Source organism: Pseudomonas sp. R1-18 (genome assembly GCF_051132095.1).
GTDB lineage: Bacteria > Pseudomonadota > Gammaproteobacteria > Pseudomonadales > Pseudomonadaceae > Aquipseudomonas.
Genome location: NZ_CP071658.1, coordinates 4814141 through 4868912 on the forward strand (window position 1 = coordinate 4814141; position 54772 = coordinate 4868912).

A 54772-nucleotide genomic window follows, 5' to 3' on the forward strand; every position below is an offset into this window, starting at 1 on the left:
GATACGTTCGTCGAAGTTGACCGAAGGATGGCGAGTGTCGAATTTCGGGCCGCTGGAACAGGCCGTCAGGAGCAACAGGAACAGGGCAGGGACGAACAGCTTCATGGACTTCAGAATACGTCGGCGGAAAACGCTGGATCATAACAAAGTGACGGCGCATCGCTTGACCGTTGAACGTCGCCAGGCTGAACGGTTGCTTCCAAATGTTTCAATCAGCCTCGTTCGACCCGGTTCCTGCCGTTTTCCTTGGCGCGGTACAGCGCCTGATCCGCTCGTTTGAGCGCCATGTCGCTGCGTTCGCCGATCTGGAATGCCGTCACGCCCATTGACACTGTCACCGTCACGCGCTCGCCCTTGAAGTGGAACGGGCACTCTTCGACCGCGGCGCGCAAATCGTCAAGCAGACGCACTCCCTCTTCCAGCTCGGTCGCCGGCATCAGCAGGACAAATTCTTCGCCGCCGAAACGAGCCAGAAAGTCACCCGAGCGCAGTCGCTTGCGCAACACGTTAGCCACGATCTTCAACACTTTGTCGCCAGCCAGATGCCCATAGCCGTCGTTGATGCTTTTGAAGCGGTCCAGATCCAGCATGCACACCAGCAGGCTGTTCTTGCGCTGCTGCCATTGGGCCGTTTCCTGCTCCAGCCGTTCGCCCCAGGCTGCACGGTTCGGCAAGGAGGTCAGGGGATCGATCAGCGCCTTTTGCCGCTGTTCTTCCAGGTGGGTGCGAAACCCGAGCGCTTCCTGCTCCATGCTCGCAACGCGAGCCGCCAACCCTTGCAGACGTGCCGCCACGTCCTGCTCCCGGGCGTCGCGCTTGCGCTGGTAGTCGTCCATGGTGCTGAGCAGTCCCTCCAGCCGATTATCAAGCACCAGTTTGAGGCTGGTCAGATCGGAGGCATCCTGAACGCTGCTCTGCAAACCGCCGACCTGCTCGCGCAGCTGCTCATTGAGATCGCGCACCGACGTCCGACTTTCGGCATGGTCTTCGCTCGCGGCCTGCAAATGACTCTGGAACGATTCCAGTCTCTCGTTCAATTGTTGCAGGTAGACACCGAAGGCCTGCTGCTCCCCGTTATTGATAGCCAGCATCAGCACGGCGAGGTCGTCGAGGATGGGCAGCAACTCATACCAGTTCAGGCCGTGCCGGAGCCGTGACTGCATGTCCTCGACCTGCGGTCGATGGTGCTCCGACAAGGTCAGGTCATTCAGCAGGCCAAGCAACGTCTCTTCGATATGGGTAGCGACCGAGCTGTAGCTAGGCTCGGGCGACGAAGGCAGCGCGTAGGCTGCGTCTTCAGCCTGCGGTTCTTCCTCTTCGACCTCCTGAGGCAATTCGTCGGTACGTTCGGGCACGTGCTGGAACGCCACCACCGGCGTGGGCGCCAGCATATCGCTGGCGTCGATTCCAGCGATGGGCTGCGTGGGCACATCATCCGCTTCTGGCTCGTCGGTTACTGGCGGTGCAGGCGTGGCCGCTTCGCTCGGCGTAATGTCGGACGCTACTTCAACAGGCGCAGCCGGGGGCTCGGTCTCAATCACCGGCTCATCGGTGACAGGCGAAACAGGCTCGGCAGGAAGCTTTGCCGACGGCTCGATTTTGGTCGGGCCGGGCTCGGGTGGAGCGTCCACAGCCTGCACCACCGTGCGGTCATCGCCATCACTCTCAACCAAAGCCGACTCGACCGGACCTGACTCGACCAGACCGGACTCGACCGAAACCGCCGGATCATTGGCGTGCGATTCCAGGGCAGGCGCGCTGTCGCTATCTTCTTCGCGCGTGCCGAACAGGCGTTGCAACAGGCCGGGGCGTGGAGCTTCTTCGGTTTTTTCCAGAACAGTCAGCGCCTTGCCTTGCAGCCCACTCAGCTCGCTCAATAGCAGCGGCAGCTCGCGGGCCTGGGCGGCGCGATCTTCGAGATCTTTGGCGAAACGCTTGAGCGGTTTGCGCACATCGCGCGGCAGCGGCAGCGCCTGCAACTGAGTCACCAGAGCGTTCAGCGCAGCGAGCGTCTGGCCGGCCCGCACTTCGCGGCGCTGCTCAGAGTCGAGTACGGCTTTTTCGAGCCGCGGAATCAGCGCTGCAAGGCCGGCATCCATGTCGTCCTTGCGAACGATTTCGCGCATTTCCTTCATGCACTGGTCGACGGCCCGGTCAGTACCTTCCGCCGCCAGACTGCTGCGTACCAGACCGCGACGCAGCAGATCGAGCCTTGCACTCCAGCGTTTTTCGAGCCGGTCCTGCTGCTCGATGCCCTTCAGGTACTTCTCTTTCCAGCGCTCGGCGTCGTCGCTCATTCAATGGGACTGCCGGTTACGACAGGCAGAGAATCACCGCGCAGCGAGTCGGGCAAACGGATTTCGACCGCCACTGGCAGGTGATCCGAAATCGGTTGGGCCAGAACCTGTACACGTTCAAGCGTCAGCGTCGGGCTGAGCAGAATGTGATCGAGGCAGCGTTGTGGTCGCCAGCTGGGGAAGGTGGCTTCAATCTGCGGAGCCAGCAGCCCGAGGTCGCGCAACGGCGAAAGTTCGAGCAGATCAATGGCATGGGTGTTCATGTCACCCATCAGCACCTGGTGACGATAACCGCCGATCAGCTCGCGGATGTAGGCCAGTTGCCGGGTTCGGGTTCGGGTACCCAGCGCCAGGTGCATCATGACTACCACCAAGGCGTCTTCGCCTTCCCCGAAACGAACCAGGATCGCGCCACGTCCGGCGGGGCCGGGCAGCGGATGGTCCTCGATCTTTCCAGGGCGCAGACGACTCAGCACGCCGTTGCTATGCTGGGCGAAACGCCCGAGATTGCGGTTTAGCTGCTGATACCAGTACGGGAAGCCGCCAAGCTGGGCAAGGTGCTCTACCTGATTGACGAAGCCCGAGCGAAGGCTGCCGCCGTCTACTTCCTGCAGAGCAACCAGATCGAAATCGTTGAGCAGCTGGCCGATCTTCTGCAGATTGCCGGCGCGTCCAACGTGAGGCAAAAGATGCTGCCAGCCTCGGGTCAGATAATGGCGATAGCGCTCGGTGCTGATGCCAACCTGAATATTGAAGCTGAGCAGGCGAAGCCGGCCGTCTTCCGGCAATCCGCTTTGCGTCAGATGAAGTTCGTTGACCCGCGGCTCATGCAGGCCAACCACTCGTTCCGTGCCCTTACCCCAGCGGCGCATGGCAGGCGCTTACTTGGCAGCGTTGCTGGCTGCTCGCTCTTTGGCGATCAGCTGGTCAGCCACCTGCAGGGTTGCTTCCGGGCCACCAGAGGTGCCCAGATCAAAACGGTACTTGCCGTTGACGATCATGGTTGGAACGCCTGTCACTTCGTACTTCTTGGCCAACTCCTTGTACTGCGCGATCTTGCCTTTCACAGCGAAGGAATCGAAGGTCTTCAGGAACTCTTCCTTGCTGACGCCTTGAGTGGCCACGAAGTCAGCCATGTCGTTTTTGTCGGTCAGACGCTTGCCGCCTTTCTGAATCGCCTCGAATACCGCAGCGTGAACCTTGTGCTCTACGCCCATGGTATCGAGGGTGATGAACAGCTGGCCGTGGGCATCCCAAGGGCCGCCGAACATGGCAGGAATACGCACGAAATTGACGTCGGCCGGCAGTTTCTCAACCCATGGGTTGATAGTCGGCTCAAATGCGTAGCAGTGCGGGCAGCCATACCAGAACAGCTCCACGACTTCGATCTTGCCGGGCTGGGAAACCGGCACAGCGCTGCTCAGTTCTACATATTGCTTGCCTGCCTGGATAGGTTCTGCGGCTTGCGCGGACATACCGAACAGACTGGCGGCAACCAGAGCGGCGCTGATGATCAGATTACGCATGCTTAACTCCTGAACAGATGGAATCGCCTTTGAGCGACAACGTTTTCGACCCGTCGCCAAAGCGTGAGTTCGGTAGTGTAACGCCCGTAACCACAAAAAAGGGCAGCCGAAGCTGCCCTTTTTGCATATGCCGTGAAGCCGTTCAGGTTCCGGGTCAACACTGTCCGATTCAGTGCAGACCTTGAATATATTGCGCCAGAGCGTCGATATCCTTGTTGCTCAGTTTGGCGGCAATCGAGCGCATCACCATGGTATCGCCGTCATTGGTGCGGTCGCCTTCGCGAAACGCAGTCAACTGCTTCTTGATGTAGTCGGCGTGCTGGCCACCGAGGCGTGGAAAACCGGCCTGAGCATTGCCGGTGCCGTTGGGTGAATGGCAACCGATGCAGGCTGCCAGCCCCTGATCCAGCTTGCCGCCGCGAAACAACGCTTCGCCGCGCGCGACCAGATTCGGATCGGCGGCGCCCACGCTGCCTTTCTGACCTGCATAAAACGCCGCGATATCCGCCAGATCCTGGTCGTTGAGATTGTTGAGCAATCCGGTCATTTCCAGTACGACCCGCTTGCCGTCCTTGATCTCGTGCAGTTGCTTGAGCAGATAACGCTCGCCCTGGCCGGCAATCTTGGGGAAGTTGGGCGCCAGGCTGTTGCCGTCCGGGCCATGGCATGCGCCACAGACGGCCGTTTTCGCCTGGCCGGCAGCGGCGTCGCCGGTTACCACTTCAGCGGCCCGCACCGAGCCACAGATGCCGAGCGCCAACAGCATACTCACGAGTATTTTGTTCATCAGGTAATCCAAATCGGCTAATGGTGAAAAGTTGGGTAGCAGATGACTTGCTCATCCCGAAGATGACGGTTCGCAAATCCTGACTACTGCGTTCCTTGCACATTCCACGCGGCGGCATCGCTTTGAACCCTGTGACCAGCTGCTCCAAGCCTTCTTACTCAGCAAAAACCTTTCAGGTTGAAAGCGGACTGCGTTCTAATGCGCATATTAGTTCTCGCTTTCGTGCTCTTCCTCCCGTTGGCGGGAGAAAGCACACACAAAATTTGCGGCATTATATACTCGGGCTTCCCAAACGGAAACGACACCTCTTGCCGCACCCAACGCAGGCAAGGCCTTCACCGGAAATCACATGCAACTCAAAAACCCCATCCTCGGTCTGTGCCAACAGGCCACGTTCATGCTCAGCGCCGCCAAGGTCGACCAGTGCCCCGACGACGAGGGCTACGAAGTTGCCTTCGCCGGCCGCTCCAACGCCGGCAAGTCCAGTGCGCTCAACACGCTGACCCACGCCAGCCTGGCACGCACCTCGAAAACGCCCGGCCGTACTCAGCTGCTCAATTTCTTCGCTCTGGATGAAGACCGCCGTCTGGTGGACTTGCCCGGCTACGGCTACGCCAAAGTACCGATTCCGCTCAAGCTACACTGGCAGCGCCATCTTGAGGCCTATCTGGGCAGTCGCGAAAGCCTCAAAGGTCTGATTCTGATGATGGACATCCGTCATCCAATGACCGACTTCGACATTCTGATGCTGGACTGGGCTATCGCCAGCCAGATGCCGATGCACATCCTGCTGACCAAGGCCGACAAGCTGACCTACGGCGCGGCCAAGAACACGCTGCTCAAGGTTCAGTCCGAGATCCGCAAGGGTTGGGGTGAAGCGGTGACCATCCAGCTGTTTTCCGCGCCCAAGCGCCTTGGTCTGGAAGAAGCTTATACCGTGCTGGCTGACTGGATGGAGCTGGAAGACAAGGCGCCTGTCGAGTAAATCGCAGGCAAAAAAAACCCCGGACTTCGTATGGGGAGGGGGAAGAACGGGGTTTAAGGTCCAGACCCTTAGGGTGGGATCCGGATATCTGCCAACACTTAACACAACATAGGAGCATGACCGGCTTTTCAGCCAATCGAAAAGTCTGACTCGCTTCCTGCCCGTTAAGTTCCGCCAGACGAGAAATGTTCTTGTCCAGCGGATTGGCGGCGAGCCTTTGCGCGGGCTCGCCTGGCGCGATCAGTGCGCCTCATCCCAGTTGTTGCCCACGCCGACCTCAACCAGCAACGGCACTTCCAGATCGGCCGCGCCACTCATGTGCGGGCGGATCTGCTCGCTGATCTGGTCGACCAGATCCTCGCGCACCTCCAGCACCAGTTCGTCGTGAACCTGAAGGATGACGCGAGCATCCAGACCAGACTCATCCAGCCAGCGATTCACTTCGACCATCGCACGCTTGATGATGTCGGCGGCAGTGCCCTGCATGGGCGCGTTGATCGCCATGCGTTCGGCGCCTTTGCGCAGCGAAGGGTTCTTGGCATTGATATCCGGCAGGTACAACCGACGCCCGAAAATCGTCTCGACATAACCCTGCTCCGCGGCCTGGGTACGGGTGCGCTCCATGTAGTTGAGCACGCCCGGATAGCGCGCGAAGTAGCGGTCCACGTAATCCTGAGACTGTTTGCGGTCGACCCCGATCTGCTTGGCCAGCCCGAACGCGCTCATGCCATAGATAAGGCCGAAGTTGATCGCCTTGGCGCTGCGGCGCATGTCAGTCGTCACGTTTTCCAGTTCGACGCCAAACACTTCGGCCGCCGTGGCGCGGTGGACGTCCAGATCATTGCGGAACGCGTGCAGCAAGCCTTCGTCTTTTGCCAGGTGCGCCATAATGCGCAGCTCGATCTGCGAATAGTCGGCCGCCAGCAATTTGTAGCCCTTGGGCGCGACGAACGCCTGACGAATCCGCCGGCCTTCGGCGGTGCGGATCGGGATGTTCTGCAGGTTCGGGTCGCTGGAGGACAAGCGTCCGGTGACCGCCACCGCCTGGTGGTAGGACGTATGAATACGTCCGGTGCGCGGATTGATCTGCTCGGGCAGACGGTCGGTGTAGGTGCTCTTGAGCTTGCTCATCGAGCGGTATTGCATCAGCACCTTGGGCAGCGGGAAGTCCTGCTCGGCCAGCTCCGCCAGCACCGCTTCAGCGGTGGACGGCTGGCCGGTGGCGGTCTTGCTCAGGATCGGCATGCCGAGCTTTTCGTAAAGGATCACGCCCAACTGCTTGGGCGAGCCCAGGTTGAATTCCTCGCCGGCAATGGCGAAAGCTTCGCGCTCCAGCGCGGTCATTTTTTCACCCAGCTCGACGCTCTGGATGCCCAAAAGCCGGGCATCGACCAGAGCACCCTGGCGCTCGATACGCGCCAGCACAGGCAGCAGCGGCATTTCGATGTCGTTCAGGACGGGCTGCAAGCTCGGGATCGCTGCCAGCTTGGCTTCGAACACTTCATGCAGGCGCAGGGTGAGGTCAGCGTCTTCGGCAGCGAAGATTCCCGCCTGTTCCAGCGAGATCTGGTCGAAAGACAGCTGTTTAGCGCCTTTGCCAGCGATGTCCTGATAATTGACCGGAGTGTGGGTCAGGTATCTGGCGACCAGGCTGTCGCGGTCATGGCGGGTCGCCGTCGAATCCAGCACGTAGGATTCCAAGATGGTGTCGTACTTCACGCCTTGCAGATGAATGCCCTGAGCGGGATCGCCACCTATCGCGCAATTGGCGAGCAGGTTGATGGTGAACTTGGCGTGCTGGCCGACCTTGATGCGTGACGGATCTTCCAGCAATGGCTTGAGCGCGGTCAGCACCGCGTCGCGATCCAGTTGCTGCGGCACGCCCATGTAGGAGTGATTGAGCGGGATATAAGCCGCTTCGTGGGTCTGGATGGCGAACGACAGGCCGACCACTTGCGCGCGGTGCGCGTCGGTGCCGTTACTCTGGGCGACGAAGGCGAACAGTTTGGCGCCTTCGAGCTTCTTGAGCCAGTCCTCGAACTGGGCCTGCTCCAGAATGACTTCATAGGATGCTTCGCGCACCACGACCGGCTCTTCGGGCACCAGCTCCTGACCGGCGCGCTTGGCATCGCGTTGCAGGTCTTCGATCCAGCTCTTGAATTCAAGCTCTGCATACAGCTCCATCAGCGCGTCGCGATCCGGCTCGCCGCAATGCAGTTGATCCAGCTCAATGTCCAGTGGCACGTCGATCTTGATGGTCGCCAGCTCGTAGGAGAGGAACGCCATGTCACGGTGTTCCTCCAGCTTGGCGGCCAACGTCTTGGCGCCGCGAATCGGCAGGGTCGCTACCGCTTCGAGATTGCCATAAAGCTCTTTCAGGCCGCCGCCGACTCCAACCAGCAAGCCCACGGCGGTTTTTTCGCCAACTCCGGGAACGCCGGGAATGTTATCGACTTTGTCGCCCATCAGCGCCAGGTAATCGATGATGTGTTCCGGGCCGACGCCGAATTTTTCCCTGACACCCGCCACGTCCAGCACGGTCCCGGTCATGGTATTGACCAGCGTGATGTGGCCGTCGACCAGCTGTGCCATGTCCTTGTCACCGGTCGAAATGATCACCGGCCGGTCCGCGGCAGCGCTGCTGCGCGCCAGCGTACCGATAACGTCGTCCGCCTCGACGCCGTCCACGCACAACAGCGGGTAGCCCAGACCCTTGACGCAGGCATGCAGCAGATCGACCTGCACGCGCAGATCGTCCGGCATGCTCGGCCGGTTGGCCTTGTATTCGGCGAACATCTCGTCGCGAAACGTCCCGCCCTTGGCATCGAAAACCACCGCGAACGGGCTTTCCGGATATTGCCGACGCAGGCTCTTGAGCATGTTCAGCACGCCTTTGACAGCGCCGGTCGGCAAGCCCTTGGAAGTAGCCAGTGGTGGCAGTGCATGGAAGGCGCGGTACAGATACGAAGAACCGTCCACCAGGACGAGGGGTGCTTGGCTCATGAGCAGAATCAACCTTTTCGGCGGGGTCGGCGCTAGAATGCGGGGACCATTGACGACAAAGGCACAAGGTTATCATGCGCACAGTAAATCGACTGTTAATGACCGGCTTGTTGGCTGTCTGTCCAATGCTCGCTTTTTCGGCCGAAGACGCGCCTTCTGCGGCTCCGGACGTTACCATCCGCACCGACGGCGACAAGACTATCCAGGAATATCGCCAGAACGGCTTTCTGTATGCCGTAAAAATCACCCCAAAGGGTGGCAAACCTTATTTTCTGGTGCGTGCCGACGGCACGAGCCCTAATTTCATCCGTTCGGACCAACCGGACATGCTGATCCCTCAATGGGAAATCTTCAGCTGGTAACGCCTTTTAATCACTCAACTTGCTGGCAGTCTTGATATGTCCGTTTTTACCCCACTGGCTCGGCCCGAGCTGGAAACTTTTCTCGCCCCTTACGGGCTCGGCCGTCTGCGCGACTTTCAGGGCATTGCCGCCGGTAGTGAAAACACCAATTACTTCATCAGCCTGGAGAAGGGCGAATTCGTCCTGACGCTGGTCGAGCGCGGCCCGGTCCAGGAAATGCCGTTCTTCATCGAGCTACTGGACGTGCTACACGACGCCGATTTGCCGGTGCCCTACGCGCTGCGCACCACCGAAGGGCAGGCACTGCGCGAGCTGGCCGGCAAACCGGCGCTGCTGCAGCCGCGCCTGCCTGGCAAGCACATCAAGGAGCCCAACACCCAGCACTGCGTGGAGATTGGCGGGTTACTGGGCAAGCTGCATCTGGCGACCCGTAGCCACGTGCTGGAACGCAAGACTGATCGTGGCCTGGACTGGATGCTCAGCGAAGGAAACGAATTTCTCTCGCACCTGGGTGATCGGGAGCGCGCGCTTCTGGACAAGGCGCTCAAGGAAATCGCTCAGCTCAAGCCGCAGATCCTGGCGCTGCCGCGCGCCAACCTGCACGGCGACCTGTTCCGCGACAACGCGCTGTTCGAGGGTACGCACCTCACCGGGCTGATCGACTTCTACAACGCCTGTTCCGGGCCGATGCTCTATGACCTGGCCATCGCCCTGAACGACTGGTGCTCGCGTGAAGACGGCCATCTGGACCCGGTACTCGCGCGCGCGATGCTGGGAGCCTACGCCGCGCTGCGACCATTCACCGCCGCCGAGGCTCAGCTCTGGCCCACCATGCTGCGCGTGGGTTGCGTGCGTTTCTGGCTGTCACGCTTGATCGCCGCCGAGTCTTTTGCCGGGCAAGACGTGTTGATCCACGACCCGATGGAATTCGAAAACCGCCTGGCTCAGCGCCAGGACGTACATATCCCGTTGCCATTTGCCTTGTAAGTGCCTGTAGGAGCGCGCTTGCCCGCGACCGGTATGACCGTGTCGGCTGAGTCGCGGGTAAACGCGCTCCTGCAGCGGCGGATGCCTGGAAAAGAGGGTTACAAACTTTCCAGACAGCCGGCCAGATCGTCACCCAGCTTTTGCAACACCTGCTCGTAACCTTGGCCGGTTGCCTCGGTGTAGCCGCCGAGCGGGTCCAGTTCCGCAAGTTTGACAGGCAGGCCCGCGGTCAGGGTTTCCGCCAGCCTCGGACGCAGTGGCGGCTCGCTGAATACGCAGGTCTTGCCCGCTTGCTTGAGCCGCTCGCGCATCGCTGCCACATGCTGCGCGCCCGGCTGAATCTCGGCCGCCACGGCGAAGACGCCAGCGTGTTTGAGGCCATACGCTTCCTCGAAGTAATCGAAAGCTTCGTGGAATACGAAGTAGGGTTTGTCGGCAATTGGCGCGACGCGACTCTTGATTCGGGCGTCCAGCGCGTCCAGCCGCTTGCCGAACGCGTCGGCGTTCTGCTTGTAAAGCGCGGCGTTCGGCGCATCGGCGGCGCTAAGGTCGGTGGCCATCCTTGCCGCGATGACCCGCGCATTTGCAGTCGACAACCACAGGTGGGAGTCCAGACTGCCCGGCATGTGGTCATGATCGTGGTCATCACCGCCGTGGTCATCATGGTCATCGTGCGAGGAGTTATCTGCCGCGAAATGCCGCAGATGCATGCCCGGCAGGCTCTGCACGGCAACCGCCGGCTGGCTGCGGTTCTGCAGGATGCGCGGCAGGAAGCTCTCCATGTCCGGCCCGATCCAGTAGAACAAGCGGACCTCCTGGACACGCCGTACATCGGATGGACGAAGCGCATAGTTGTGCGGCGACGCGCCAGGCGGCAGCAGCACCTCGGGCTTGCCCACGCCGTCCTGGACGGCTGCGGCTATCAGCTGCAAAGGCTTGATGCTGGTAAGGACCTGAACTTCGGCCTGAACCGGCGCAACAACCAGCACACTGGTCGACAAAAAGACAAAAAGGTTTAAAAGACGGCGCACGTGAACCACTCATGTAAGGCAGGAACGGGTAACATAATAACGTCTCTCGCCATTGTCGTCCCCGCTCATGACTATTACACCCCTGGCTAGCCGCCCCCACGATCATTCGCACTGTGTGCATTCGGCGCTTACCGAAGCCGACACGCTGTGTGCCAGCCAAGGTCTGCGCCTGACCGCCTTGCGCCGTCGCGTGCTGGAACTGGTCTGGCAAAGCCACAAGCCGCTGGGCGCCTACGACATCCTCGCCGTGCTGAGCGACGAAGATGGTCGTCGAGCTGCGCCACCAACGGTTTATCGCGCGCTGGATTTTCTGCTCGAAAACGGTCTGGTTCATCGCATTGCCTCGCTCAATGCATTCACGGGCTGCAATCACCCGACTCACGCGCACCAGGGTCAGTTTCTGATCTGCCGCGAATGTCACGCCGCCATCGAGCTGCAACACCCGGCCATCAGCAACGCAGTGGTCGACGCCGCCGCCGAGGTGGGGTTTGCGGTCGAAGGCCAGACCGTGGAGATCGTCGGCATCTGCTCCGGGTGCAAGGCAGCCTGATGAGCACAGCCTTGATTCGCCTGGAGCAAGTCGCCGTCACGCTCTCCGGGCAAAACGTACTGGACAACATTCAGCTGAGCGTTGAACCGGGCCAGATCGTCACACTGATCGGCCCCAACGGCGCCGGCAAGACGACGCTGGTGCGTGCGGTACTTGGCCTGTTGAAGCCCGACGCCGGAACGGTCTGGCGCAAACCCCGGCTGCGTATTGGCTACATGCCGCAGAAGCTGCACGTCGATCAGACCTTGCCGCTTTCGGTGCTGCGTTTCCTGCGGCTGGTGCCGGGCGTGGATCGCGCCGCCGCATTGGCCGCGCTGGAAGAAGTCGGCGCGGAAAAGGTTATCGACAGCCCGCTGCAAGGTATTTCCGGCGGCGAGATGCAACGTGTCCTGCTGGCTCGGGCGTTGCTGCGCAAGCCCGAGTTGCTGGTGCTCGACGAACCGGTGCAGGGCGTCGACGTCGCCGGTCAGGCCGAGCTCTACAGCCTGATCACTCGCCTGCGCGACCGCCACCGCTGCGGCGTGCTGATGGTTTCCCACGATTTGCATCTGGTGATGAGCACCACCGATCAAGTGGTCTGCCTCAATCGCCATGTGTGCTGCTCTGGCCATCCGGAACAGGTCAGCCACGATCCGGCCTTCGTGGAGCTGTTCGGCAAGAACGCCCAAAGCCTGGCGATCTATCACCATCACCACGACCACGCTCACGATCTGCATGGCGAAGTGGTCAGCGATGCTTCGCCCTCCGCACCGCATCTTCACACTCACGTTCACGGAGACAGCTGCAAGCATGGCTGATTTTCTACTCTATGCCTTGCTCGCGGGCCTGGCCCTTGCCATCGTTGCCGGCCCGCTGGGCTCGTTCGTCGTCTGGCGGCGCATGGCGTATTTCGGCGATACGCTGTCCCACGCGGCGCTGCTCGGCGTAGCGCTGGGTTTTTTGCTGGATGTCAGCCCGACCATCGCAGTGACTTGCGGTTGCCTGCTGCTGGCGGTGCTGCTCGTCACGCTGCAACAGCGCCAGCCGCTGGCGTCCGACACCCTGCTTGGCATCCTGGCGCCGAGCACGCTGTCGTTGGGGCTAGTGGTGCTGAGCTTCATGCATGAAGTACGCATCGATCTGATGGCGTACCTGTTCGGCGACCTGCTGGCGATCAGCCCGACCGATCTGGCCTGGATCCTGGGCGGGAGTGCGCTGGTGCTGGTGCTGATCGTCACGCTCTGGCGGCCATTGCTGGCGATCACCGTGCACGAGGAACTGGCCAGGGTCGAAGGTCTTCCGGTTGCGGCATTGCGCATGACGCTGATGCTGCTGATCGCCGTGGTGATCGCGGTGGCGATGAAGATCGTTGGCGTCCTGTTGATCACCTCGTTGTTGATCATTCCTGCCGCTGCGGCACAGCGTCACGCCCGCTCCCCGGAACAAATGGCACTGGGTGCCAGTCTGTTGGGCGTGACGGCGGTGGCTATTGGTCTATCGTTGTCGTGGTTCAAGGATACGCCCGCCGGGCCATCGATCGTTGTCTCGGCCGCCGCGCTGTTCTTGCTCAGCTTTGTTCTCCCCAAGCGAGCGGTGTAGACTTGCTCGTTTTTTGCGCAAACTAGAGAATCGCAGGATGAAGCCGCTCGCCTCACGCTATCTGCTACTGGTCGCATTTTCCGTCCTGTTGGGCGCCTGTCAGAGTGCGCCCACGGTTGAAACGCCTGTGACCGACAGTCAGCCAGACGGGTTCGCACAGCTTGACCAGAGCATCGCCAGCAACGAACTGGCGACAGCCGAAGAACAGTTGGCGGCGTTGCAAGCCGCTGCGCCCAACGACATTCGTCTGGAATCCTTCCAGCGGCGGCTGGCCGAAGCCTATCTGGCCCGCAGCCAGATCGGTTTGCAGAAAGGTGACATGAACGCCGCCGCCACCGCACTGACCCGCGCGCGCGCCCTGATGCCCAAGGCTCCGGCGCTGACCAGTGGTGTGAATGGCGCCATCGCCCATGCGCGCAAAGCGGAGCTGGAAAAGGCTGAAGCAGAGTTGCAAGCCGCCGAAGCGCGCCGTGTAGCAAAGCTGATCGATCCGACGGCGGAAAGCACCACCATAGATCTCGATATCGGTGACATGGCGCAACTGCGTCGTCAGCTGGACGCTATTGCCGCCGATACCGTGGCATTCAACTGCGAGGCGCTGATACTCGTGCCGCGCACCGATGATTATCCGTGGCTGGCCACTTTGCTGACCAAGCGGGTCACGAAGATCAATCCAGACTTCGAGCTCGAACTGCGCCGGCAGATCGACCGTAACGAGCAAGCCCGCATCGTGCTGACACCTGCAAGACGCTGATCGGCCGTCACCGGCAGCCGCGCGCTTGCGCAAACCTCGCACGATACGCCGCGTAAGTGATGGCCTTATGTCACTTACGCAGGCACGCAACAAATAAATGCTAAGCACCCCAGCCCGGACAGGCTAAAATGCGCGCCCGGCCCAATCCGGCCGGGGTAACGAAGCAAGTGGCACAGTGTCCACTGCGCTGATTTCCCAACGCGCCCCCACAAGGTTCGCTCCGTGATCGAGTTTCATAACGTCCATAAAACCTACCGGGTTGCTGGCAAGGATATACCTGCCCTGCACCCCACCAGCCTGCGCGTCGAGAACGGTCAGGTGTTTGGCCTGATCGGTCACTCCGGCGCTGGCAAAAGCACGCTGCTGCGCCTGATCAATCGCCTCGAAGCTCCGAGCGGCGGGAAGATCGTGGTTGACGGTGAAGACGTCACCGCGCTGGACGCCAATGGTCTGCGCCGTTTTCGGCAACAGGTCGGGATGATCTTCCAGCACTTCAATCTGCTGGCATCCAAGACCGTGGCGGACAACGTCGCCATGCCGCTGACTCTGGCCGGCGACATGCCTCGGGCCCAGATTGACCAGCGCGTGGCGCAATTGCTGGAGCGCGTCGGGCTGTCCGACCACGCCAGGAAGTATCCGGCGCAGCTGTCCGGCGGCCAGAAGCAGCGTGTCGGCATTGCCCGCGCTCTGGCCACCAAACCCAAGATTTTGCTGTGCGACGAGGCCACCAGCGCCCTTGATCCGCAGACGACTGCCTCGGTCCTGCAACTGCTGGCTGAGATCAACCGTGAGTTGAAGCTGACCATTGTGCTGATCACCCACGAAATGGACGTTATCCGTCGGGTCTGCGATCAGGTGGCGGTGATGGACGCAGGCGTGATCGTCGAGCAGGGGAATGTGGCGGACGTGTTCCTGCATCCCAGGCATCCGACCACCAAGCGTTTCGTGCAGGAAGACGAGCAGGTCGACGAGAACGAGCAGCGCGACGACTTTTCCCATGTGCAGGGGCGCATCGTACGTCTGACATTCCAGGGTGAAGCCACCTACGCGCCGTTGCTGGGCACGGTCGCGCGGGAGACCGGCGTTGACTACAGCATCCTCGCGGGTCGTATCGACCGCATCAAGGACACGCCTTACGGGCAGCTGACGCTGGCCATCACCGGCGGCGACATGGACGCCGCCTTTGCGCGCTTCGCGGCCGCGGACGTTCATATGGAGGTCCTGCGCTGATGGACGCTTTTCTGAATCTGTTTTCCAACGTGGACTGGTACGAAATCTGGGTCGCCACCGGCGATACCCTGATCATGCTCGGTGTTTCGCTGGGTTTCACCATCCTGTTCGGCCTGCCACTGGGCGTGCTGATGTTTCTCACCTCGCCGCGCCAGCTGCTGGAAAACAAGCCGCTGTACGCCACGGTCGGGCTGATCGTGAACATGCTGCGGGCGCTGCCGTTCATCATTCTGCTGATCGTGATGATGCCGCTGACGGAAATCATCACAGGCACTTCGCTGGGCATTCTCGGCACATTGCCGCCGCTGATTGCAGGTGCCACGCCGTTCTTTGCCCGTCTGGTAGAGACTGCATTGCGCGAAGTGGACCGCGGCATCATCGAAGCCACTCAGGCGATGGGCGCGACCACGCGGCAGATCATCGTCAAAGCGCTGCTGCCCGAGGCCCGGCCCGGCATTCTGGCTGCGATTACCGTCACCGCTATCGCGCTGGTGTCTTTCACCGCCATGGCGGGCGCCGTCGGTGCCGGCGGCCTGGGCGATCTGGCGATCCGCTACGGCTACCAGCGTTTCCAGAACGATGTGATGTTCGTGACAGTCGTATTGCTATTGGTGCTGGTGCAGATCCTGCAAACCGTCGGAGATCGACTGGTTGCACACTTCACTCATCGTTGATCGATCAGCTGGCAACGGTCCGCTTCGAGCGGACCTTACAAAGGAGTTGTTGCATGAAAAAACTACTGGCCGTATTTGCCGCCGTTACCGCGCTGTCCGCGCAGGCCAACGAAACCCTGACTGTCGCCGCTTCCGCCGTGCCACACGCGGAAATCCTTGAATTTGTGAAGCCGACTCTGGCCAAGGAAGGCGTAGACCTGAACATCAAGGTCTTCAACGACTATATCCAGCCAAACGTGCAGGTGTCCCAGAAGCGTATGGACGCCAACTTCTTCCAGCACCAGCCGTATCTGGACGAGTTCAACAAAGGCAAGAACACCGATCTGGTCGCGGTTGCCAAAGTCCACGTCGAGCCATTCGGTGCCTACTCTGACAAGTTCAAGAAGCTGGAAGATCTGCCAGGCGGCGGGAACGTCGCGCTGCCCAACGACGCCACCAACGAAGGCCGCGCTTTGCTGTTGCTGGCCAAGGCCGGTCTGATCACGCTGAAGGACCCGACCAACATCCTGTCCAAGCCTTCGGATGTCGTGAACAACCCCAAGGACCTGAAATTCCGGGAGCTGGAAGCCGCAACGCTGCCACGCGTGCTGACCCAGGTTGACCTGGCGCTGATCAACACCAACTACGCTCTGGCCGCCAAGCTGGATCCGACCAAGGATGCGCTGGTGATCGAGGGCGCTGAATCGCCTTACGCCAACATCCTGGTCGCCCGCCCGGACAACAAGGACTCGGACGCGATGAAGAAACTGGTCGCCGCGCTGAACAGCCCTGAACTCAAGGCCTTCCTGGTCGAGAAGTACAAAGGCGCAGTGGTTCCGGCGTTCTGATCTTTGGGGTGAGCCCTCTTCGCGAACAAGTTCGCTCCTACAGACCAGCGAGCAACGTCATTTCCTGTCCAGCAACTCCGGCAACTGCGCCACCAGCTTCTGGCCGTTGAGCGGGGCGCGGATAAAGCCGCGCTGTGTTCCGTCCGGGCCGAGCACGGCGAGGTTGCCGCTGTGGTCCACGGTGTAGTTCGGCTTGCTGGTATCGGCCGGAATGAACGGAACACTCACTGCATTGGCGAGCTTCTGGATATCCGCAACCGGCGCGGTCAGGCCAACGTACTGTTTGTCAAAAAAGCCCAGATACTCCTTGAGCCGCTGCGGCGTGTCCCGGTTGGGGTCGACGCTGACCAGCACCACACGAAGCCTGGCTGCATCCTGCGCGGATAACTCACTTCTGACCTGTCGTATCTGTGCCAGCGTGGTCGGGCAGATATCCGGGCAGAACGTGTAACCGAAGAACAGCAGCGTCCACTGGCCTTTCAATTCGTCCACCGCCACCGGCGCGCCGTCCTGATTGGTCATGTTCAGGTCGGGCAGGGTACGACTTTTTGGCAGCAGGATAATCCCTGCGTCGATCATTGCCGTCTGATCGCCGGAGCCTTTGTTCAGCAGTACGCGCTGGACAGTCAGGCCCACGATCAGCGCCACGATGGCGACGAGGATAAATACGGTCTTCTGGGTTCGGGTCATGAATTCGGCAACAGATAGTGGTCGGCGAGCAGAGCGACAAACAATAGCAACAGGTACCACAAAGAGTACTTGAAGGTGGCTATTGCCGCGTGTGGTCGGGTCCCACGGTACAGCACCCAGCTCCACCACAGGAAGCGCAATCCTAATCCTGTCGCGCATAGCAGGTACGGCATGCCGCTCATATGAATCACATAAGGCAGCAGGCTGACCGCAAACAGGATGCAGGTGTACAGCACGATATGAATCTTGGTGTAGTGGTCGCCGTGGGTGACCGGCAGCATCGGAATATCGGCCTTGGCGTATTCGGCCTTGCGATGAATCGCCAGCGACCAGAAGTGTGGCGGCGTCCAGGCAAAGATGATCAGCGTCAGCAGCAAGGGCTCGGCACTCAGTTGGCCGCTGACTGCCACCCAGCCCAGCAACGGCGGCGCAGCACCGGCCAGCCCGCCGATGACGATATTTTGCGGCGTGGCTCGCTTGAGAAAGCCGGTGTAGATGACTGCGTAACCGAGCAGCGAAGCCAGGGTCAGGCCGGCGGTCAGAGGATTGCTGAATCCGAGCAAAACCGCCTGACCGGCCAGTGCCAGCGAGAATGCGAAGGTCAGCGCAGCGTGAGGCGTTATGCGTCCCTGAGCGATTGGGCGTCGGTGGGTGCGGGCCATGAGCGCGTCGATACGCCGGTCCACGACGTGGTTGATCACAGCCGCGCCCGCTGCGCACAGGCCGATCCCGAGGTTTGCGAACACCAGGGCTTTCCACGGAACGCCGTCATGGGTGGCGAGAAACATACCCACGCTTGCAGTCACCAGCATCAGAACCACCACCCTTGGCTTGGTGAGCTCCAGATAATCACGCCATCGTAAAGCACCACGTCGCGGCAAGATCTCGGGCACCATGTCATCGCATCCTTCGGACGGCGTCCGGGTTTATTACCCCGAACAGCCGCCCCGGCGATCCCGCCCGACGCGTCGCTCGTTGCCAAGCCGGAGTGGCCAGCCGGTAATTGATCAGGACCATGCTCAGCAGCAAGACGGCGCCGCCTGCGTTATGGCCCAGCGCGACCGCCAGTGGCAGATGGAACAGCACGTTGCTGATCCCCAGCCCGATCTGCACACACAGCGCCACCATCAGGCAGATTGCCAATCCTCCAAGGCCCGCTCGGCGCAGCCGCCACGCCAGCGTCGACAAGCTGATCAACACCAGCAGCGCGCCGATGCGATGAGTCAGATGGATCGCGGTTCGCGCCTCGCTGTCGAGTTGTCCGCCCAGATAGTTGGGGCCGATATGCTGGCTGAGATGAAAACCGTTGGCGAAGTCCGCGTCAGGCCACAATTGCCCCTGACACGTCGGCAGATCGGTGCAGGCCATGGCTGCGTAGTTGGCGCTGACCCAGCCGCCCAATGCGATCTGCGCGACAACCAGCAGCAGGCCGAGCAACGCAGCCCGTCGCAAGCGCAGGGGATAATCGTGGTGGCGAGAGTCTGAAACGCTCAAACGCAAAGTAAGCACCAACAACAGGCCCAAGGTTGCGAAACCGCCCAGCAGATGCGTCACCACGACTTGCGGCCAGAGCTTGAGGGTCACGGTCAACATACCGAATGCCGCCTGAGTCAGAACCACGCTCCAGATCAGCAGCGGCAGTTTCAATGGCTGTCCTGCTTCATGCCGCCTGCGCCAGGCTTGCAGCGCCAGCGCCAGAATGGTCAATGCCAGTGCGCCGGCAAAGTAACGGTGGATCATTTCGCTCCAGCCTTTTTCAGCTTCCACCGGCGCATCAGGGAAATGCAGTTGCGCGTGAGCAAGTTGCGCGTCGCCTGTCGGCACCATGATGAAGCCGTAGCAACCCGGCCAGTCGGGACAACCCAGGCCGGCATGGGTCAGCCGGGTATAGGCGCCGAGCAGGACCACTACCAGGGCCAGCAATGTAGCCAGCAGTGCGAGACGAAATCCGGGGCGGGTCATGGCGACCTCTCTTTATCCGATGTTCGATAACTTCAGCAGTCGTCGCAGATCGTCGAGCAGGTCCTTGCCTTTCACCTGAGCGCTGTAGCGCAGAACCAGATTACCGTGCGGGTCGATGATCCATAGCTGCGGTTCATCCAGGCCCGGCACGGTCTGCCAGTAACGGCCAAGGTCGAGCGGGTACCGCTTGAGTTCGGCGTATTCGCGCTGCAGCCTCTCGGCAAACTCGGCGCCCGGCGTCTGTCCAGTTGCGAGCCCATGGCTGGCGCGAGCAGCGTCCCGTCCGAGACCGATCTGGACCTGGCGCGCGAGATACACCAACTGTTGGCAGTCCGTCTCGCAGCGCATCGGTGCACTGACCAACAGCTGCCAGCGACGCTCGTCAGCGCTGACGCCAAGATCCGCGCGGCTCTGCCCGGTGGCGATGAGCTGACCGTGATAAGTACGCCCGTCGGGCACCCAGAAACCGAACTGGTACATGCCGGTGGCCAGCATCATCGGAACGATTGCGACCAGACAGAGAAACACCAGCTGCAAACGTCCGCGCCGACGCGCGCGCGGTTCAGAGACGACGGTGGGGTTCATGGGTGCTCCTGTTTTCGGCGGCTATTGGCTGGCGTTGTCTGTTCTGATGCCAGCCCAGATATCCATAGAGCACGAGCAAGGCGGCGGAGAGGGCGAACCACTGCACGGCATACCCGGTATGTTTTTCCGGCCCCATGGCCACCACCGGCCAGTCGACCCGATGGGCCGCGGGTCCTGGCTCCAGCCGCAACGCATGGGGATAACCCTCGCGGCCCAGCTCGATCCATAGTGCCTCGGGCTCTACAGTTGTCACGAGCCTGGGCCAGATGCTGGTCGGTGCATCCGCGCGCAGCTGAAACGCTTTGCCCGGAACGTCATAAACCCAGGCCTCAAGCTCCAGTTGATGAGTCGGAGTGTCGTAAACAGGAGGTACGCGTCGATCTGGCCACGGCAGCCAGCCTCGATTGACCAGCAGCCAAAGGCCGCTGGCGCGGTCCAGAAAAGGCTGCAGCAATTCGACACCGGCCTTGCCGTCACGGATCGCGTTGTCCAGCAGCAGGCTGTGCTCTGGGTCGAAGCGGCCTTTCATGTATAGCCGCCGCCAGGCAGGTTCAGGTGTGTAGAGCATCTGCGCCGCGCTGACCGGCTCGGCAGCGCGGCGCTCCTCGTAATGGCTGAGCATCACGCGCTTTTCTTCGCCTCGGCTCAACTGCCAGAAACCGAGGAATATCAGTGCCGGCAGCATCATCAGCACGATCAGCGTGGGCCAGAACCCGGGCGTGAAGCGTTTCATATCGTCTTCCCGCCTGGCCCTAAAGCCCTGCCTATACTCCAATGCTCCATCGCGATTGCTCCTGGAGATCTCTGATGCTCAAAGCAGCGATTGTTATTATGTTGGCCGCCACGGTAACCAGCCTGTTCAGCGGTCTGTTCTTCCTGATCAAGGACGACAACCGGTCAAACCGACTGGTCAAGGCCTTGGCACTGCGAGTGACCTTCGCAACACTGACACTGGCGCTGATCGCCTGGGGCTTTTACAGCGGACAGCTGGTTTCGCATGTGACGTGGTAGCGCCGCCCGGTCTGCTCACTACAGCACATACACAAAGATGAATAACCCGACCCACACCACATCCACGAAATGCCAATACCAGCTCGCCGCTTCAAACCCGAATTGATGGTCGGCATCGAAATGCCCGCGCAGGATGCGCATCAGCATGACGAACAAGATGAGGGTGCCAATGGTGACGTGAGCACCGTGAAAACCGGTGAGCATGAAGAACGTCGCGCCGTAAATGCCGGAGCCCAGAGTCAGACCCAGCTCGTGATAGGCATGTATATATTCTTCGGCCTGAAGAAAAAGAAACACACAGCCCAGCAGGATGGTCAGCGCCAGCCAACGCTTCAACGCCGTACGATGGCCTTGCTTCAAGGCATGGTGAGCAAAGGTGATCGTGACACTGGAACTGATCAGCAACGCAGTATTGATCAACGGCAATTGCCAGGGATCGATGATGCCTTTGGGCGCCGGGTAGAGTTTTGGGTCGGGTGTATTGAGCATTGGCCAGGTGTATTCAAAGTTAGGCCACAACATGTTCGAGATCGCGTTGGCGCCTTCGCCACCCAGCCAGGGGCCGGACAGAATTCGCACGTAAAAGAGCACACCGAAAAACGCCAGAAAGAAGTTCACTTCGGAAAAGATGAACCACGCCATGCCCCAGCGGAAGGAGCGGTCCATCTGTGCGCTGTACAGTCCCGCCCGGCCTTCCTTCACCACGGCTCCGAACCAGCCGAACATCATGTACGCCACCAGCAGGGCGCCAACGAAGAAAATCATCGGGCCATTCGATTCAGGCCGGGCCGCTTTCAGGTCGTTGAACCATGTGCCCAGGCCATACATCGTTATCAGCAAGGCCAGCGTGCCAATGATCGGCCACTTGCTCTGAGCCGGAACGTAATAGTGTTCGTGAGGCGTCGCCATGGTTGACCTCCATTAACCGCCGTTTCGGGCAGCAGGTGTTGCCGGTGTCTGGCTGGCCGTGATGTCGAACAGCGTGTAAGCCAGCGTGAGGTGTTTCACGTCTGCGGGCAGGTCCCTGTCGATGATGAAACGCACCGGCATTTCGATCCGCTCGCCGGGTTTCAGGCTCTGCTGGGTGAAGCAGAAGCACTCGGTCTTGTGGAAATACGCCGCCGCGGGTCCGGGCGACACGCTTGGAACGGCTTGCGCCGTCATCGGCTTGTCTGTCGGGTTCTGCGCCACGAATATCATCTCGTTGACAGCGCCGGGGTAGACCTCGACCTGCTCGGCCCTGGGATAGAACGCCCAGACCATATTGGCCGCGTTGGTGGACATGAATTGCACGCGCACCTGTCGGGTCTGGTCGACGACCTGCGAACCCTGGTACGCGTCGCCGGTCTTGCCGTTGATGCCGAATGCCTTGCACATCACGTCGTACAGCGGCACCAGGGCAAAGCCGAACGCGAACATCGCCACCACAAGCAGCAGCAGGCGGGGAACGAGCCATTTCACGGAGCGTGAATCGTCCATGGCTTTCACTTCACTTCAGGTGGCGTGGAGAACGTGTGATAAGGCGCGGGCGAGGGCAGGCTCCATTCCAGTCCTTCGGCGCCGTCCCACGGTTTGGCCGGGGCAGGCGGGCCGCCACGAATGGTCTTGATCACGATGAACAGAAACAGCAGCTGCGTGGCGCCGAAGGTAAAAGCGCCGATCGTCGACACCATGTTGAAGTCGGCAAATTGCAGGTTGTAGTCCGGGATACGCCGCGGCATTCCTGCAAGCCCCACAAAATGCATCGGAAAGAACGCCATGTTCATGCCGACGAAGGACATCCAGAAGTGCAGCTTGCCCAGCGTTTCGTCATACATGTGGCCGGTCCATTTCGGCATCCAGTAATAGGCTGACGCGAAGATGCCGAAGATTGCACCGGGCACCAGCACATAGTGAAAGTGCGCGACCACGAAGTAGGTGTCCTGATACTGAAAATCGGCAGGTGCTATCGACAGCATCAGCCCGGAGAACCCGCCGATGCTGAACAGGATCACAAACGCCACCGCAAACAACATCGGCGTTTCGAAGGTCAGCGAGCCTTTCCACATGGTGCTCACCCAATTGAAAACCTTCACGCCGGTGGGCACCGCGATAAGCATCGTCGCGTACATGAAGAACAGCTCGCCCACCAGCGGCACGCCGACTACGAACATGTGATGCGCCCAGACGATGAACGACAGAAAGGCGATGGCGGCCACCGCGTAGACCATCGAGGTGTAGCCGAACAATGGTTTGCGCGAGAAAGCCGGGATGATCGAACTGACCGCACCGAACGCTGGCAGGATCATGATGTACACCTCGGGGTGGCCGAAGAACCAGAACACATGCTGGAACAGCACCGGGTCGCCGCCCCCTGCAGCGTTGAAAAAGCTGGTGCCGAAGTGAATGTCCATCAGCATCATGGTCACGCACCCGGCCAGCACCGGCATGACCGCGATCAGCAGGAAGGCGGTGATCAACCAGGTCCAGACAAAGAGCGGCATCTTCATCAGCGTCATGCCCGGCGCGCGCAGGTTGAGAATGGTCGAGACCACGTTGATCGCGCCCATGATCGAACTGATGCCCATCATGTGGATGGCAAAGATGAAAAAGGTCACGCTTTCCGGCGCGTAGGTAGTCGACAGAGGTGCGTAGAATGTCCAGCCGAAATTGGGCCCGCCGCCAGGGCTGAACAGTGTGGACACCAGCAGCAGAAAGGCTGCGGGCAGCAGCCAGAAGCTGAAGTTGTTCAGCCTTGGCAGCGCCATGTCCGGCGCCCCGATCATCAGTGGAATCATCCAGTTGGCAAGGCCGACAAAAGCAGGCATCACCGCACCGAACACCATGATCAGGCCGTGCATGGTGGTCATCTGGTTGAAGAATTCGGGCTGAACGATTTGCAGGCCCGGCTGGAACAGCTCCGCGCGGATCACCATCGCGAACGAACCGCCAAGCAGGAACATCGTGAAGCTGAACCACAGGTACATCGTGCCGATGTCCTTGTGGTTGGTAGTCAGCACCCAGCGCATCAGGCCTTTGGCGGGACCGTGTGCATGATCGGCGTGTTCGTGGCCATGGTCGTCGATAACTGCGCTCATAATCGGTCTCCCGCTGCGCGATGTCGCTGATTGATCCGGGATTTCATTGTTGCGCCTGCTTGAGCGTGAGCACTTCCTTGGGCGTGATCATGTCGCCTTTGTCGTTACCCCATGCGTTGCGTTCGTAAGTCACGACCGCTGCGATGTCCACTTCCGATAGCTGCTTGCCGAACGCCGCCATGGCGGTGCCCGGCTTGCCGTTGAAAACGATGGCGAGGTGTTCGGCGATGGGGCCGATGGCGATCTTCGAGCCTTTCAGAGCCGGGAACATTGGCGGCAACCCTTGGCCTTCAGGCTGGTGGCAGGCGACGCACACTGTCTGGTAGACCTTTTCGCCCTGGGCGATCAGCTCCTCGCGGCTCCAGTCCTTGCTGGTCAATTCCTTCAGCCGCGCGCTTTCCTGCTTACGCTCGGCCAGCCAGGTGTCGTAATCGGCCTGGGTCCTGACGTCGACCACAATGGGCATGAAGCCATGGTCCTTGCCGCATAGCTCGGTACATTGACCGCGATAGATCCCCGGCTTCTCGACGCGGGTCCAGGCTTCATGGACAAAGCCGGGGACCGCGTCACGCTTGACGGCAAAGGCCGGCACCCACCAGGAATGGATCACGTCGGCACCGGTCACCAGAAAGCGGATCTTCGAACCCACCGGCAGCACCAGCGGCTGGTCGACTTCGAGCAGGTAATGTTCACCTTTGGTTTCGCGGTTCTGGATCTGGTCAGCCGAGGTGGCCAGGTTGCTGAAGAATTCGACATCCTGGCCCAGGTACTTGTAGTGCCATTTCCACTGGTAGCCGGTCACCTGAATGTCTACGTCCGATTCGCTCGCGTCATACATGCTGATCAGCGTACGGGTAGCCGGAATCGCCATCGCCACCAGGATCAGCAGGGGAACGATGGTCCAGAGAATTTCGACGGTGGTGTTTTCGTGAAAATGCGCGGCGGTTTGACCGGTCGCACGGCGATGTACGATCATCGACCAGAACATGGCGGCGAAGACCACTAGACCGATCACTACACAGATCCAGAAGATGATCATGTGCAGATCGAAAACAGCATTGCTGACTACTGAAACGCCAGGCGCCATGTTGGTCGTCCAGGCCGCATGAACCGGACTGAATATCGACCACAGCAAGAAGCTCATCCATACGTGTGGATGTCGCATCATCGCGCGTTCCCCCAAGCTCTAATCATCCCGCAGGGTCAACCTGCGTCGGAGGGAGTGGGCCAAACGATTGCAATGACGTGCCGGTCGAGCACTACACAGTAGCGCTACGGCCATGAGCCGACTTCCTTCAAAGACCGAGTATAGCTACCGCAAGCGGCCGCGCCATGCGAAGGGATTGGCGGCGGCCCGACGGGGCCGGACCGATTATTTTTGATCGACTGCGCCGTATATTGCGCAAATGCAGTTTTTAATAGCCATTACATATAAATGTGTAACGGTTATGACAATTACGTCTTAGCCGTCGGGCCAATCAGGCTACTGTATGACGTTTCCTTACATTTACCTGGTTTTGTGCCGTCAGGAGCAACCATGAACACCGCCGCATTGCGCGAGCTGATTCAACATGCCCATCAACATGAGGCCGCTACCGGTCAGCTACTACGCCAGGTCGCAGCTCAGCTTCCGCACCTTCACCCGGCCATCCATGTTCCTGATGTGGACGCCAAGGGTGCGCTGACGCGCTTCGTCACTGCCTATATCGATCTGGTTCCCGACCTGCTGGACGCCGCTCACGCGGTCGCCGTGGAGGCCGGAATTGAAAGTCAGATCAAGCCGGTTCTGAAGATTGCCGAACACTTTTTCATCGCCCCGCCGGCAATCATGGAAGGCCATGAAGGCCTCGACAGTCTGCTGGACGAAGCCTATCTGGCACACCGACTGGTGGAAGAGGTCAATGACCTGTACATCCGCCATTTCGGCAGGCCGCTGATCCCGTCAAACACCACGGTCGCCAGCGTGATCGCCCACCAATTGATCGGCGAGTCTTTGGCCAATCATCTAGACGAAGCCGTGCATCAGGCGGTCGATCATCTGCTGGATGAAGAAAGCTTCGAGCTCGCATCCGTCGAAGCCTACCGCGAGCGGCTGAGCAGCCCGGACACCGAAGCCGCCTGGAAACGCTGGCCCTGCCTGTCACGCCAACTGGGGGTTGGTCTCGAACTGGAACAGCACGAGCTGTGACAGGAAATGGCGGCGAACCTGTAGGAGCGCCGCCAGTCCGCTCCCCCCGTTGAACCGGTAGGAGCGCGCTTGCCCGCGACGAGGCCGGAACAGTCGCTACATCTCCCGTTTCAGGCAGAACCCGACCCAACGCCGCTGGTGGTATACAACCGGCCTTCCAGCCGGCGTTTCAGACCGCGTGGCTCGATCACCAGCTTCGTGCCATGGGCCGCGTTGGCGCGTCCCCATTCTTCCAGCAGTTCCAGACAGGAATGGTCGATGTAGCTCAGGTTGCTCAGTGGCACATGAACGGTGCTGCCTGCCGGGATGGTGCCCAGCACCTGTGTCAGAGCCGGAACCTTCAGGAAAGTCGCAGCGCCTACCAGACGCAGTTCCAGTTCCTTGTCGGCCTCACGCTCGACCAGGCTGATTTTCAGACGCGATGCCTTGAGCGCCAGCTTGACCAGCGTCAGCCCGAATCCGACCAGCACACCGGTCAACAAGTCGGTAAAGATGATCGCACCAGCCGTCGCGGCATAGGTGAACATCGGCATGCGCCCGTAGCGCCCCAGGCTGCGGAAAGTTTTCAGGTCGACCAGTTTCAGTCCGGTATAGACCAATACGCCCGCCAGGCTGGCTACCGGAATGCTCTGCAATACGCTGGACAGCAATAGCACGAACGCCAGCAGCCACAATCCGTGGAAGATCGTCGACATTCGCGTGGTGGCACCGGCCTGAACGTTGGCCGAGCTGCGTACGATAACGCCCGTCATCGGCAATGCGCCGACGATGCCGCACAGCATGTTGCCCACGCCCTGCGCGCTGAGTTCCTTGTCGAAGTCCGAACGCTGGCCGCTGTGCATGCGATCGACCGCTGCCGCAGACAGCAGGGTTTCGGCGCTGGCGATGAACGCCACGGCGATGGCGGCAATCAGGATCGCAGGGTCGGCCAGGTTCATCAGATCCGCGGGCCGCAGCCAGTCGATGGCGTCGGCGAGGTTGTCAGGCACTTCGACGCGCTTGACCTCAAGCGCCATCAACAGGCTCACCCCCGTGGCAATGCCTACGCCAAGCAGCGCACCAGGCACGAAGCGCAGCGACTGCGGCCGCAGTTTTTCCCAGCTCCACATGATCAGCATGGTTCCCAGGCCGAGCATGCCCGCATACATCCCGCTGCCAGGTCCGACCGCCTGAATCAGAGTGCTCGGGAAGGCCACCAGATTATCCAGCCCCGACGGCTTTGGACCTCCGTCGAACATCACATGCACCTGAGAAAGCACAATCAGCACGCCAATCCCCGCCAGCATGCCGTACACAACCGCCGGAGCAGTTACCCGAAACCAGCAACCGAGTTTGAAGCGACCGGCAAGCACCTGAAGCAGACCGGCCAGCAACAGGATCGGTCCCAGCAGGGCCATGCCATGCTCGCGGACCAGTTCGAAGACCAGCACCGCCAGACCTGCGGCCGGGCCGCTGACCTGCAACGGCGAACCCGCCAGCCAGCCGACCACCAGACCGCCGATGATGCCGGTGATCAGACCCTTGGCCGGAGGCATGCCCGAAGCGATGGCGATGCCCATGCACAGCGGCAGCGCGACAAGGAACACCACCACGGAAGCCAGCAGCTCCCGAGGTAAAACGGATTTCAATTCTGTTGCACCCATGGCACTTCTCCGGGATTTCATCAGACGTGACAAAGCCTGGCGGCGCGCGAAGAGCGCAGCCGCCACAGGCAGAAAAAGGGTTGACCGTCAGTCGTGGATCAAATCAGGCGACTAAAAGCGGGCTTTGGGGGTCGCCATGGGTATCGGGCCGGAACCGTCGAGCGGAATGAAGCGATCCTGTTCGGCGTCATACGCCAGGATTTCGCTGGTCTCGATGCTATAGACCCAACCGTGAATGAACAGCTGACCGCTGGCCATCTTCGCGGCAACGGAAGGGTGAGTACGCAGGTGTTGAAGCTGGGAGATCACGTTTTCCTGGGTCAGGACGCTCATGGTTTCATGCTCGCCTTCGCAGTTGCAGTTCTGCTCGACCACTGTGCGCGCGACCTCGGCATGCCGCAGCCAGGCTTTGACCGTCGGCATCTTTTCCAGACTGTCCGGATTGAGCACCGCACGCATGGCGCCGCAATCGGAGTGGCCGCAAATGATGATGTGCTGCACGCCCAACGCTCCGACGGCATACTCGATCGCGGTGGAAACGCCGCCGTTCATTTGCCCGTAAGGAGGCACTACGTTACCGACGTTACGGGTAACGAACAGATCGCCTGGCGAGCTTTGGGTGATGAGTTCGGGAACGATGCGCGAGTCAGCGCAGGTGATGAACATGGCGCGCGGCTTTTGCGCGGTTGCCAGTTTCTTGAACAGCTCTTGCTGCTGAGGAAACACTTCATGACGAAAATGCATGAAGCCATTCACGATGTGTTGCAACGCTACTTCGGCGCTTTCCGCTTGATCATTGCTTGCCGAAGTAGCCAACGGCTGTTTATCCATGTCTCTCATGTCTGCATCCTCTGACGGATTGATGTGGATTATTCATGCTTCGTGTTGGCCGAACCGGCCGTGACACTTCTTGTCAGGCATGCGTAACAGATCCGTTGATCGCCGCCGGTGGTGTCAATCAGGGTTGCAGGCTAACCCGCCAAGCTTAAATGAAACTGAATGCGACCGCTCTGGAGCGCGGCTTGCGCGAACATTCACAATAATGACATCTGCCTGCCGGGCGGGCAAAAAGCAGTGCAATCGAGCTCCAGGGCATCGCGCCGGTTCAACCCGAGGCGTTTGACCGCCATCGCGTAACGTTGTGCCAGCAGATCCGCGAACGGCCCTTCGCCGCGCATGCGTGAACCGAATCGACTGTCATACAGTTCACCGCCACGGCTCTGACGTACCAGGCTCATGACATGATCCGCGCGTTGCGGGTAATGCGTCTTCAACCATTCGTCGAACAGCGGCGCAACCTCCAGCGGCAAACGCAACATGACATAACTGGCGCTTAACGCGCCGGCTGCCTTGGCTTCGCTCAACAACGATTCGAGTTCATTGTCGTTGATCATCGGGATCATCGGCGCGCACAAAACGCCCACTGGAATACCCGCTTCGCGCATCACCCGTATCGCTCGCAGGCGCGCCTTTGGCGCAGCCGCGCGAGGCTCAAGAATGCGTTTGAGTTCGTCATCCAGCGTCGTCAGGCTGATGAACACCGACACCAGCCGCAACTTCGCCATCTCAGCCAGCAGATCAAGGTCGCGAAGGATCAGCGAACCCTTGGTAAGGATGCTGACCGGATGACGATAGCGCAGCAGGACTTCCAGTGTCGCTCGGGTGATTCGGTGCTCGCGCTCGATAGGCTGATAGCAATCGGTATTGGCACCCAGCGTAATGGGCGCGCATTGGTAGCCGGGTCTGGACAGCTGCTCCTCCAGCAGGGTAGCGGCATTGGTCTTGGCAATCAGGCGGGTTTCGAAATCCAGACCCGGCGACATGTCCCAATAAGCGTGGCTGGGCCTGGCAAAGCAATAAATGCAGCCATGTTCGCAACCTCGATACGGATTGATCGAGCGATCAAACGGGATGTCCGGCGAGCTGTTGCGCGTGATGATGCTCTTGGCCGTTTCAATGGTGACCTGAGTCCCCTGCGTCAGCGGGACTTCCTGATACCAGCCATCGTCCTCGACCACCGAGCGGCTGGGCGCGAACCGGTTATGCGGATTGCTGACGGTGCCGCGTCCGCGGACCGGAGGGGAAATTGACATAATGCAGAGCCTGACCACTGTTCGTACATACAGTATCGCAAGGAGAGCACCTTCTCCAGTAGCTCGCCCGGGAAACCCGCTCAGCCTGACCGATGGTTCAGGGTTGCTGACAAAGTCGGTTCGAAAATCCAGTTACAAGACCGGGCTTGAGCGGATCGTTATTTAATCTTTTACTTCGAGCGCACTCATGGATGAGCGCAAAAACCGATCAGGTCATCAGGCCTGACGAAATCGAAAAGGACTTCAGTTTGAAAACATTATTTGTATGCGGCTTGTTCGCATTGTCGGCTTTTTCCGTTCATGTTCAGGCCGCCAACTTCGCCGACAAAGACAAGCCATTCGACCAGTATCATTGGGTCACGACTCACAATTCCTATGAAAAGATCAACCAGAACCTGGCGGAAATGCCCAGACAACTGCGAGACGGCGTCCGGGGCTTCATGCTGGATTTGTACACCAACGACAAAAAGCAGGGGCTGGAGCGAATCAAGGTTTGCCATAAGACCATCGCTTGCTATGGTCCGCTCGGCGAGCAACTGAAGAATGAATTCATCCCGTTCCTGAAGAGCAACGGGTCTGAAGTCGTGACCATATTTTTCGAAACCTATGTGCAGCGCAGCGACCTGCAGCAAGTGTTCGACAGCATGCCCGAACTGGCGGATTTCACATTCGACCCGGCCAACTTCAACTCGCCGGGCTGGCCGACGCTTAAGGATATGGCCAGCAAGAACAATCGCCTGATTCTGATGACCGACAAGCGCGACGTGAGCGGTAAGTACACCGTAGGCAACAAGACTATCACCGTGCTGTTTGACCGGGACTGGGTTACCCAGAACCATTGGGACACCCTTGGACCGGCAGCTTCCAACATCAAGGCTGCCCACAACTTTTCCTGTCCGACACGCTGGCCTGATATCCCTCTGAACACCCGGACGGTCGCGTCCTCTACGGGCAAACAGTGGAAACGTCTGTTCATGATGAATCAGTTTCATAGCGTGACGTCGACCATTTTCGACTCTGCCGCCTACGACAACAACCTCACCTACTTGATGCTACGCACAGCCAATTGTGGCGTTACCCCCAACTTCATCGCCATCAACAATTACCGCAACGGTGATGCCTTCCCTTACGCCCGGCGCTCAGCAAAGGGGGCGTGTACCTGTGGGAAAAGGAAAATGCGAGCAGGGAAGGCGACACCGTCTGTGTCATTCCCAACGAACCCAGAACCCTTATGCTGCCTACCGCGGGCTGTGAGAAAGATGAAGCACGCTCGATGTCGCTTTCCGGGATCGCAAGTGGAACAAGGATCAAGGTTTACGATAACGGCAGAGGCAGCCTGGCGGATGACTACGCCATCATCGACGTGAAACGCGATATCGGAATCAATGAGGAGGTTATCGTCCCAAGCTTTGAGCGCAGCAGAAACTCCGCCGCCTTTCAGATCGTGAACATCCGCAACAATGGTCTTAACGGCAAGGTTTCCAGAATCGATATTGGCCGCACGCCTGCCAGCTTTGACGACGCGTCGATTGCATTTTATGAGGGCACCAATGCCAGTCAAAATCTAGATTGCACGATTCCTTTCTCTCGAGCGCACAACGTGAAAATGAAAAGCAATCCTTATGGGTGTTCCAACGATGAAGTGAAATCCGCAAAAATCATCAAGGCCAAAGCCGGTGCTTCCTTCACCCTCACAGGGCACCCAGGAGGCGATTTTTCACAAGGGAAAACTACCGTAACCATCAAGCGAAACATTACTTGGCCCGTGGTGATCCCCAGCTTCGACCGCTCCTATGAAAACGCCGATGTAAAAGTCGAAGCCACTCGCTCCATCAACGGCAAGGTCTCATTTGGCTATTTTAACGGCAGCCACTAAGTTACAAGGGAGGGCGTACTGGCGAGCGCGTCCTCAGGATAAACAACGTTTACCAACTGGATAAATAAACACCTGCTATTTCTGTCAGTAGACGACAAAACAGACCCGCGCTACCGTCGCAACTCCGGCTGACCTGGCAACTGGCTTCAGCTAACTTTTACCTGACCGCGAGGTGCGTGATGGCTAAATATGAGGTGCGTTTACTGACTGAAGATGTAGAAGATTTCGATAACCCTGAAGTAACGCTGGAGCTCTATGAAGATGAAGAGCTGCTGTATGACGCGTCGATATTCTCATCCGACAGTGACGGCGAACTCGATGCTGTTGATTGCTCTCGAAAGGAAAACCACAAAGCATTCCTGGAGCTCGCCAAGACTTTCCAGAAAATAAGTTTCGGGCCAGGTCGGTACAATTGAAAAAGGGTTCGTTGCAACAACGAACCCTTTTTTGTACCTGAACGTTCCCATACCGCGGTATGGGAACGATCGCTCTTGGCGGACAGGGTACCGCACATGCTGCAGGGCTTGGTCAGCTCGGATCCACCGGCTTCTTCAGCTTGGGATTGGGAAAGAACTGAACGCCCTGAACCTTGGGATCGGCCGGTTTGACCGCAGCCTTGTTGACCCGAGTGCCCAGCTCTTTCGGGATCGAAAGGCCCTGCTCGTTGAGCGTGTCGCTGTAACCGCAACCCACGCACTCACGATGTGGCACGTCGTTTTCGCTCCACATCATGAGTTTGTCCGGCTCGCTGCACGCCGGGCAGACCGCCCCGGCAATGAACCGCTTTTTGGTGACGACCACTGGTGTGTCGGTCATGCTGCCGCTTCCTCACTCAGACCGCTATGCCGCAAGAGTGCGTCAATCGAAGGCTCGCGTCCTCGGAAGTCGACGAACAGCACCATCGGTGCCTGCGAGCCACCACGGGCCAGAATGGCTTCACGGAAGGCACGTCCGGTTTCGCTGTTGAACACACCGTCTTCCTCGAATTTCGAGAATGCATCGGCGGACAGTACTTCGGCCCATTTGTAGCTGTAGTAACCCGCCGCATAACCGCCGGCGAAAATATGCGCAAAGCTGTTCGGGAAGCGGTTATAGGCTGGCGGTCGCATGACCGAAACCTCGTCGCGGATGCCTTCGAGGACCTGAAGGACACTGCGACCGTCGCCGTGCGTTGCGTGCAGTTCGAAGTCGAACAGCGAGAACTCCAGCTGGCGCACCATCATCAGCCCCGACTGGAAATTCTTGGCAGCCAGCATCTTCTCAAGCAGATCCTGAGGCAGCGGCTCGCCTGTCTGGTAGTGGCCGGAAATCAGCGCCAGGCCTTCGGGCTCCCAGCACCAGTTTTCCATGAACTGGCTTGGCAGCTCGACCGCGTCCCATGCCACGCCGTTAATACCCGAAACGCCCGCGTGTTCGATGCGCGTGAGCAAGTGATGCAGCCCATGGCCGAACTCGTGGAACAGTGTGGTGACCTCGTCATGGGTCAGGAGCGCCGGCTTGCCACCAACCGCTGGCGTGAAGTTGCACACCAGGTTGGCAACCGGGCTCTGCAGAGTGCCTTCGGCTGTGCGGCGACGGTCACGCGCGCCATCCATCCATGCACCACCGCGCTTGTTGGCGCGAGCGTACAGGTCAAAAAAGAAGCGTCCGACGTGCTGGCCGTTTTCCTTGATTTCGAACAAGCGTACATCCGGATGCCAGCTGTCGAAGCCTTTCTGTTCGGTGATTTCGATACCGTACAGACGCTGGACGATAGCGAACAGGCCGGTCAGCACCTTGTCGACCGGGAAGTAGGCGCGCAGCGCTTCCTGCGAAACGCTGTAGCGTTGCTCACGCAGCTTCTCGGCGTAGAAACCGCTGTCCCAGCTTTGCAGATCCGGGCAGCCTTGCTCGGCGGCATAAGCCCTGAGCTGCTTGAGATCCTGTTCGGCAAACGGCTTGCTGCGCTTGGCCAGGTCGCGCAGGAAGCTGAGCACCTGGTCGCTGGACTCTGCCATCTTGGTCGCCAGGCTCAGCTCGGCGAAGTTTGCGTATCCCAGCAGTTGAGCCAGCTCCTGACGCAGGTCGAGGATCTGTTCCATGATCGGCCCGTTGTCGTTCTTGCCGGCATTGGGGCCCTGGTCGGAAGCACGGGTGCAGTAAGCCGCGTAAATTTCTTCGCGTAACGCGCGGTCTTCGGCGTAGGTCATCACTGCGTAGTAGCTGGGGAATTCCAGAGTAATCAGAAAACCTTCCAGACCCTTGGCCTTGGCAGCGGCGGCCATTTGCTCCTTGGCCGATTCGGTCAGCCCGGCAAGCGCCGATTCGTCAGTGACCAGCTTGGTCCAGGCTTGCGTCGCGTCGAGCAGCTGGTTGGAGAACTGGCTACCCAGCTCCGACAATTTGCTCTGCACTTCGGCGTAGCGCTTTTGCTGCTCGGGTGGCAAGTCGATGCCCGACAGACGAAAATCGCGCAGCGCCTGTTCCAGAATGGTTTTCTGACCAACGTCGAAACCTGCGGCCTCGGGACTGTTTGCCAACGCTTCATAGGCCTGAAACAGCGCGCGGTTCTGACCCATTTCGGTAGAGTAGGCGCTCAACGCTGGCAGGCACGATTCGTAGGCCTCACGCAGCTCGGCGCTGTTGCACACGGCGTTGAGGTGGCTCACCGGGCTCCAGGCCGCGCCCAGACGGTCATTGAGCTCGTCCATGGTGAGCACCAGCCCGGCCCAGGTCGGCGTCGTACCCTGACTGGCGAGAATGTCGGCAATGGCGGCACGGTTGTCAGCCAGGATCTGATCGATAGCGGGTTTGACATGCTCGGCGCGAATCGCCGAGAAAGGAGGCAAGTCATACGGTTGCAGAAGAGGGTTGTTCGCGCTCACGGTTTTGCACCTTGGCTGGAAGAAACACTCAGGCATCTTAATTACAATCGACGCCGACCGCAGCATCGAAACCCGGATCATCCACCTATCAATGCCAGAGAAGGAGCCTATCGTGGCCATTCGCAAGTTCCAGGATCACACCCCAGCCCTTGGCGAGCGGGCATTCGTTGACCATTCGGCCATCGTGATCGGCGACGTTGAAATCGGCGCGGACAGCTCGGTATGGCCACTGACCGTCATTCGTGGCGATATGCACCGCATCCGCATCGGCGCGCGCACCAGCGTGCAGGACGGCAGCGTGCTGCACATCACCCACGCCGGGCCGTTCAATCCGGACGGGTTTCCGCTGTTGATCGGCGACGAGGTGACCATCGGCCACAAGGTGATGCTGCATGGCTGCACGGTCGGCAATCGTATTCTGATCGGCATGGGCAGCACCATCATGGATGGCGCGGTCGTCGAGGATGAGGTCATCATCGGCGCCGGCAGCCTGGTGCCGCCGGGCAAGGTGCTGGAAAGCGGGTATCTGTATGTGGGTCGCCCGGTCAAACAAGTCCGGGCGCTCACGGAAAAGGAAATTGCTTTCTTCCCATACAGCGCGGCCAACTACGTGAAACTCAAAGACCTGCATCTGGCCGAAGGTTTCGACCAGCCATGCTGACTTACCCAGAGATCAACACCCCCATGCATTACCAGAACATTCTGTTCGACCTCGATGGCACCCTGACCGATCCCCGATTGGGTATCACCCGCTCGATCCAGTTTGCTCTTGCTCGTCTGGGTATCGACGAACCGGATATCACCCGGCTGGAACACTTCATCGGCCCGCCGTTGTTGCAGGCTTTCATGCAGTTCTACGACATGAATGAGGCCAGGGCGTGGGAAGCGGTGAACCATTATCGTGAACGGTTCAAAGTGACCGGGCTGTACGAGAACATGGTGTTCGAAGGCGTGCCGGAACTACTGGAAACGCTGGCCGGGCAGGGCAGAACGCTCTACATCGCGACCTCCAAGCCCTGGATATTTGCCCGCGAGATCGCCCGGCATTTCGACTTTGCCCGGCACTTCAAACTGATTTACGGCAGCGAACTGGACGGCACCCGCACGGACAAGGTCGAGTTGATCGCCCATTTGTTGGCCGAAGAAAACCTCGACCCGGCCCACACGCTGATGATCGGCGACCGCAAACACGACCTCATCGGCGGCCTGAGCAACGGCCTGGACGTGGCGGCGGTGGGGTACGGGTTTGGCAGTCATGAAGAGCTGTCGGCACAGAAGCCCAATTTCCACTTTGCGACCCTGGCCGATCTGCACCGGGCGTTTCTGTCCTGACACTGCTGACAGGCCTCCTCGCGACCAAGGTCGCTCCTACAAAATTTTTGTGAGAGCCAGCTTGCTGGCGAGGCGGCCTGACCAGGGATTCAAGTGTTGAATCTGTTTGCGGACAGCTCACTCCATCAACGCGCACAACGCTGCCTTGCGCGCTTGTTCGGGCTGGGCGCCGAGCTCTTCCACGGCCTTGTAGAACGCCGGCCAGTCACCCTTAACGCCTCTGAACAATGCCTCGAATGCTGGAACCCACTGGTCGTAGAGACCAAACGGCAACAGCTTGGCGTTGTTCATGGGGCCGTTGACCCAGCCGTCATAGCGCTTGTCACCCGCCCATTGCCCGTCACGCAATCGCCGATACTCGGCACGCAATCGCTCGAACTCAGCCGCCTTGCGAACACGCATGACGTCGGCTGCCAAAGGCTGTCGGTACAAGGTCTGTAACCGTTCGCGGGTGTCCAGCACCAGGCGGATGAACTGATCGCGACGGACCGACTGGGAGACAGTCTCCGGCGTCAGCCCCCGCGCCGTGCGCCACTGGCGAGTGCCCTCCTGCTCGACGAAACTGGCATATGACTCGTTGAAGGCGGTGTCATCCTTCACATAGACACGTTGGTGCGCCAGTTCGTGGAAGATCAACGTGGCGAGGCGCTCATCACCCCAGCTCATCATCGAGCCAAGGATCGGGTCGTCGAACCAGCCAAGCGTCGAGTACGCCTCAACGCCACTCAGGTAGACATCTTTGCCTGTCTGGCGCTGCAGTGCCGCTTCTCCGCGCGCCGCGCCGAGACGGTAGTAACCGCGATACGCCACGCAACCGGCAATCGGAAAGCAATGCGTCACCGGATCGAGACTGAACTCGTCGGTCGCGAAGACGTTCCATACCACATACGGACGACCGAGATCGGCATACAACCGATAGCTTTGGTTATCAGGCAGATGCAGATGGGTACTGGCAAAATCGCGAGCCTGTCGCGCGTGGTCCAGACGTTCACGCAGCCGGGGGTCACGACCGGAGTCGGCAATCACGGCTGCAACCGGTTCCCGAGCGCGCAAGAGCTCCAGTTGGCCACTCGCCAACTGACCGTAGTACGCAACGCTGGAGCATCCACTCAGCAACACAACCAGTGCTGTAGACAGAACTCGCCAACAGCCTGAAACATCAACTCCGGGCATAGAGGGTCTTCGCAATTGAATTCAATGCCGTTATGCAGGACAGCCGGGGCAGCACGCAACTATCATCGGCGAGTCGATTATTTCCACCAATACCACGTTCACGAACGGAGCCTGCCATGCGCCTGATTCCACTGTGCGTTATCGGCGCCTCACTGGCGGGGTGCATATCGCCGTTGCCAGCGGTCGACCCGAACATGGCCTGGATCGACATGCATACCTTCACCGGCAGGCTGGTCATGAGCGATAAGCTCGATGGCGAAAACACGCCCGACGGACGCTATTTTCAAGTGACGCCGGGAAGTCATGTATTGCAGGTTCGCTACGATTACGAATACAGGTCGGGCGGCTTCGGCATCATGAGCGATGACCTAAAGGAGATCACCTGCTACATCAAACTCAGGTACGACCATTTCGCCGCCGGCGAGCGTTATCGATTCGAGGTGCGGTCAATCGCCAACAGCGTTGACGCCATCTTGTATGACTCCAGGCGCAAGCTGGTCGCGGAGGAAGACGAGGACGGTGTGAACTGCCTCTGATCAGCGATCGTTGCGCTGATAGATGATCTTTTTCGTACCGTTTTCACAGGTGCCGACCACCATGTTCGGATCCTGCACTTCATCATTGGTGACGATTTCCAGCGTATAGGCTGTGACGTTGTTTGCCTGGATCTTTGCCTCGATTTCGTCCTTGAGTTCTTCGCAGGACTTCGGAGCGGCCAATGCGCCGCTCGCCAACAGAGTACAGGTTACAGCGATAGCGAAACGTTTCATGCTCGACTCCTTCGATACGCCCAAAGTCTGATGCGTCATGCATTTATGACAGGTGTTCAAGGGTGAGACTGCGCGGTGGCGGATGTGGTTCGCAATCACCCGGAAAGCGACGCTCTCCGGGCATACAACATGGATCAGCTGACCAGGGTTGCGTCCAGTGTGATCTTGGCATTCAACACTTTGGATACCGGGCAGCCTTCTTTGGCCTGTCTGGTCAGGTCGTCGAACTGCTCCTGGGTTGCGCCAGGCACTTTGGCCTTGAGAATCAGGTGCACGGCCGAGATCGCAAAACCACCTTCGACCTGGTCGAGGGTTACTTCAGCCTGAGTGTCGATGCTGTCAGCGGTGAAACCTGCGTTACCGAGGATCATGGACAGCGCCATGGAGAAGCAGCCGGCGTGAGCTGCACCAATCAGCTCTTCCGGGTTGGTGCCTTTGCCGCCTTCGAAGCGCGCTTTGAAACCGTATGGCGCTTCGCGCAGGACACCGGTTTCGGTGGAGATGCTGCCGATACCGCTTTTCAGATCACCTTCCCAATGGGCGGATGCTTTCTTGACGATGCTCATGGTGCCTCCTGACTGATTTTTTGAATGTCTAGCGATGACTAGGGTTCTGAGGATAGACGTCTGTTGAAAGTTCAACAGCCGGAAAGACCTAGTTTTTTGGTAGGATTTTTCTGACAGCAACCATTGAAAAACGCCACTTGCGCCCCGACTGCTGTTTCATCCTGCGCTCGTACAGCGAGCCTGCTCACCCTTTTCAAGGAGCTTTAGCGGCCTATGAAACGTCTCAGCGATATAAAGATTTCCACGCTCGATCTGGTGCCCGTTCGCCATGACAAAGGGCCTGCCGAATCCCTTCACAACTCCCTTGATCTGGCCCGACATGTCGAGAAGCTGGGGTACAACCGCTTCTGGGTTGCCGAGCATCACAACATGGACGGAATCGCCAGCTCTGCGACGTCTGTGCTGCTGGCTTATCTGGCAGGCGGCACTTCAACGATCCGCGTCGGGGCCGGGGGTGTGATGCTGCCCAACCACGCGCCGCTGGTGATCGCCGAGCAATTCGGCACCCTTGCCAGTCTGTATCCCGGTCGTATCGATCTGGGCCTGGGCCGAGCGCCGGGCTCGGACCAGATGACCGCTCGCGCCTTGCGCCGCGAGCGCTCGGGCAGCGCTGACGATTTCCCGGACGACGTCGCCGAGCTGATGGCGTATCTGGGGCCGCGCACACCTGATCAAAAAGTGATCGCGGTTCCGGGCTCAGGCACCAACGTACCGATCTGGCTGCTGGGTTCGAGCCTCTTCAGCGCCCAACTGGCCGGCATGCGCGGCTTGCCTTACGCCTTCGCTTCGCACTTCGCGCCTCGTTACATGCACGAGGCGATCCGCACCTACCGTAACCATTTCCAGCCCTCCGAGGTTCTGGACAAGCCTTACGTAATGCTTGGCGTGCCCCTGGCTGCCGCCGACACGGACGAACATGCCGAGTACCTTGCGACATCGGTGTATCAGCGCATCCTGGCGCTGATGCGCGGGCACAGCCTGATGCAGCGGCCACCGGTGGAATCCATGGACGGTCTGTGGCTGCCTCACGAACGTGAAGCGGTAGCGAGTTTCCTGGGGCTGGCAATGGTCGGCGGACCGGAGAAAATCCGCTCGCGGCTGGATGTACTTCTGGAACAGACAGACGCCGACGAACTTATCTTCACCTGCGATATGTACGAGCATCAGGACCGCCTGCGCTCATACGAGATTCTGGCGCAAGTCGCGCAGGGCTGAACCCCTACAGGACAAAAAAAACCGACTCCCAGAGTCGGTTTTTTTATTTATTCCAGTGCGGTCAGCCGCGCTGATAAACGATTTCTTTCTCGCCAGCTTCACAGGTGCCGACCACTTGTTTGTCAGACACGCTGCCTTTATCGACCACTTCCAGGGTGTAAGACGTCACGCCCTTTGCCTGGAGTTTGGCGTCGATCTCAGACTTCAGCTCTTCACATGGCTTGCCAGCCGCCAGCGCGGTACCTGCAAGACTCATCAGACCCACCGCCAACATGAACTTCTTCATGAGCTCAACTCCTTGTTCGGCCAGATACTGACGCCTGCAACAAATCAGGCGTCGATGAACATCAGCCACGCCAACGATCAAGCGGCAGCGGGCTATCAGTGTGTAACGCAGGTTATGGCAATCAGCCAGTGGAAAGGTTCAGCCAATCAGCTGTTGGCGATGCGGAAACCCACCTTGAGGGTCACCTGATAATGCGCGACACGACCGTTTTCGATATGGCCGCGGGTTTCAGCGACTTCGAACCACTCCAGATGCTGGAGGCTCTTGCTGGCCTCGGCCAACGCGTTGTTGATTGCATCTTCGATTGTGGTGGTGGACGAGCCGACGAGTTCGATTTTCTTGTACGTATGGTGATCAGTCATGGCAGTTCTCCTGAAGGTTCATTGAGAGCGTAGCAATGACGACGCTCCTTGCATCTGTCAGGGAAAGACGCGCAAAAGTTCAGCAGTTTGTATTCCGGGATCGCACTTTCCAGAGCGCTCGTAGTCGGAAACAACACGTGCCACCCACCCCGCAGGAGAAACATCATGGCTAGTACTTCCCTCCGTAAAGCCTCGTTGCAAAGCATGGAAGCGGAGATCGAAAGTCTCCTCAAGTCGCTGGAAAGCCTGAAAGCCGATGCTTCAGACGAGTCGAGCAGGACGCTGAAAAGCCTCAAGGCCAACGCTGAGAATGCACTGAGCCACTCGCGCAGCCTGCTGACTGATGTCTACGCAGATGTGAAGGTCAAGACTCGCGAAAACGCTTTGGCTACCCGCGACTATGCTCAGGAACACCCTTGGACTACGGCAGGCGTTGCTGTAGGTGCAATTGGTCTGCTGGCGGCCTATCTGTTGTGCAAGCGCGGCCACTGATCATTCCGTGACCGGATTCCCCGAACGCTTGAGCTCGTTTTTCAACCACTGAGCCAGTTGTCGAGCGCGCCCGTCCACGGCCCGCCTGGGTATCCACAGTGCCAGTTGCGCCGGGGTTTCGCTGAAACCCCATGGCGCAGCCAGGCGACCGGCACGCAGGTCGTCCGCTACCAGCGGTTCCGGCGCGATGGCCACGCCGAGTCCGGCAACAGCCGCTTCCAGCAAATAATACAAATGCTCAAAACCCTGCCCGTAACGTAACGACTGCGGTTCGATCCCGTTCTGCTCTGCCCAGCTCGGCCATGCCTGTGGTCGCGAAGCGGTGTGCAGCAAGGATTCACCAAGCAGTGCCTGTGTCGGGGCGTTGCGCAACGCTTCAAAACTGGCCGAACGCGGGCTTATTACCGGGCCGATTCGTTCGCTGGCCAGCTCGAAGACCTGCATGTCCGCGGGCCACGGGGGTTCGGCGAACATCAGCAGCGCATCCAGCCCTGGCCTGCGCGGGTCCAGATCGCCTTCGCCTGCCGAAAGGTGCAATCGCAGGTCCGGCAGTTCTGCATTCAGCCGGCCCAGACGCGGTATGAACCAGCGCGCCAGCAGACTACCGGAACAGCCCAGCACGAATGGCGCATCAACGGCGTGCTGACTCAGTTCCGCGCATGTCTCGCGCAGACGGCCAAAAGCGTCGGCGGTCGCATCGCGCAGCCGCGCCCCGGCATCTGTGAGTTTAAGTCCTCGGCCGTCCTTGACGAACAGGCTGATGCCGAGCTCTTCTTCCAGAAGCTTGAGCTGTCGACTGACCGCGCCATGGGTCACGTTCAGATGTTCGGCTGCCTGACTGACGCTGCCGAGACGGGCCGTGATCTCGAAGGCGCGCAGCGCATTCAGCGAGGGGAGGTCGCGAGACATTGATATGTGAGTTTTCCTGACAGGTTATGGCGATCTTATCGGTTTTCTCCGGCTCCCGCGCTGGTTAGAGTGTGTTCATTGCCACTCTGGCTCAACCATCGCCTGTCATTGCAACTGGAGCCCACATGTCCCAGACCCGGAAAACGTTTAGCAGCGGCCCTGACGCCAACGGCCTGTTCGGCTCGTTCGGCGGGCGGTATGTCGCCGAAACCCTCATGCCGTTGGTGCTCGACCTCAATCGCGAATACGAAGCCGCGAAGGCCGACCCGGAGTTTGCGCGGCAGATGGCGTACTTCCAGAGCGACTACGTCGGTCGTCCAAATCCGTTGTACTTCGCCGAGCGCCTGACCGAATTCTGCGGCGGCGCAAAGATCTACTTCAAACGTGAAGAGCTGAACCACACCGGCGCGCACAAGATCAACAACTGCATCGGCCAGGTGCTGCTGGCCAAGCGCATGGGCAAAAAGCGCCTGATCGCGGAAACCGGCGCCGGCATGCACGGCGTGGCAACTGCGACAGTTGCTGCGCGTTTCGGTCTGCCTTGCGTGATCTACATGGGCGCCACCGATATCGAGCGTCAACAGGCCAACGTATTCCGTATGAAACTGCTCGGCGCGGAGATCGTTCCGGTCACTTCCGGCACCGGCACCCTGAAAGATGCGATGAACGAAGCGTTGCGCGACTGGGTGACCAATGTCGACGACACCTTCTACCTGATCGGCACCGTTGCGGGCCCGCACCCGTATCCAGCCATGGTGCGCGACTTCCAGTCGGTCATCGGCCGTGAAACCAAGGCGCAGATGCTGGAGAAGGAAGGTCGCCTGCCGGACAGCGTGGTCGCCTGCGTGGGCGGCGGCTCTAACGCGATGGGCCTGTTCCATCCGTTCCTGGATGACGACAGCGTACAGATCATCGGCGTCGAGGCGGGCGGGCATGGTGTCGACACCGACAAGCATGCGGCCAGCCTGAACGGCGGCGTTCCCGGCGTATTGCACGGTAACCGCACCTATCTGCTGCAGGATAACGACGGCCAGATCGCGGACGCGCATTCGATTTCCGCCGGTCTCGACTACCCGGGCATCGGTCCGGAACACGCTTATCTGCACGAAGTGAAACGCGCCGAGTACGTCAGCATCACCGACGATGAAGCGCTGAATGCGTTCCATCAGTGCTGCCTGCTCGAAGGCATCATCCCGGCTCTGGAAACTTCCCACGCACTGGCCGAAGCCATGAAGCGCGCACCCGGCCTGCCAGCCGATCACTTGATGGTGATCTGCCTTTCCGGGCGCGGTGACAAGGACATGCAAACCGTAATGAACCACATGGCCGCCAATACACAGGAGAAGCTGGTATGAGCCGTCTCGAACAGCGTTTCGCCCAGCTCAAAACCGAAGGCCGCGCGGCACTGGTGACCTTCATCACGGCTGGCGACCCGGGCTACGATATCTCGTTGAAGATCCTCAAGGGCCTGCCCGGCGCAGGCGCGGACGTGATCGAGCTGGGTATGCCGTTCACCGATCCGATGGCCGACGGCGTAGCGATCCAGCTGGCGACCCTGCGTGCTCTGGAAGCCGGGCAGACGCTCGCGAAAACGCTGCAGATGGTTCGTGAGTTCCGGGTGGAAGATCAAGCCACGCCCATCGTGCTGATGGGTTACTACAACCCGATCCACCGCTTCGGCGTCGATGCGTTCGTGGCACAGGCCAAGGACGCGGGCGTCGATGGCCTGATCATCGTCGATTTGCCGCCTGAGCATGATGCGGAGCTGGCTACACCGGCCCAGGCATCCGACATCGACTTCATTCGTCTGACGACGCCGACCACTGACGACGCACGTCTGCCGCGCGTTCTGGAGCGCAGTTCCGGGTTCGTCTACTACGTCTCGGTTGCCGGTGTGACCGGTGCCGGCTCGGCCACTACCGAGCACGTCACCGAAGCCATCGCCCGCTTGCGACGCCATACTCAGCTGCCGATCAGCGTCGGCTTCGGTATTCGCACCCCTGAACAGGCGGCTGCGATTGCGCGCCTGGCCGATGGCGTGGTTGTAGGTTCGGCGCTGGTAGACAAGATTGCTACCGCCAGCTCGCCCGACCAGGCTGTCGACGGTGTATTGAGCCTGTGCAGCGCGCTGGCCGAAGGCGTACGTAGCGCCCGTGTAAGTTAAGGGTAAAGTTCCTGATACAGAGGAATCTATCGGCTGTTCGCTGTCCTATGCTGCATAAGACAAAGGGGTTCATGACCAGGTCATGAACCCCTTTTTGCTGCACCGGTGGATATCGAGGAGTACCACATGAGATTGCCCCATCGCTTTATTGCCGGTCTGGGTGTGCTGATGATCAGCGTCAGCCCGCTGCTGCAAGCCGCGCCGCCAGACCAGCGTGGAGGGCCGAACGACAACCGTGGCGGCCAGCAACATGGTCCGCAGAACAGTGACAATGGCAAGGGTCAGGGAAAAGGCCACGGCAATCAAGCCAAGCCTGGAAACCAAGGCCACGCGAACAACCGTGGCGGCAATCGGCCTCCGGAAGACTTCGGCCCGGTACGCCAGACTTTCCAGGAGTACCGTGACGTGATCGGCCGCGGCCAGCCGCTGCCGCCAGGCATTTACGTTGCCAAGGGCAAACCGCTGCCGCCGGGCTATGGCAAACGTCTGGACAGCCGGGCCTTGCAACATCTGCCCCATTACGACGGTTACGAATGGCGTCGTCTGGGCACCGACGTCGTGTTGATTGCGGTCGGCACCGGCATCGTCTACGCGATTCTGGATGGTGTGTTGAACTAGGTTCAGGTCCTTTCGGCGGGGCGTGCTACGACGCTGCAGCGCAGATCACACCGCAATCGACGGCAGTGGTCTGCCCGCGGGCGATTCGTCGCTCAGCGCCTGTTCGCTCGCCAGCCAGTCCACGAATTGCTGAACAAGCTGCATCCGGCGTTTTCGCTGGGGCAGGACGACGTAATAGCCGTATGCGGAAATCGCTGTCCCGGCCACAGGTCGACAGAGCAATCCCTGCTCCAGCAGATCATCGACCAGATGGCGCCAGCCGATGGCGATTCCCTGTCCGCCAATCGCCGCCTGGATCAACAAGGTGTAATTGTCGAAACGCAGTTGCCCGGGCGCGGGGGACTGGGGGATTCCAAGCGCCTTGAATACACCCGCCCAGTCGAACCAGTTGTTGCTGCCTTCACTGCGCAGATGCAGCAGAGCGAATTGCCTCAACGCTTCGTTGGGCAGCGGCGTTTCGCGCCCCGCGACCAACTGAGGACTGCATACCGGGAACACCTCTTCGCTGAACAGCCAGCGGCTCTCGCCCTGCTTGAAGCGACCGTCACCGAACAGCACTGCCACGTCGATATCGGCGCGCAACATGCTGTGAGTTCGTTCGCTGGTCACCAGGCTGACATCCACATCCGGGTTGATCTTGTGGAAGCGATGCAGCCGTGGCATGAGCCAGTAGGAAGCAAAGGCAAAGTCGGTCGCGACTTGCAGCACTTCGTGCTGATGCCGGTCGGTAATCGCCACCAGTCCGCCATCGATAGATTGCAGGCCTGCCTGCACATGGGTGAACAACACCTCGCCAGCGTCGGTCAGTTCGATGCCTCGGTAAATGCGGTCGAACAACCGCGTCGCCAGTTGTTCTTCCAAACGCTTGATCTGTTGGCTGACCGCAGGCTGTGTCGTGCCCAGCTCGGTTGCCGCCGCCGTAAAGCTACGCAAGCGAGCCGCCGCTTCGAAGGCGCGGAGCAGATCAAGAGACATGTCACCAAGAACATCGAACATAAGCTGCACTTATCCTAGGCATTGTGGCGTATGGGCTTTACCGTCCGGCCAGACGGCTCCATTCTCTGGTCCAGCACTTTCGCATAACTATCGACTATGGGACGCCACGATTACATGAAGCGCAAAAATATTCTTTTCATCATGGCCGATCAAATGGCCGCGCCCATGTTGCCGTTCTATGCTTCTTCTCCCATCAAAATGCCCAACCTGAGTCGTCTCGCCGCTGAAGGCGTAGTGTTCGATTCGGCTTACTGCAACAGCCCGCTGTGTGCACCGTCGCGTTTCACGCTGGTCAGCGGTCAGCTTCCCAGCAGGATCGGGGCTTACGACAATGCGGCCGACTTTCCGGCGGACATTCCCACCTACGCTCATTACCTCCGCGCGCTGGGGTACAAGACCGCGCTGTCGGGCAAGATGCATTTTTGCGGGCCCGATCAGCTGCATGGTTATGAAGAGCGTCTGACCAGCGATATCTATCCGGCGGACTACGGCTGGGCGGTGAACTGGGACGAGCCGGACGTTCGCCCGTCTTGGTACCACAACATGTCTTCAGTGCTGCAAGCCGGACCTTGCGTGCGCACCAATCAGCTCGATTTTGACGAAGAGGTGGTGTTCAAGGCCCGCCAGTATCTGTACGACCATGTGCGCCAGGACGGCGACGCGCCGTTCTGCCTGACCGTGTCCATGACCCATCCGCACGACCCATACACCATTCCCAAACCTTATTGGGATCTATACAGCAATGACGACATCCCGATGCCGGCAGACCATGTTGAGCAGGGCGAACTGGACCCGCACTCGCAGCGTCTGCTGAAGGTCTACGATCTATGGGGCAAGCCGCTGCCCGAACACAAGATCCGCGATGCGCGGCGCGCTTACTTCGGTGCCTGCAGTTATATCGACGACAACGTTGGCAAATTGCTGCAAACGCTGGAAGAGGTCGGGCTGGCGGACGACACCATCATCGTGTTCTCTGGCGACCACGGCGACATGCTGGGCGAAAAGGGCCTCTGGTACAAAATGCACTGGTTCGAAATGGCCGCACGCGTCCCTTTGCTGGTGTACGCTCCAGGGCAATTCAAGGCAGGCCGCGTCAGCGCATCGGTATCGACCGCCGATCTGCTACCGACGTTCGTGGACATGGCCGGAGGGCAGCTGGACAGCGCCATGCCACTGGACGGACGCTCGCTGATGCCGCACCTCGAAGCACAGGGCGGACATGACGAAGTGTTCGGTGAATACATGGCCGAAGGCACCAGCAGCCCGCTGATGATGATCCGTCGCGACCGCTATAAATTCATCTATTCGGAGCAGGACCCGTGCCTGCTGTTCGACGTACGAAATGACCCGCGTGAGCAGGAAGATCTGAGTCAGTCACCCGTTCACCAGCAGGTGTTCAGTGATTTTCTGCACGAAGCCCGGGCCAGATGGAACATACCGGCGATACACCACCAGGTGCTCGCCAGCCAGCGTCGGCGGCGTTTTGTCGCCCGTGCGCTGGCGACCGGCAAGCTGAAGAGTTGGGATCACCAGCCGCTGGTAGACGCCAGTCAGCAGTACATGCGCAACCACATTGATCTGGACGATCTGGAGCGCAAGGCACGTTATCCGCAACCTGAAACCCTGCCCAAATGAGAAAACCAAAGGGGTACGTCAATGAAGAAAATATCCACAGCACTTGCGGTAAGTGTCATGACGCTCGGCAGCCTGGCAGCACAGGCGGCTGATACCAATTGCAGCACGGTGAAGATGGCCGATCCGGGCTGGAGCGACATCGCAGCCACCAATGCCATAACCGGTCTGCTGCTGGACGGAATGGGTTACAAGGCCCGCGTCGACACGCTCGCAGTGCCGATTGCCTATGGCGGTCTGAAGGACGGCCAGCTGGATGTTTTTCTGGGCAACTGGATGCCGGCGCAACAGGGTTTCTATGACAAGTTCATCGCCACCGGTGACGTGACCCAGCATGCCAAAAACCTGGAAGGCACCGAGTTTACGCTCGCCGTGCCCGATTACGTCTGGGAAGCGGGTGTGCATAACTTCAGCGACCTCAAGAAATTCGCCGACAAGTTCAGCAAGAAAATCTACGGCATCGGTTCCGGCGCGCCAGCCAACCAGTCGTTGCAGGAGATTATCAAGAACAACGAGTTTGATTTGGGGCAGTGGAAGCTGGTGGAGTCCAGCGAGCAGGCCATGCTTGCCGAGGTGAACCGCAACGTGAAGCGCAAGGCGTTCGTGGCGTTCCTCGGCTGGACACCGCACCCGATGAACGTGCAGATAAAAGGGATGCGTTACCTCAAGGGCGGCGAGAAATATTTTGGCGACACCGGCTCGGTCTATACCCTGACCCGCAAGGGCTACGCCCAGGCCTGCCCCAATGTCGGCAAGCTGCTGACCAACCTGACGTTCACTCAGGACATGGAAAACAGCATCATGGCCGACGTGGTCAGCAAGAAGATCAGCAATACCGAAGCAGCCAAGGCCTGGATCAAAGCCAACCCCGCCGTGCTGGATAAATGGCTCGATGGCGTGAAGACGATCGATGACAAGGATGCGCTGGCGGCGGTCAAAGCGAAGCTTTAGAGTCCGTCCGCCTCGTCACGGCACCATGGCCTCATCGCCAGCAAGCTGGCTCCCACAAGATCGCCTGTGGAGCCCGCTTGCTGGCGATAGCCGACTGGCCCCAGCACGAATTGCGTTGCTGTAACCTTGGCGCCCCCCACCAACCTTGAGGAACCGATGCGCTGGCTCAACCGCCATAAATTCCTGCCTTTTCTTGCCTGGCTCCCACGGCAGAAACGCGCCAGCGTAGGGCGTGACGCGATGGTGGGGCTCAGCGGCGCGATTCTGGCCCTGCCGCAGTCCATTGCTTACGCACTGATCGCCGGATTGCCGCCTGAATACGGTTTATACGCCGCGATTGTCCCGGTCCTGATCGCCTGTCTGTGGGGCTCGTCGTGGCATCTGATCTGCGGGCCGACTGCCGCTATTTCAGTGGTCCTGTATGCCAGCGTAAGTCCGCTGGCCGTTCCCGGGAGTCAGGATTACATCACCCTGATTCTGCTGCTGACGTTCATCGCCGGCGCATTTCAACTCCTGCTGGGAATGATGCGCTTTGGCGCGCTGGTGAATTTCGTTTCGCACTCCGTGGTGCTGGGCTTCACCCTCGGCGCAGCCATCGTCATTGCCCTGGGGCAGATGCCCAACCTGCTCGGCATCGACTTGCCCAGCCAGGCGACGGCGCTCGGTAGCCTGACAGCGTTGCTCGCCCATGGCGGCGAGCTAGATATGCACTCACTGTTGCTGGGCCTGCTGACGCTGGCGCTCGGCATCGGCCTCAAATATCTCGTACCGCGCTGGCCAACATTGCTGATCACTCTAACAGCGAGCAGCTTGCTCGTCTGGCTGTGGCCCGCGATGTTCGGCCATGTAAAGGTCGTGTCTCGATTCGTCGGTCAGCTGCCGCCATTCAGCCCGCTGCCGCTGGATCTCGACCTGATCCTGCGGCTGCTGCCGACCGCCGTTGCGGTCGGCATGCTGGGCTTGGTCAACAGCCTGTCGATTGCGCGCTCACTTTCCGCCCGCTCTCAGCAATTGATCAACGCCAATCAGGAAGTCCGCGCACAAGGCCTGTCGAACATGGTTGGTTCCCTGTTTTCAGGGTATCTGTCCGCAGGCTCCTTCACCCGCGCGGCGTTGAGCTTTGAGGCGGGTGCACGTTCACCGCTGGCGGGCGTGTTCTCCGCGCTGTGGGTGGCGTTGTTCGCGGTGGCCGGTGCGTCCCTGATTTCGCATATTCCGATCCCGAGCATGGCGGCTTCGATCCTGTTGATCTGCTGGGGGCTGGTGGACCGGCGCGGCATCCGTTCGCTGTACCGAGTCAGTCGCGCGGAGTTTTTCGTCATGGCACTGACCTGTCTGGCGACGCTCCTGCTGGAGCTACAAACCGCTATCTATGCGGGCGTGCTGGCTTCGCTGTTCTTTTATCTCAAGCGAACTTCGCAACCGCGTGTTCAGCAGTGGCGTGACGGCGAAGAAGAAATCCTGCGGGTCGGCGGGTCGATTTTTTTCGGCGCGAGCCATTACCTGCAAACCCGCCTGCAACGTACCGAGGGCAAACGCGTGGTGATCGAGGCGCAGCAAATCAACTTCATCGATTATTCAGGCGTGGAAATGCTGCACCAGGAGGCCCGTCGCCTGCGCCAGCAGGACCGGACACTAGTATTGCGCCACGCCAGGCCGCAAGTGATCGAGGAACTGTGCAAACTCGAAGGCGCCGAGAACTGCCCGGTTTCGTTTGAAGAATGAGGCGGTAAGCTGATCCGCGTTTTTCTGTGGGGGCTTCGGTATCGGCCGCACTTCCAGTGGGAGGCAGCTTGCTGGCGACTGGGCGCTTACATTCACAGCAGATCAGTTGCCAGTAATGGCGCTGTCGCGAGCAAGCTCCCTCCCACGGTGCATCTCAGACTGGTAGCAGGCAATGCCAGCGCTTGGCCTTGATGTCTGTGGGAGCCAGCTTGCTGGCGAGAGGTCTGTACATGCGCACCAGATCTATTGCCTGTAACGCGCATCCGCCAGCAAGCTGGCCTCCACAGGTACTATGCGCTCGGTCACCCCAGCGCCAGCTGGCGTCTCATCTCGGCCAGCACCGGCGCGGAGTTCGGACGCACGCCGCGCCATAGCAGGAACGCCTCGGCTGCCTGTTCCACCAGCATGCCCAGCCCATCCACCGACTGCGCGGCACCCTGTTCTGTGGACCATAGGCAGAATGCGGTTGGCTTTTTGCCGTACATCATGTCGTAACAGAAGGTCGAACCCGGCTGGATCAGGCTTGGCGCAATCGGCGGCAATTCGCCGGTCAGGCTGGCGGAGGTGGCATTGATGATCAGGTCCACCGACTCTTCGAGCCAGTCGAAGCCGCTGGGGAACACCGGTCCCAGATCGCCGAACTCCTTTGCCAGCGCCTCGGCCTTTTCCACCGTGCGGTTAGCGATCACCAATACCTCAGGCTTTTCCGTCAGCAGTGGCTCGATCGCACCGCGAACAGCACCGCCGGCACCCAGCAACAGCACTCGCCGGCCGCGCAGACTGAAACCGCAATTGACCGTCAGATCACGCACCAGCCCGGCACCGTCGGTGTTGTCGCCCAGAAGCGTGCCATCAGCCTGCTTGCTCAACGTATTGACCGCGCCAGCGCGACGCGCACGCTCGGTCAGCACGTCGGCCAGGCGAAAGGCATCTTCCTTGAACGGCACGGTGACATTGGCGCCGCGCCCGGTCTCGAAAAACGCACGCGCAAACGCGGCAAAGTCCTGCAGCGGCGCCAATGCGGTCCGGTAATCCAGCGCCTCTCCGGTCTGCTCGGCAAACAGGCTGTGGATCAGCGGCGACTTGCTGTGGCCGATGGGGTTACCGAAAACAACGTAGTGATCCATGGGTGTTCCTGTGCTTGTTGCTCAACCGGCCGAACATGCAGGGTCAGTTCTGCGCCAGCCAATCCCGGTCCGTGAGGAAATACTCGGTAAGACGCGCTTCTTCGCTACCTGGCGCCGCCTTCCAGTCGTAGCCCCAGCGAACCTGTGGCGGCAAGGACATGAGAATCGACTCGGTGCGTCCGCCTGATTGCAGACCGAACAACGTGCCGCGGTCGTACACCAGATTGAACTCCACGTAGCGACCGCGACGGAATTCCTGAAATTCTCGCTGTTGCACGGTATAGGCAGTGGCCTTGCGCCTACGCACGATGGGCAGATACGCATTGATGAACGCGTCGCCGATGGCACGGAGGAAGGCGAAGCTGGTGTCGAAATCCCACTGGTTCACGTCGTCGAAGAACAGACCGCCGATCCCACGTGGTTCGTTGCGATGCTTGATGTGGAAATAGCTGTCGCACCAGGCTTTATAGCGTGGATACACATCATCGCCAAACGGCGCACAGGCGCGTTCGGCAACCCGGTGCCAATGCACGCAGTCTTCTTCGACGCCGTAGTACGGCGTCAGGTCGAAACCGCCGCCAAACCACCAGACCGGTTCTTCGCCTTCTTTTTCGGCGATGAAAAAACGCACGTTGGCGTGAGACGTCGGCACATGCGGGTTGTGCGGGTGAATGACCAGCGACACACCCAGCGCCTCGAAGCCGCGCCCAGCCAGTTCCGGGCGATGCGCGCTGGCCGATGGCGGCAGGTTGCTGCCGAACACATGAGAGAAATTGACCCCGCCTTTCTCGATGACGGTGCCGTTCTCGATGACCCGCGTGCGCCCGCCGCCGCCTGCCGGGCGGGTCCAGGCATCTTCAACGAAGTGCGCGCTGCCGTCTTCCTGTTCCAGAGCAGTGCAGATCCGGTCTTGCAGGTCGAGCAGGTAGGCTTTCACGGCCTCGGTACGGGTATTCATGGCGATCCCTTACAGCTGACTTCAAACGTCTCGGCGCCCGGAATGAAAGGGGCCCAGGCAAATTGGCGCGTAGCATACCACCGGCCGACGGGGGTTCGCAGTTGACGAAGATCAGGCGAAAGCGTCCGATAGGGCAATCGTTCAAACCAACAGGGAGAGAGCAAATGGCAAAACGTATTCAGTTCAGTGCGGTCGGCGGTCCCGAGGTACTTGATTATGTGGACTTCGATCCCGCCGCGCCGGGCCCTCAGGAAGTGCTGGTACGCAACAAGGCCATCGGGCTCAATTTTATCGACACCTATTACCGCAGCGGCTTGTATCCAGCGCCAGCGCTACCTTCAGGCCTGGGCACCGAAGGCGCGGGCGTGGTCGAGGCGGTGGGCAGTGACGTGACGCGCTTCAAGGCTGGCGACCGGGTCGCGTACGGCACGGGGCCGCTGGGCAGCTACGGCGATCTGCATACGTTGCCCGAAGCACATCTGGTCAAACTGCCGGAATCGATCAGCTACGAGCAGGCCGCCGCCATCATGCTCAAAGGCCTGACCGTGCAGTACCTGCTGCGCCAGACTTATCAGGTCAAACCGGGCGAGACCATTCTGTTTCACGCTGCAGCCGGCGGTGTCGGTTCCCTGGCCTGCCAGTGGGCCAAAGCGCTGGGTGCAAAGTTGATCGGTACGGTCAGCTCGCCCGAGAAGGCCGCTCATGCCAAAGCACTCGGCGCCTGGGAAACGATCGATTACAGCCATGAAAACGTTGCCAGCCGGGTACTGGAGTTGACCGACGGCAAGAAATGTACGGTGGTCTATGACGGCGTGGGCCAGGACACCTGGCTGACCTCGCTGGACTGCGTCGCAACACGCGGGTTGTTGGTCAGCTTCGGCAACGCCTCGGGGCCTGTGTCTGGCGTCAATCTGGGCATCCTGGCCCAGAAGGGCTCGTTGTACGTGACCCGTCCGACGCTGGGCAGCTACGCCAACAGTGCGCAGAACCTGCAGGCGATGGCCGACGAGCTGTTCGACATGCTGGCCAGCGGCAAACTGAAGGTCAATGACATCCAGCAGTACGCACTCAAGGACGCAGCGCTGGCGCAAACTGAATTGTCGGCGCGGCGTACCACAGGCTCGACCATCCTGATTCCAGGCTGACGCGCCATCACCAACTAGCCGGGCCGGACCACCTGCCCGGTTGCGATGTCCCGAATCACGCTCGGATTACGGCGACCGCCCAGGCTGCCGCCGAGCACCAGATCGACCTGACCCCGGAAATACTGTTCCACTCGCAGCCTGCTACGCGCGGCCGGGCGGCCGGCGGGGTTGGCCGACGTCGAGATCAACGGCCCTACCAGCGCGCAGAGCTCGCGCACGGTCGGATGATCAGTGACGCGCAGCGCCACGGTTTCGTGAACGCCGGTAATCCAGTCAGGCAGCAGATTCTGATGAGGTACCAGCCAGGTGTTGGGCCCAGGCCATGTACTTGCCATGCGGTCGAGCCATAACTCCGGGAAATCCTCGAACAGGAAATCGAACTGACGAATATTGTCGGCGATCAGGATCAGCCCTTTATCCACAGGTCGTGACTTGATGGCGAGCAGGCGGTAAACCGCTTCTTCGTCCCAAGGATCACACCCCAGCCCCCAGACCGCCTCGGTTGGGTAGGCAATCACCGCTCCGGCTCGAACTTCGCGAGCGGCTTGTTGCACACGCCAACTGCTGACCATTGCTCTTCTCCGCTAAATCGTGCCGGGCAGTTTAACCTTACCGGGCGCGTGCGAACCATCGTCCCGCTTCATTGCTGATGCGGCCATCCAGTTCAAGCTCGGTCAGCGCCGCCAGCACTCGCGGAAGCGGCCAGCCGCTGGAGAGCGCCAGCGCTTCGCTTGAATGAGGCGCGGCGTGCAGCAATGCCAGTAACGGGTGATCCGGGGCGACGACCGGATCGGGCGCGGCGGGCGCTACGTTCTTCCAGTGTTGCAAGGCTTCCAGAATGTGGTCGACGGTTTCGACCAGTATTGCGCCATCGCGAATCAATTGATGGCAGCCACGTGCGCCAGGGTGATGAATCGAGCCCGGAATGGCATAAACCTCGCGCCCGTGCTCTGCAGCCAGTCGCGCAGTGATCAGCGAGCCGCTGGCTACGCTGGCCTCGACCACCAGTACACCCAGCGACAAGCCACTGATGATGCGATTGCGCCGGGGGAAGTTGCTGGCCTGAGGTCCGGCATCCAGCGGGAACTCGGAAATCACCGCGCTTCCTTGCTCGACCATCTGCGCGGCCAGCTGTCGGTGCCGCTGTGGATAAAGTTTTTCGAGCCCGGTTCCCAACACACCGATTGTCGACCCGCCGACGGCCAGAGCACCCTGGTGCGCAGCTCCGTCGATACCGAGCGCCAGCCCGCTGGTAATCACAAAACCGGCGCCTGCCAGACTCCGTGCAAAGGCCGCCGCTGTATCCATGCCAGGCCTGGATGCGCGCCGACTGCCGACCATCGCCAACTGTGGCCGCTCAAGAATTGCAGGGTTGCCCGCGACAAAAATCAGCGGCGGTGGATCCGCGATCTGGGCGAGCAGCGCCGGATAGCCAGGGTCGTCCCACATCAGCAAATGCTGGCCAGGACGCTCCAGCCAGGCCAATGCGGCACTCGCACCGTCACGTACCGATGCGTCACGGCGAGCCTCGGCACTGACCGTCGGCAGGCCCAGTGCACGCCATGCCGCAGCGGGTGCCGTAAGTGCGGCAGAGGCGGAACCGAAGGCAGCAATCAGTTTTGAAAACCGCTGAGGGCCAATTTCCGGAAGACGATGAACGCGCAAACGCGCTTCCAGTTCCGCAGGCGAACCTGCGGCTTTTTCGAACAGTGGCATGAGATCGTCCTTGATCCTGTGACCTCCCAAACAGAGATCAAACCTGTGGATAACT

58 protein-coding genes and 2 pseudogenes (1 of these 60 only partly in view) are annotated in these 54772 nt (G+C 60.0%); 27 read left to right on the forward strand and 33 right to left on the reverse strand.

The features are described 5' to 3' along the window. From J3P77_RS21860 to J3P77_RS21885, 6 genes and pseudogenes are all read right to left on the reverse strand, one after another. A protein-coding gene (locus tag J3P77_RS21860) for an N-acetylmuramoyl-L-alanine amidase (protein ID WP_434678695.1) crosses the window boundary here: on the reverse strand, nucleotides 1-105 show its 5' portion. 675 nt of this gene lie to the left of the window's left edge; the window shows 105 of its 780 coding nt (coding positions 1-105); its start codon is at nucleotides 103-105; the stop codon falls past the left edge of the window. A 107-nt stretch (nucleotides 106-212) separates the two neighbouring features. After that, nucleotides 213-1397: pseudogene (locus J3P77_RS21865) on the reverse strand (GGDEF domain-containing protein); the annotation flags it as partial. Between the two features lie 371 nt (nucleotides 1398-1768). Continuing rightward, nucleotides 1769-2297: pseudogene (locus tag J3P77_RS21870) on the reverse strand (hypothetical protein); the annotation flags it as partial. After that, entirely contained in the window at nucleotides 2294-3169 is an 876-nt protein-coding gene (locus J3P77_RS21875) for an endonuclease/exonuclease/phosphatase family protein (RefSeq protein ID WP_434678697.1), read from the reverse strand. The pseudogene J3P77_RS21870 and the gene J3P77_RS21875, both read right to left, overlap by 4 nt. A gap of 9 nt (nucleotides 3170-3178) precedes the next feature. Beyond that, nucleotides 3179-3823: a thiol:disulfide interchange protein DsbA/DsbL gene (locus J3P77_RS21880; protein WP_434678698.1), complete on the reverse strand. Its 645-nt coding sequence runs from the start codon at nucleotides 3821-3823 to the stop codon at nucleotides 3179-3181. A 169-nt stretch (nucleotides 3824-3992) separates the two neighbouring features. Continuing rightward, on the reverse strand, nucleotides 3993-4610 hold the full coding sequence (locus J3P77_RS21885) for a c-type cytochrome (protein ID WP_434678699.1): 618 nt from the start codon (nucleotides 4608-4610) through the stop codon (nucleotides 3993-3995). A gap of 349 nt (nucleotides 4611-4959) precedes the next feature. Between J3P77_RS21885 and yihA the strand changes: the two genes are divergently transcribed. Further along, a complete protein-coding gene (gene yihA, locus J3P77_RS21890) occupies nucleotides 4960-5595 on the forward strand; it encodes a ribosome biogenesis GTP-binding protein YihA/YsxC (RefSeq protein WP_434678700.1) in 636 nt (211 codons plus the stop codon). 240 nt (nucleotides 5596-5835) lie between these two features. Here yihA and polA read toward each other — a convergent pair whose 3' ends face one another. Next, nucleotides 5836-8598 (reverse strand): DNA polymerase I, encoded by a 2763-nt coding sequence (gene polA, locus J3P77_RS21895; RefSeq protein WP_434678701.1) that lies wholly within the window; start codon nucleotides 8596-8598, stop codon nucleotides 5836-5838. Between the two features lie 74 nt (nucleotides 8599-8672). On the opposite strand from polA, the gene J3P77_RS21900 reads away from it, so the two are divergent. Then, nucleotides 8673-8960 (forward strand): DUF2782 domain-containing protein, encoded by a 288-nt coding sequence (locus J3P77_RS21900; protein WP_434678703.1) that lies wholly within the window; start codon nucleotides 8673-8675, stop codon nucleotides 8958-8960. 36 nt (nucleotides 8961-8996) lie between these two features. After that, entirely contained in the window at nucleotides 8997-9947 is a 951-nt protein-coding gene (locus tag J3P77_RS21905) for a homoserine kinase (RefSeq protein ID WP_434678705.1), read from the forward strand. 98 nt (nucleotides 9948-10045) lie between these two features. On the opposite strand, the gene J3P77_RS21910 is transcribed toward J3P77_RS21905, so the two are convergent. Then, nucleotides 10046-10978, reverse strand: a complete 933-nt coding sequence (locus J3P77_RS21910; protein WP_434678706.1) for a zinc ABC transporter substrate-binding protein — start codon at nucleotides 10976-10978, stop codon at nucleotides 10046-10048. 67 nt (nucleotides 10979-11045) lie between these two features. Here J3P77_RS21910 and J3P77_RS21915 point away from each other — a divergent pair, with 67 nt between their 5' ends. The 7 genes from J3P77_RS21915 to J3P77_RS21945 all read left to right on the forward strand — a co-directional run bounded on the left by J3P77_RS21915 (nucleotide 11046) and on the right by J3P77_RS21945 (nucleotide 16591). Further along, complete coding sequence (locus tag J3P77_RS21915) at nucleotides 11046-11528, forward strand: Fur family transcriptional regulator (RefSeq protein WP_434678707.1); 483 nt, start codon at nucleotides 11046-11048, stop codon at nucleotides 11526-11528. Then, complete coding sequence (znuC, locus tag J3P77_RS21920; RefSeq protein ID WP_434678708.1) at nucleotides 11528-12325, forward strand: zinc ABC transporter ATP-binding protein ZnuC; 798 nt, start codon at nucleotides 11528-11530, stop codon at nucleotides 12323-12325. Before J3P77_RS21915 ends, znuC begins: the two co-directional genes overlap by 1 nt. After that, on the forward strand, nucleotides 12318-13106 hold the full coding sequence (gene znuB / locus J3P77_RS21925; protein WP_434678709.1) for a zinc ABC transporter permease subunit ZnuB: 789 nt from the start codon (nucleotides 12318-12320) through the stop codon (nucleotides 13104-13106). The genes znuC and znuB overlap by 8 nt, the downstream gene beginning before the upstream one ends. 37 nt (nucleotides 13107-13143) lie before the next feature. Continuing rightward, entirely contained in the window at nucleotides 13144-13860 is a 717-nt protein-coding gene (locus J3P77_RS21930) for a PA5502 family lipoprotein (protein WP_434678710.1), read from the forward strand. A gap of 222 nt (nucleotides 13861-14082) precedes the next feature. Next, on the forward strand, nucleotides 14083-15090 hold the full coding sequence (locus J3P77_RS21935; protein WP_434678711.1) for a methionine ABC transporter ATP-binding protein: 1008 nt from the start codon (nucleotides 14083-14085) through the stop codon (nucleotides 15088-15090). Beyond that, complete coding sequence (locus J3P77_RS21940; RefSeq protein WP_434678713.1) at nucleotides 15090-15764, forward strand: methionine ABC transporter permease; 675 nt, start codon at nucleotides 15090-15092, stop codon at nucleotides 15762-15764. The genes J3P77_RS21935 and J3P77_RS21940 overlap by 1 nt, the downstream gene beginning before the upstream one ends. A 53-nt stretch (nucleotides 15765-15817) precedes the next feature. Further along, the gene (locus J3P77_RS21945) at nucleotides 15818-16591 is read left to right on the forward strand and encodes a MetQ/NlpA family ABC transporter substrate-binding protein (RefSeq protein ID WP_434678715.1); all 774 of its coding nucleotides are present in this window, start codon (nucleotides 15818-15820) and stop codon (nucleotides 16589-16591) included. A gap of 57 nt (nucleotides 16592-16648) precedes the next feature. Here J3P77_RS21945 and J3P77_RS21950 read toward each other — a convergent pair whose 3' ends face one another. Genes J3P77_RS21950 through J3P77_RS21970 form a run of 5 tightly spaced genes read right to left on the reverse strand, consistent with a single transcriptional unit; the run spans nucleotide 16649 to nucleotide 20561 of the window. Further along, a complete protein-coding gene (locus J3P77_RS21950) occupies nucleotides 16649-17281 on the reverse strand; it encodes an SCO family protein (RefSeq protein WP_434678717.1) in 633 nt (210 codons plus the stop codon). Continuing rightward, the gene (cyoE, locus tag J3P77_RS21955) at nucleotides 17278-18177 is read right to left on the reverse strand and encodes a heme o synthase (protein WP_434678719.1); all 900 of its coding nucleotides are present in this window, start codon (nucleotides 18175-18177) and stop codon (nucleotides 17278-17280) included. Before cyoE ends, J3P77_RS21950 begins: the two co-directional genes overlap by 4 nt. 1 nt (nucleotide 18178) lies before the next feature. Beyond that, nucleotides 18179-19243: a COX15/CtaA family protein gene (locus J3P77_RS21960; RefSeq protein ID WP_434678721.1), complete on the reverse strand. Its 1065-nt coding sequence runs from the start codon at nucleotides 19241-19243 to the stop codon at nucleotides 18179-18181. 12 nt (nucleotides 19244-19255) lie between these two features. Beyond that, the gene (locus tag J3P77_RS21965) at nucleotides 19256-19828 is read right to left on the reverse strand and encodes a hypothetical protein (RefSeq protein ID WP_434678723.1); all 573 of its coding nucleotides are present in this window, start codon (nucleotides 19826-19828) and stop codon (nucleotides 19256-19258) included. After that, nucleotides 19806-20561 (reverse strand): SURF1 family protein, encoded by a 756-nt coding sequence (locus J3P77_RS21970; protein ID WP_434678725.1) that lies wholly within the window; start codon nucleotides 20559-20561, stop codon nucleotides 19806-19808. The genes J3P77_RS21965 and J3P77_RS21970 overlap by 23 nt, the downstream gene beginning before the upstream one ends. 74 nt (nucleotides 20562-20635) lie before the next feature. On the opposite strand from J3P77_RS21970, the gene J3P77_RS21975 reads away from it, so the two are divergent. After that, nucleotides 20636-20839 carry a twin transmembrane helix small protein gene (locus tag J3P77_RS21975; RefSeq protein WP_434678727.1) on the forward strand — a complete coding sequence of 68 codons (204 nt, stop codon included), beginning with the start codon at nucleotides 20636-20638 and terminating at the stop codon, nucleotides 20837-20839. An 18-nt stretch (nucleotides 20840-20857) separates the two neighbouring features. On the opposite strand, the gene J3P77_RS21980 is transcribed toward J3P77_RS21975, so the two are convergent. Genes J3P77_RS21980 through coxB form a run of 4 tightly spaced genes read right to left on the reverse strand, consistent with a single transcriptional unit; the run spans nucleotide 20858 to nucleotide 25084 of the window. After that, the gene (locus J3P77_RS21980; protein WP_434678729.1) at nucleotides 20858-21748 is read right to left on the reverse strand and encodes a cytochrome c oxidase subunit 3; all 891 of its coding nucleotides are present in this window, start codon (nucleotides 21746-21748) and stop codon (nucleotides 20858-20860) included. 12 nt (nucleotides 21749-21760) lie between these two features. Next, complete coding sequence (locus tag J3P77_RS21985; protein WP_434678731.1) at nucleotides 21761-22318, reverse strand: cytochrome c oxidase assembly protein; 558 nt, start codon at nucleotides 22316-22318, stop codon at nucleotides 21761-21763. Between the two features lie 5 nt (nucleotides 22319-22323). Beyond that, nucleotides 22324-23916: a cytochrome c oxidase subunit I gene (ctaD, locus tag J3P77_RS21990; protein ID WP_434678733.1), complete on the reverse strand. Its 1593-nt coding sequence runs from the start codon at nucleotides 23914-23916 to the stop codon at nucleotides 22324-22326. 43 nt (nucleotides 23917-23959) lie between these two features. Beyond that, nucleotides 23960-25084, reverse strand: a complete 1125-nt coding sequence (coxB, locus tag J3P77_RS21995) for a cytochrome c oxidase subunit II (RefSeq protein WP_434678735.1) — start codon at nucleotides 25082-25084, stop codon at nucleotides 23960-23962. A 369-nt stretch (nucleotides 25085-25453) separates the two neighbouring features. On the opposite strand from coxB, the gene J3P77_RS22000 reads away from it, so the two are divergent. Next, the gene (locus tag J3P77_RS22000) at nucleotides 25454-26104 is read left to right on the forward strand and encodes a hypothetical protein (protein WP_434678737.1); all 651 of its coding nucleotides are present in this window, start codon (nucleotides 25454-25456) and stop codon (nucleotides 26102-26104) included. Between the two features lie 110 nt (nucleotides 26105-26214). On the opposite strand, the gene J3P77_RS22005 is transcribed toward J3P77_RS22000, so the two are convergent. The 3 genes from J3P77_RS22005 to J3P77_RS22015 all read right to left on the reverse strand — a co-directional run bounded on the left by J3P77_RS22005 (nucleotide 26215) and on the right by J3P77_RS22015 (nucleotide 29840). Then, the gene (locus J3P77_RS22005; RefSeq protein ID WP_434678739.1) at nucleotides 26215-27747 is read right to left on the reverse strand and encodes a SulP family inorganic anion transporter; all 1533 of its coding nucleotides are present in this window, start codon (nucleotides 27745-27747) and stop codon (nucleotides 26215-26217) included. A gap of 111 nt (nucleotides 27748-27858) precedes the next feature. Then, nucleotides 27859-28587 (reverse strand): carbonic anhydrase, encoded by a 729-nt coding sequence (locus J3P77_RS22010; protein ID WP_434678741.1) that lies wholly within the window; start codon nucleotides 28585-28587, stop codon nucleotides 27859-27861. A gap of 194 nt (nucleotides 28588-28781) precedes the next feature. Then, on the reverse strand, nucleotides 28782-29840 hold the full coding sequence (locus J3P77_RS22015; protein WP_434678743.1) for a PA0069 family radical SAM protein: 1059 nt from the start codon (nucleotides 29838-29840) through the stop codon (nucleotides 28782-28784). Between the two features lie 191 nt (nucleotides 29841-30031). On the opposite strand from J3P77_RS22015, the gene J3P77_RS22020 reads away from it, so the two are divergent. The 3 genes from J3P77_RS22020 (at nucleotide 30032) to J3P77_RS22030 (ending at nucleotide 32132) form a co-directional block, all read left to right on the forward strand. Next, nucleotides 30032-31207: a hypothetical protein gene (locus tag J3P77_RS22020; RefSeq protein ID WP_434678745.1), complete on the forward strand. Its 1176-nt coding sequence runs from the start codon at nucleotides 30032-30034 to the stop codon at nucleotides 31205-31207. Next, complete coding sequence (locus J3P77_RS22025; protein WP_434678747.1) at nucleotides 31204-31716, forward strand: hypothetical protein; 513 nt, start codon at nucleotides 31204-31206, stop codon at nucleotides 31714-31716. The genes J3P77_RS22020 and J3P77_RS22025 overlap by 4 nt, the downstream gene beginning before the upstream one ends. A 179-nt stretch (nucleotides 31717-31895) precedes the next feature. After that, entirely contained in the window at nucleotides 31896-32132 is a 237-nt protein-coding gene (locus J3P77_RS22030; protein WP_434678748.1) for a hypothetical protein, read from the forward strand. Between the two features lie 112 nt (nucleotides 32133-32244). Here J3P77_RS22030 and J3P77_RS22035 read toward each other — a convergent pair whose 3' ends face one another. Together J3P77_RS22035 and prlC are read right to left on the reverse strand one after the other, a co-directional pair. Continuing rightward, entirely contained in the window at nucleotides 32245-32532 is a 288-nt protein-coding gene (locus J3P77_RS22035) for a YheV family putative zinc ribbon protein (protein ID WP_434678750.1), read from the reverse strand. Beyond that, nucleotides 32529-34580 carry an oligopeptidase A gene (prlC, locus tag J3P77_RS22040; protein ID WP_434678751.1) on the reverse strand — a complete coding sequence of 684 codons (2052 nt, stop codon included), beginning with the start codon at nucleotides 34578-34580 and terminating at the stop codon, nucleotides 32529-32531. The genes J3P77_RS22035 and prlC overlap by 4 nt, the downstream gene beginning before the upstream one ends. A 112-nt stretch (nucleotides 34581-34692) precedes the next feature. Between prlC and J3P77_RS22045 the strand changes: the two genes are divergently transcribed. Further along, on the forward strand, nucleotides 34693-35241 hold the full coding sequence (locus tag J3P77_RS22045) for a gamma carbonic anhydrase family protein (RefSeq protein ID WP_434678752.1): 549 nt from the start codon (nucleotides 34693-34695) through the stop codon (nucleotides 35239-35241). A gap of 23 nt (nucleotides 35242-35264) precedes the next feature. After that, nucleotides 35265-35912, forward strand: coding sequence for an HAD family hydrolase (locus tag J3P77_RS22050; RefSeq protein ID WP_434682100.1), 648 nt, complete (start codon nucleotides 35265-35267; stop codon nucleotides 35910-35912). 117 nt (nucleotides 35913-36029) lie between these two features. Here J3P77_RS22050 and J3P77_RS22055 read toward each other — a convergent pair whose 3' ends face one another. Then, entirely contained in the window at nucleotides 36030-37085 is a 1056-nt protein-coding gene (locus tag J3P77_RS22055) for an aminopeptidase (protein WP_434678753.1), read from the reverse strand. Between the two features lie 116 nt (nucleotides 37086-37201). On the opposite strand from J3P77_RS22055, the gene J3P77_RS22060 reads away from it, so the two are divergent. Beyond that, complete coding sequence (locus tag J3P77_RS22060) at nucleotides 37202-37621, forward strand: hypothetical protein (RefSeq protein WP_434678754.1); 420 nt, start codon at nucleotides 37202-37204, stop codon at nucleotides 37619-37621. Here J3P77_RS22060 and J3P77_RS22065 read toward each other — a convergent pair whose 3' ends face one another. Both J3P77_RS22065 and J3P77_RS22070 read right to left on the reverse strand, forming a co-directional pair. Further along, entirely contained in the window at nucleotides 37622-37855 is a 234-nt protein-coding gene (locus J3P77_RS22065; RefSeq protein ID WP_434678755.1) for a DUF1161 domain-containing protein, read from the reverse strand. A gap of 134 nt (nucleotides 37856-37989) precedes the next feature. Further along, a complete protein-coding gene (locus J3P77_RS22070; protein WP_434678756.1) occupies nucleotides 37990-38421 on the reverse strand; it encodes an OsmC family protein in 432 nt (143 codons plus the stop codon). Nucleotides 38422-38634: 213 nt separating this feature from the next. Between J3P77_RS22070 and J3P77_RS22075 the strand changes: the two genes are divergently transcribed. Next, nucleotides 38635-39636 (forward strand): LLM class flavin-dependent oxidoreductase, encoded by a 1002-nt coding sequence (locus J3P77_RS22075; protein ID WP_434678757.1) that lies wholly within the window; start codon nucleotides 38635-38637, stop codon nucleotides 39634-39636. 61 nt (nucleotides 39637-39697) lie between these two features. On the opposite strand, the gene J3P77_RS22080 is transcribed toward J3P77_RS22075, so the two are convergent. Together J3P77_RS22080 and J3P77_RS22085 are read right to left on the reverse strand one after the other, a co-directional pair. Next, complete coding sequence (locus tag J3P77_RS22080; RefSeq protein WP_434678758.1) at nucleotides 39698-39922, reverse strand: DUF1161 domain-containing protein; 225 nt, start codon at nucleotides 39920-39922, stop codon at nucleotides 39698-39700. Between the two features lie 146 nt (nucleotides 39923-40068). Continuing rightward, nucleotides 40069-40284 (reverse strand): dodecin, encoded by a 216-nt coding sequence (locus J3P77_RS22085; protein ID WP_434678759.1) that lies wholly within the window; start codon nucleotides 40282-40284, stop codon nucleotides 40069-40071. 165 nt (nucleotides 40285-40449) lie between these two features. On the opposite strand from J3P77_RS22085, the gene J3P77_RS22090 reads away from it, so the two are divergent. Beyond that, nucleotides 40450-40776, forward strand: a complete 327-nt coding sequence (locus J3P77_RS22090) for a DUF883 family protein (protein WP_434678761.1) — start codon at nucleotides 40450-40452, stop codon at nucleotides 40774-40776. On the opposite strand, the gene J3P77_RS22095 is transcribed toward J3P77_RS22090, so the two are convergent. After that, nucleotides 40777-41685 carry a LysR family transcriptional regulator gene (locus J3P77_RS22095; RefSeq protein ID WP_434678762.1) on the reverse strand — a complete coding sequence of 303 codons (909 nt, stop codon included), beginning with the start codon at nucleotides 41683-41685 and terminating at the stop codon, nucleotides 40777-40779. 125 nt (nucleotides 41686-41810) lie between these two features. Between J3P77_RS22095 and trpB the strand changes: the two genes are divergently transcribed. The 3 genes from trpB (at nucleotide 41811) to J3P77_RS22110 (ending at nucleotide 44467) form a co-directional block, all read left to right on the forward strand. Beyond that, entirely contained in the window at nucleotides 41811-43040 is a 1230-nt protein-coding gene (gene trpB / locus J3P77_RS22100) for a tryptophan synthase subunit beta (RefSeq protein WP_434678763.1), read from the forward strand. Further along, a complete protein-coding gene (trpA, locus tag J3P77_RS22105) occupies nucleotides 43037-43849 on the forward strand; it encodes a tryptophan synthase subunit alpha (protein WP_434678764.1) in 813 nt (270 codons plus the stop codon). Before trpB ends, trpA begins: the two co-directional genes overlap by 4 nt. 126 nt (nucleotides 43850-43975) lie before the next feature. Continuing rightward, nucleotides 43976-44467, forward strand: coding sequence for an anti-virulence regulator CigR family protein (locus J3P77_RS22110; RefSeq protein WP_434678765.1), 492 nt, complete (start codon nucleotides 43976-43978; stop codon nucleotides 44465-44467). A 45-nt stretch (nucleotides 44468-44512) separates the two neighbouring features. Here J3P77_RS22110 and J3P77_RS22115 read toward each other — a convergent pair whose 3' ends face one another. Then, entirely contained in the window at nucleotides 44513-45463 is a 951-nt protein-coding gene (locus J3P77_RS22115; RefSeq protein WP_434678766.1) for a choline sulfate utilization transcriptional regulator, read from the reverse strand. Nucleotides 45464-45577: 114 nt separating this feature from the next. Here J3P77_RS22115 and betC point away from each other — a divergent pair, with 114 nt between their 5' ends. The 3 genes from betC (at nucleotide 45578) to J3P77_RS22130 (ending at nucleotide 49771) form a co-directional block, all read left to right on the forward strand. After that, nucleotides 45578-47098 carry a choline-sulfatase gene (gene betC / locus J3P77_RS22120; protein WP_434678767.1) on the forward strand — a complete coding sequence of 507 codons (1521 nt, stop codon included), beginning with the start codon at nucleotides 45578-45580 and terminating at the stop codon, nucleotides 47096-47098. A gap of 21 nt (nucleotides 47099-47119) precedes the next feature. Beyond that, a complete protein-coding gene (gene choX / locus J3P77_RS22125; protein WP_434678768.1) occupies nucleotides 47120-48046 on the forward strand; it encodes a choline ABC transporter substrate-binding protein in 927 nt (308 codons plus the stop codon). 156 nt (nucleotides 48047-48202) lie between these two features. Next, nucleotides 48203-49771, forward strand: a complete 1569-nt coding sequence (locus tag J3P77_RS22130) for a SulP family inorganic anion transporter (protein ID WP_434678769.1) — start codon at nucleotides 48203-48205, stop codon at nucleotides 49769-49771. 302 nt (nucleotides 49772-50073) lie between these two features. Here the strand turns inward: J3P77_RS22130 and aroE are convergent, their stop codons facing one another. Together aroE and hemF are read right to left on the reverse strand one after the other, a co-directional pair. Next, nucleotides 50074-50898: a shikimate dehydrogenase gene (gene aroE / locus J3P77_RS22135; protein WP_434678771.1), complete on the reverse strand. Its 825-nt coding sequence runs from the start codon at nucleotides 50896-50898 to the stop codon at nucleotides 50074-50076. Nucleotides 50899-50941: 43 nt separating this feature from the next. Next, the gene (gene hemF / locus J3P77_RS22140) at nucleotides 50942-51856 is read right to left on the reverse strand and encodes an oxygen-dependent coproporphyrinogen oxidase (RefSeq protein WP_434678772.1); all 915 of its coding nucleotides are present in this window, start codon (nucleotides 51854-51856) and stop codon (nucleotides 50942-50944) included. Nucleotides 51857-52020: 164 nt separating this feature from the next. Between hemF and J3P77_RS22145 the strand changes: the two genes are divergently transcribed. Continuing rightward, nucleotides 52021-53001: an NADPH:quinone reductase gene (locus J3P77_RS22145; RefSeq protein ID WP_434678773.1), complete on the forward strand. Its 981-nt coding sequence runs from the start codon at nucleotides 52021-52023 to the stop codon at nucleotides 52999-53001. Between the two features lie 14 nt (nucleotides 53002-53015). Here the strand turns inward: J3P77_RS22145 and J3P77_RS22150 are convergent, their stop codons facing one another. Further along, a complete protein-coding gene (locus tag J3P77_RS22150; protein WP_434678775.1) occupies nucleotides 53016-53573 on the reverse strand; it encodes an L-threonylcarbamoyladenylate synthase in 558 nt (185 codons plus the stop codon). A 37-nt stretch (nucleotides 53574-53610) separates the two neighbouring features. Next, on the reverse strand, nucleotides 53611-54717 hold the full coding sequence (gene dprA, locus J3P77_RS22155; protein ID WP_434678776.1) for a DNA-processing protein DprA: 1107 nt from the start codon (nucleotides 54715-54717) through the stop codon (nucleotides 53611-53613). Between the last annotated feature and the right edge of the window lie 55 nt (nucleotides 54718-54772).

Bases quoted from the DNA above. Each gene is read 5' to 3' on its own strand.
- J3P77_RS21940 (WP_434678713.1), top strand. From the start codon at position 15,090: ATGGACGCTTTTCTGAATCTGTTTTCCAACGTGGACTGGTACGAAATC.
- J3P77_RS22060 (WP_434678754.1), top strand. From the start codon at position 37,202: ATGCGCCTGATTCCACTGTGCGTTATCGGCGCCTCACTGGCGGGGTGC.
- J3P77_RS21875 (WP_434678697.1), bottom strand. From the start codon at position 3,169: ATGCGCCGCTGGGGTAAGGGCACGGAACGAGTGGTTGGCCTGCATGAG.
- J3P77_RS22050 (WP_434682100.1), top strand. From the start codon at position 35,265: ATGCATTACCAGAACATTCTGTTCGACCTCGATGGCACCCTGACCGAT.
- J3P77_RS22000 (WP_434678737.1), top strand. From the start codon at position 25,454: ATGAACACCGCCGCATTGCGCGAGCTGATTCAACATGCCCATCAACAT.
- J3P77_RS22030 (WP_434678748.1), top strand. From the start codon at position 31,896: ATGGCTAAATATGAGGTGCGTTTACTGACTGAAGATGTAGAAGATTTC.
- hemF (WP_434678772.1), bottom strand. From the start codon at position 51,856: ATGAATACCCGTACCGAGGCCGTGAAAGCCTACCTGCTCGACCTGCAA.
- J3P77_RS22110 (WP_434678765.1), top strand. From the start codon at position 43,976: ATGAGATTGCCCCATCGCTTTATTGCCGGTCTGGGTGTGCTGATGATC.
- cyoE (WP_434678719.1), bottom strand. From the start codon at position 18,177: ATGGTGCCCGAGATCTTGCCGCGACGTGGTGCTTTACGATGGCGTGAT.
- J3P77_RS22035 (WP_434678750.1), bottom strand. From the start codon at position 32,532: ATGACCGACACACCAGTGGTCGTCACCAAAAAGCGGTTCATTGCCGGG.
- J3P77_RS22015 (WP_434678743.1), bottom strand. From the start codon at position 29,840: ATGTCAATTTCCCCTCCGGTCCGCGGACGCGGCACCGTCAGCAATCCG.
- J3P77_RS21900 (WP_434678703.1), top strand. From the start codon at position 8,673: ATGCGCACAGTAAATCGACTGTTAATGACCGGCTTGTTGGCTGTCTGT.
- J3P77_RS21880 (WP_434678698.1), bottom strand. From the start codon at position 3,823: ATGCGTAATCTGATCATCAGCGCCGCTCTGGTTGCCGCCAGTCTGTTC.
- dprA (WP_434678776.1), bottom strand. From the start codon at position 54,717: ATGCCACTGTTCGAAAAAGCCGCAGGTTCGCCTGCGGAACTGGAAGCG.
- J3P77_RS21945 (WP_434678715.1), top strand. From the start codon at position 15,818: ATGAAAAAACTACTGGCCGTATTTGCCGCCGTTACCGCGCTGTCCGCG.
- J3P77_RS22150 (WP_434678775.1), bottom strand. From the start codon at position 53,573: ATGGTCAGCAGTTGGCGTGTGCAACAAGCCGCTCGCGAAGTTCGAGCC.
- J3P77_RS22020 (WP_434678745.1), top strand. From the start codon at position 30,032: ATGAGCGCAAAAACCGATCAGGTCATCAGGCCTGACGAAATCGAAAAG.
- J3P77_RS21980 (WP_434678729.1), bottom strand. From the start codon at position 21,748: ATGGCGACGCCTCACGAACACTATTACGTTCCGGCTCAGAGCAAGTGG.
- J3P77_RS21975 (WP_434678727.1), top strand. From the start codon at position 20,636: ATGCTCAAAGCAGCGATTGTTATTATGTTGGCCGCCACGGTAACCAGC.
- yihA (WP_434678700.1), top strand. From the start codon at position 4,960: ATGCAACTCAAAAACCCCATCCTCGGTCTGTGCCAACAGGCCACGTTC.
- J3P77_RS21930 (WP_434678710.1), top strand. From the start codon at position 13,144: ATGAAGCCGCTCGCCTCACGCTATCTGCTACTGGTCGCATTTTCCGTC.
- choX (WP_434678768.1), top strand. From the start codon at position 47,120: ATGAAGAAAATATCCACAGCACTTGCGGTAAGTGTCATGACGCTCGGC.
- J3P77_RS22085 (WP_434678759.1), bottom strand. From the start codon at position 40,284: ATGACTGATCACCATACGTACAAGAAAATCGAACTCGTCGGCTCGTCC.
- trpA (WP_434678764.1), top strand. From the start codon at position 43,037: ATGAGCCGTCTCGAACAGCGTTTCGCCCAGCTCAAAACCGAAGGCCGC.
- betC (WP_434678767.1), top strand. From the start codon at position 45,578: ATGAAGCGCAAAAATATTCTTTTCATCATGGCCGATCAAATGGCCGCG.
- J3P77_RS22130 (WP_434678769.1), top strand. From the start codon at position 48,203: ATGCGCTGGCTCAACCGCCATAAATTCCTGCCTTTTCTTGCCTGGCTC.
- ctaD (WP_434678733.1), bottom strand. From the start codon at position 23,916: ATGAGCGCAGTTATCGACGACCATGGCCACGAACACGCCGATCATGCA.
- znuB (WP_434678709.1), top strand. From the start codon at position 12,318: ATGGCTGATTTTCTACTCTATGCCTTGCTCGCGGGCCTGGCCCTTGCC.
- J3P77_RS21905 (WP_434678705.1), top strand. From the start codon at position 8,997: ATGTCCGTTTTTACCCCACTGGCTCGGCCCGAGCTGGAAACTTTTCTC.
- J3P77_RS21960 (WP_434678721.1), bottom strand. From the start codon at position 19,243: ATGACCCGCCCCGGATTTCGTCTCGCACTGCTGGCTACATTGCTGGCC.
- J3P77_RS22075 (WP_434678757.1), top strand. From the start codon at position 38,635: ATGAAACGTCTCAGCGATATAAAGATTTCCACGCTCGATCTGGTGCCC.
- J3P77_RS22070 (WP_434678756.1), bottom strand. From the start codon at position 38,421: ATGAGCATCGTCAAGAAAGCATCCGCCCATTGGGAAGGTGATCTGAAA.
- J3P77_RS22095 (WP_434678762.1), bottom strand. From the start codon at position 41,685: ATGTCTCGCGACCTCCCCTCGCTGAATGCGCTGCGCGCCTTCGAGATC.
- J3P77_RS22115 (WP_434678766.1), bottom strand. From the start codon at position 45,463: ATGTTCGATGTTCTTGGTGACATGTCTCTTGATCTGCTCCGCGCCTTC.
- J3P77_RS22090 (WP_434678761.1), top strand. From the start codon at position 40,450: ATGGCTAGTACTTCCCTCCGTAAAGCCTCGTTGCAAAGCATGGAAGCG.
- J3P77_RS21970 (WP_434678725.1), bottom strand. From the start codon at position 20,561: ATGAAACGCTTCACGCCCGGGTTCTGGCCCACGCTGATCGTGCTGATG.
- J3P77_RS21885 (WP_434678699.1), bottom strand. From the start codon at position 4,610: ATGAACAAAATACTCGTGAGTATGCTGTTGGCGCTCGGCATCTGTGGC.
- J3P77_RS21965 (WP_434678723.1), bottom strand. From the start codon at position 19,828: ATGAACCCCACCGTCGTCTCTGAACCGCGCGCGCGTCGGCGCGGACGT.
- polA (WP_434678701.1), bottom strand. From the start codon at position 8,598: ATGAGCCAAGCACCCCTCGTCCTGGTGGACGGTTCTTCGTATCTGTAC.
- J3P77_RS21915 (WP_434678707.1), top strand. From the start codon at position 11,046: ATGACTATTACACCCCTGGCTAGCCGCCCCCACGATCATTCGCACTGT.
- coxB (WP_434678735.1), bottom strand. From the start codon at position 25,084: ATGATGCGACATCCACACGTATGGATGAGCTTCTTGCTGTGGTCGATA.
- J3P77_RS22145 (WP_434678773.1), top strand. From the start codon at position 52,021: ATGGCAAAACGTATTCAGTTCAGTGCGGTCGGCGGTCCCGAGGTACTT.
- J3P77_RS22010 (WP_434678741.1), bottom strand. From the start codon at position 28,587: ATGAGAGACATGGATAAACAGCCGTTGGCTACTTCGGCAAGCAATGAT.
- J3P77_RS22055 (WP_434678753.1), bottom strand. From the start codon at position 37,085: ATGCCCGGAGTTGATGTTTCAGGCTGTTGGCGAGTTCTGTCTACAGCA.
- J3P77_RS22005 (WP_434678739.1), bottom strand. From the start codon at position 27,747: ATGGGTGCAACAGAATTGAAATCCGTTTTACCTCGGGAGCTGCTGGCT.
- aroE (WP_434678771.1), bottom strand. From the start codon at position 50,898: ATGGATCACTACGTTGTTTTCGGTAACCCCATCGGCCACAGCAAGTCG.
- J3P77_RS21950 (WP_434678717.1), bottom strand. From the start codon at position 17,281: ATGACCCGAACCCAGAAGACCGTATTTATCCTCGTCGCCATCGTGGCG.
- J3P77_RS22065 (WP_434678755.1), bottom strand. From the start codon at position 37,855: ATGAAACGTTTCGCTATCGCTGTAACCTGTACTCTGTTGGCGAGCGGC.
- J3P77_RS22080 (WP_434678758.1), bottom strand. From the start codon at position 39,922: ATGAAGAAGTTCATGTTGGCGGTGGGTCTGATGAGTCTTGCAGGTACC.
- J3P77_RS21985 (WP_434678731.1), bottom strand. From the start codon at position 22,318: ATGGACGATTCACGCTCCGTGAAATGGCTCGTTCCCCGCCTGCTGCTG.
- znuC (WP_434678708.1), top strand. From the start codon at position 11,528: ATGAGCACAGCCTTGATTCGCCTGGAGCAAGTCGCCGTCACGCTCTCC.
- trpB (WP_434678763.1), top strand. From the start codon at position 41,811: ATGTCCCAGACCCGGAAAACGTTTAGCAGCGGCCCTGACGCCAACGGC.